Below are 57,671 nucleotides of genomic sequence, written 5' to 3'. Positions count from 1 at the left end.
GCGCTGCCCGGACGCTAGGGCGCCTGTCTTAGCCGAGAATCGCCCCCAAATCAACAGGGGGCGATTTTTTTGTGGTTTTTTTGGCGATAGAATGGGTTGAGAATAGCGATATCCCCTCACTGTCGCGTATCACCCACCCAACGGGAACATGCGCGATTTCTGCCGCAGTCTCCGAGCGATAGCGTTAAGCCCCATGGATAAAATCGATAGTTGGCGCCGGCTGCGGGAGGCGTTGCTCAATCCGCACATTGATCCTGACCAGTTGGACGCAGTACTGGGCGAGGCGCGCACCCGGCAGCCGCTGCCGGTGATTTGGCTGATCGGCAAGACCCAGGCCGGTAAAACCTCGATCATCCGTGCGTTGACCGGCAGTGAGATCGCCGAGATCGGCAACGGGTTCCAATCCTGCACCCGAACCGCGCGCTTTTACGATTTTCCGACCGAAGCGCCCGTGGTGCGGTTTCTCGACACGCGCGGCTTGGGCGAAGTGGCCTACGATCCTGCCGAGGATATCCATTATTGCGAAGGGCAGGCGCATTTGCTTTTGGGGGTGATGAAGGCGGCCGATATCCGTCAAGATCAAATCTTCGAAGTGTTACGCAGTGTTCGGCGCCGCCATCCTGAGTGGCCTGTGCTGATCGCACAAACCGGTTTGCACGAACTCTACCCGCCCGGTGGCGACCATATTCTGCCTTATCCCTACGCTGATTCACCGCTGCCACCCCAAGTGCCCAGCGATTTGGCCCGTGCATTGGCGGACCAGCGCCGACGCTTGGGCGAATTGCCGGGTTCTTCACCGGTCCGCTGGGTGCCAGTTGATCTGACCCAGCCCGAAGATGGCTGGGAGCCGGCCAATTACGGCCTGGATGCGCTGTGGACAGCCATCGGCGAGGTGTCCAGCCTGCGCTTGCAGGCCCTGTTGCACGGTGATGCTGGGGTGCGAGACGCCTACGCCCGCACCGCGCATCCGCATATTGTCGGTCACGCTTTGGCGGCGGCTGGAGTGGGTGCTTTGCCGCTGGTCGATCTGGTGGGAGTGCCGGCGGTCCAGGCTAAATTGCTGCACGCGCTTGCGGGGCTGTACGATCAAAGCTGGGATCGCCGCGCCGTCTCCGAATTTCTCGGCTTGTTGGGAGCGGGTATCGGGACGGCTTACGTAGCACGTCTGCTGGGCCGAGAAGTTATCAAGCTGATCCCCGGTTGGGGCCAGACTATCGGCGCTGTGTGGGGCGCGACCGCGAGCGGCGCCACGACCTTCGCCCTCGGTAAAGCGGCCACCCATTATTTCGCGGTTCGGCGCGAAGGTCGCGCCGTCGATCCCCAGGGCTTACGCAAGATCTATGCAGATGCCTTCGTGGTGGGTGCCAGCCTGCTGCAAGCAAAATCGGAAACATCTCCCCCTACATGAAGCATCTACTGCGCCGTTTTGACCCGCTGCGCTTAGCGGCGCTTCTACTGTGGCTAATCCCAGTCGCCGCCCTGCTGCCGCTTGGGGCTTTTTGGCTGTGGCAATCGAAGTTGATGCCATGGTGGTTGGCAACCCTGGTGGTGAGCAGCGCCATTGGGTACGGCTTGCAATCTTTGCTGAGTCGGCGGGATCGGCGTTTGCTGGATGCGGCTACAACCACGCCTGATCCTTACTGGCCGCCCCAAGCTGACGGGGCCTGGGCCGCAGTCGAGCAGGTAGCCGAGTCCGTCGATCCCAAAGACCATCCGCTGGATGACGGGGATCGGATCTGGCTGTTGGGCCAGCGGGTGTTAGAGGCGGTTGCCCGTTCCTATCACCCCAAAGCGGAGCGGCCACTGCTGGAGCTGACCGTCCCCCATATGCTGTTGATCATTGAACGAGCCAGCCACGACCTGCGCGATTCCGTCGTCCGCAATATTCCGTTTAGCCATCAATTGACGGTGGGCGATGTGTTTCGGGTGCAGCGCTGGAAGGAATCGGCTGAACGCTGGTTGAATGTGTACCGCGCCGGGCGGTTCGTGATCAGCCCTGCTAACGCCCTGTTGAGCGAGCTATGGGGCAAGATGCGCGACCAGAGTTATGGGGTCGCCTGGACCGAGCTGCATCGCTGGCTACTGCGGGAATATGTCCGCAAAGTCGGCTATTACGCCATCGCGCTTTACAGTGGCCGACTGCTGCTGAACGACGCCACACCGGCAGTCGTTTCCCAGGCGGATTTGGCGCAAGCCGCAACCACCCCAACGACTGAACCGCTACGGATTCTGGTGCTGGGCCGGGCCAGCGCGGGCAAGTCAAGCTTAATCAACGCCTTGTTCGATGAGGTGGTGGCAGCAACGGATATTCTGCCGGATACCACCGCCAGCCTGACGCCCTACCGCCTCAGCCACGACGGTTTGGATGCAGCGCTGATTTTTGACGCGCCCGGCTCCGATACGCCTTTGTTCGATGAGCAGGCCCTGCAACGGGCCGCGCTGACGGCAGATCTGATTTTATACGCCTGTCCGGCCCATCGCCCGGATCGGCAGCAAGATCGCCAGTTGCTGGATCGCGTGCGTGCCTGGTATACGGCCCGCTCCGACCGTCGGCCACCGCCTGTGCTGGTCGTTGTGACCCATATCGATCAACTGCGGCCATCCCGTGAATGGCAGCCGCCCTACGATCTGCGCAACCCCAATGGCCCTAAGGCCGCCAACATCCGAGCAGCGGTGGAAGCGGTGGCGGCTGATTTGGCTGTTGTTTTGGAAGCGGTTATTCCGGTTTGTCTGGCCGAGGGCCGCGTTTATAACGTCGATGATGCGTTGTGGGCTGCCATCCTCAAACGGCAGGATGAAGCCGACCGGGTGCGTTTCTTGCGCTGCTTGCAGGAGCGCAAACGACGGGAAAATTGGGCCTTGCTCAGTCAGCAATTGGCGCGTGCTGGTCGCTGGTTAGTGGATTTGCCGGGTCGGGTATGGAGTCGCTCGGCTCATACCCCAGACGGTAAGGGCGAGTAACGCTGCGCGGTGAGCGCGGTCCATTAACCCCTCTATGGTATAATAAGCCGCTTAACCGCCAGGCTGGCCGGGCTTAATGCAGACAAAGGTCGCGAATGACTGAAATCGCCAAAGAAATCCTTCCGGTCAACCTGGAAGACGAAATGCGGCAGTCTTATCTCGATTACGCCATGAGCGTGATCGTGGGCCGCGCCCTGCCGGATGTGCGTGATGGTTTGAAACCGGTGCATCGGCGGGTGCTGTTCGCTATGAGCGAACTCGGCAACGATTGGAACAAGCCGTACAAGAAATCCGCCCGCGTCGTCGGTGATGTGATCGGCAAATACCATCCTCATGGTGATACCGCCGTTTACGACACCATCGTCCGCATGGCCCAGCCGTTTTCGTTGCGCTACATGCTGGTGGACGGGCAGGGCAATTTCGGCAGCATCGACGGCGACGCCCCCGCCGCCATGCGTTACACCGAAGTGCGCATGTCCCGGATCGCCCACGAATTATTGGCTGATCTCGATAAGGAAACCGTCGATTTCGCCCCCAATTACGACGAATCGGAACGCGAACCAGCGGTTTTCCCCACCCGCCTGCCGAATCTGCTGGTTAACGGTTCGTCCGGTATTGCCGTCGGTATGGCCACCAACATCCCGCCGCATAATCTCGGCGAAGTGGTGGATGCCTGCGTCGCGCTGATTGATGAGCCGAATTTAAGCATCGGCCAGCTCATGCGCCATATTCCGGGGCCGGATTTTCCCACCGCCGCGTTGATTAACGGCGCACACGGTATCCGCGATGCCTACGAAACCGGTCGGGGGCGGGTGCAGATGCGCGCCCGCACCGAGATTGAAACTGACGAAGCGCGCGGCCGCCAGGCGATCATCGTTACCGAGTTGCCCTATCAGGTGAATAAAGCCCGGCTGATCGAAAAAATCGCCGAACTGGTCAAGGATAAAAAGATCGAGGGCATCACCGAGCTACGCGATGAGTCTGACAAGGATGGGATGCGGATTTATATCGAACTGCGCCGCAACGAAAACGCGGAAGTGGTGTTGAATAACCTATTCCTGCACACGCCGTTGCAATGTGTGTTCGGGGTCAACATGGTCGCGCTGGTTGATGGCCAGCCGCGTCTGCTCAACCTCAAGCAGGTGCTGGAAGCGTTTCTTTCGCACCGGCGCGAAGTCGTGGTGCGTCGCACCGTCTTCGAGTTACGCAAGGCCCGCGAACGCGCCCATATCGTCGAAGGGCTGGCGGTGGCGCTGGCCAATCTTGACTCACTGATTGCGCTGATCCGTGCTGCCACCGATCCCGCCGCTGCTAAAGCCGCCCTGCTGGAGCGGGTCTGGGTGCCGGGTTTGGTCACTGAGCTGCTCGACCAATCTGGAGCGCTCACCTCACGACCGGACGATCTATCGGCGGAATACGGGTTGGTGGAAGGCGGTTATCGGCTGTCCCCGGTCCAGGCCCAGGCGATCCTTGATCTGCGGCTGCATCGCCTGACTGGGCTAGAGCAGCGCAAGTTGCTGGATGAATATCAAGAGTTGTTGAGCCGGATTCAGGCATTGCTGGCGATTCTCACCCAACCGCAGCGGCTGACGGCGGTGATTCGCGCCGAATTGCAGGAGTTACGCGCCCAATACGCCGATGCTCGCCGTACCGTCATCCAACCGGATGAGAGCAATCTCAATCTGGAGGATCTGATTACCGACGAAACCATGGTCGTTACCCTGTCGCACGCCGGCTATGTCAAATCGCAACCGCTGTCGCTGTATCGGGCGCAAAAGCGTGGCGGGCGTGGACGGGCGGCCACCACCGTCAGGGAAGAAGATTTCGTCGACAAGCTGTTCATCGCCAGCACTCACGATACCGTGCTGTGTTTTTCCAATCGCGGGAAGGTGTACTGGAAGAAGGTCTACGAGCTGCCCCAAGCTGGCCGGACGGCGCGCGGCAAGCCCATCGTCAATCTGCTGCCGCTGGAAGAAGGCGAGCGCATCAATGCGGTGCTGTCAGTGCGTGAGTTTGGCGATGACCATTACGTGTTTTTCGCCACTACCAACGGTACGGTCAAGAAAACCCCGCTGTCCGAATATTCCCGCCCGCGTCCTAGTGGCATCATCGCGATTGATCTGCGCGACGGTGATCAACTGGTCAATGTGGAACTGACGGATGGCCAGCGCGATGTGATGCTGTTCTCCGATGCTGGCAAGGCGGTGCGCTTTACCGAAACCGATGTGCGCGATACCGGCCGCTCGGCCTATGGCGTGCGCGGCATCCGGCTGGGCGAAGGCCAAAAAGTCATCGCGCTGATCGTAGTCGATGAAGGAACCGTGCTGACGGTGACCGAGAACGGTTTCGGCAAACGCACGCCGGCTGCCGAGTACGCGCGGCACGGTCGCGGCGGCCAGGGCGTCATCGCCATCCAGACCTCCGAGCGCAACGGTCGGGTGATCGGTGCGGTGCAGGTCGAAAACGATCACGAAATTATGCTGATTTCGGATGGCGGTACGCTGGTGCGGACCCGCGTCGGTGAAATCTCCGTGGTCGGTCGTAATGCGCAAGGGGTTAAATTGATCAGCCTGCAAGGCGAGGAGAAGCTGGCTGGGGTCGAGAAGATTGAGAGCATGGGCGAGCTGGAGAGTAACGGCGATGAAACCGAGGAGGATGCTGGCTCAGTGCCGGATGATGGCGAAAATGGTGAGGGGGTTGAATGAGCGAAGCGGATAGCTTGTTGGCGCTGCGCGAGCGGATCGACGCGCTCGATGGCCGGATTCAGGCGCTGATTGCCGAACGGGCGTGTTGCGCCCAACAGGTGGGCGCGCTCAAACAGGCCGCAGGCGCCACCGGCAATTTTTACCGCCCAGAGCGCGAGGCGCAGGTGTTGCGGCGGGTGATCGAAGCCAATAAGGGACCGCTCAGCGATGAGGCCATGGCCCGCTTATTCCGCGAGATCATGTCAGCCTGCCTGGCCCTGGAAGAGCCGCTGAGAATCGCTTTTCTCGGCCCTGAAGGGACCTTTACCCAGGCGGCCGCACTCAAGCATTTCGGCAAATCCATCCATAGCATCCCGCTGCGGGCCATTGATGAAGTGTTCCGCGAAGTGGAAGCCGGTTCGGCCGATTACGGCGTGGTGCCAGTAGAAAATTCGACCGAGGGCGTGGTCAATCACACCCTGGACATGTTCTTGCAATCGCCCTTGCGGATCTGCGGTGAGGTGCAAATGCGCATCAATCATCACCTCATCACCCGCGCCAGTGATCTGGGAGCCGTGCGCCGTATCTACTCGCATCGCCAGTCCCTGGCCCAGTGCCGGGAGTGGCTGGACGCCAATATGCCGCGCGTCGAGCAGATTGAAGTCAGCAGCAACGGTGAAGCGGCGCGGCGGGTAGGGGAGGAAACGGACGCAGCGGCCATCGCCGGTCAGTGCGCGGCCGATATCTATCAGATGCCGACGCTGGTGCGCAATATTGAGGATGAACCCAACAACACCACGCGGTTTTTGATCGTCGGTATGCAGCCGATTCAGCCCTCTGGTGATGACAAGACCGCGCTGCTGGTGGCCTCGCTGAATCGGCCCGGTGCCTTGTTCAAGCTGCTGGAGCCGCTGGCCCGCCATAATGTCAGCATGAACCGGATTGAATCCCGTCCCTCGCGGCGTGGCATGTGGGACTATGTGTTTTTCATCGACCTCGATGGTCATTCCCAAGATGAACCGGTGGCCGGGGCGTTGGCTGAACTGAGTGAACAGGCCAGTTTATTCCGGGTGTTGGGTTCGTATCCGAAGGGTGTGTTGTAGTAATTTTTATTTAATGGCAATGATGGCTAAATTATAAAATAGATTTCTATGAAAATGCGTAATCTCTGGAGAAAGCATGCTTGATTCATATATTATCGAATTTGTTGCAACCGAGAAAAATTTTAATGAGGAGGGCTACCTTTTATCTAACCCTGATGTTGCAAAAGCTGTAAAGGAAGGAAGATTGAGATCGGGCCGTAAGCATTTTGATTTGTTTGGTAGAAAAGAAGGCAGAAAGATACGTTTGCCTTCATCTTTGATATTGGAATCAAAGAAAAAGAAGCTTGAAAGAATTAGGCCCCTCCTTCGTAAGGATATAAGTTATATTGAAAAGAATAATTGTTATGATTTTTTAAGCGAAGAGTTAAGATCAAAGTTCAATATTATTGAGACTGATGCTATTAGCGGCTGCGGTTATGACACTTATGGAATTGAAATAATCGAGAAAAATGCAGAAGGATTAGTATTGGATTGTGGCGCTGGAAGGAGACCCGTTTATTTTGATAATGTTGTTAATTTTGAGATTGTTGATTTCGATACAACTGATGTGCGTGGCGTTGGCGAGGATCTTCCTTTTGTTGACCAAGCGTTTGATGCTGTACTTTCAATAGCTGTTTTAGAACATGTAAAGGACCCTTTTTTATGCGCAAAGGAAATCTCTAGAGTGATAAAACCTGGAGGAGACCTAATGTGTTGTGTTCCATTTCTGCAGCCATTTCATGCGCATCCACACCATTATTATAATATGACTGGTCAAGGAATCCAGAATTTGTTTTCCGATTATCTCTGTATTGATAAAGTTACTGTCTATGATAGCCTGCTTCCAATTTCATCTTTAACTTGGATTTTGCGTAGTTGGGCAGATGGACTTCAAGGTAAAACAAAAAAAGATTTTATGAATTTAAGAGTTTCGGATCTTATTGGGGATATAGGAAATTACTTAGATAAGCCATTTGTAAGAGAGTTGTCTATGGAAAAAAATCTTGAACTTGCAAGCGCGACTGTGCTTTTTGCGCATAAGGAATAATAGCAGCAGAGATTATGCATTTGAATGACAACCAAATGCCCTCTATGCAATATCTAGAATACAATCTTATAGATTTGAGATTTATGGAATGAACCACAATTTTTTTTCTATTGCCGCTCCCGGCGCCCGTACCTTGCAACCGTATCAACCCGGCAAGCCAGAAAGCGAACTGCGCCGGGAATACGGGTTGAGCGACATCGTGAAGCTGGCGTCCAACGAAAACCCACTCGGCCCCAGTCCCAAAGGGCTGGCTGCTGTGCGGGAAGCGTTGGCCGGTCTTGCCCGTTATCCCGACGGTAACGGTTTCGAGTTGAAAGCGGCGTTATCAGAGCGGCTTGGCGTACCGATGGCGGCGTTGACGCTTGGCAACGGTTCCAATGACGTACTGGAATTGGTAGCGCGGGCGTTTCTGACGCCAGAACACGAAGCTATTTTTTCCGAACACGCATTCGCCGTGTATCCCATCGTCACTCAGGCCATCGGTGCCACTGCGCGTGTCGCCAAGGCCAATCCGCCCGATCACGAGATGCCTTACGGTCATGATCTCGCCGCCATGCGCTCGCTGGTCAACGACCGGACCCGTGTCGCCTTTATCGCCAATCCCAATAATCCGACCGGCACCTGGCTGAAAACCGCCGAGCTGGAAGGATTTCTGAAGTCGATGCCCGAACAGGTCATCGTGGTGGTGGATGAGGCGTATTTCGAATATGTCGAGCCGGTGCTGGATTGCCCCGATGCGTTGAAGTGGCTCGGTCATTTTCCCAACTTAGTGGTGACGCGCACCTTTTCCAAGGCGTATGGTCTGGCCGGTTTGCGGGTCGGTTACGCCGTGTCCGATCCCCAGGTGGCTGATTTGTTGAACCGGGTCAGAGAACCGTTCAACGTCAATAGCCTGGCGCTGGCGGCGGCCACAGCGGCGCTGGATGATGCCGAGCATTTGGAGAATGGTAAAGCGGTCAACCGCGCGGGTATGGCGAATTTGCTGGCTTTCTGTCGCCAGCATGGACTGAACTGGTTACCCTCGGCGGGGAATTTCCTGTGTATTGATGTCGGTCGCCCAGGTCGAGAGGTCTATCTCGAACTGCTGAAATGTGGCGTCATCACCCGTCCGGTTGACAATTATGGTTTGCCCCGCTTTCTACGGATCAGCATCGGCACCGAAGCGGAAAATGCCCGGCTGCTCGCTGCCCTGGCTGAGGTGCTGAATCGCTGATATGAGCACGCAACCCTTCATCCCACGACTATGCGTCATTGGTGTCGGCTTGATCGGCGGTTCGTTGGCCCGTTCGCTGCGCGAACAGGGCAAGGTCGGTGAGGTGATCGGTTCCGGCCGCAACGAGGAAAATTTACGCACAGCCGTGCATTTGGGCGTGGTGGATCGCTATGACATTGATCCGACTAACGCAGTGGTCGGCGCGGATGTGGTGGTGATCGCTGTTCCGCTCGGCGCCATAGGCGAAGTGCTGCGCGCTATTGTTCCTCATCTTGCAGCCCATGCGGTGGTGACCGATGTCGGTAGCGCCAAAGGGAGCGTCGTCGCTGATATCGAACGGGTTTACGGCCATATTCCCCCTCACTTCGTTCCTGGGCATCCGATTGCAGGCACTGAACGGAGTGGAGTCGAGGCATCGTTTGCCACTTTGTTCCAGAATCGGCGGGTTATCCTGACGCCGCTGGCGGAAACCGATGCCGCCGCACATCGCCTGATCAGAACAATGTGGGAGTTCACGGGCGCCGAAGTCGTCGATATGGGGGTGCGCCATCATGATGTAGTGCTGGCGGCGACCAGCCATTTACCCCACATGCTAGCCTATACGTTGGTAGACACCCTGGCACGACTGGATGATCGGGCGGAGATTTTTCGCTATGCGGCCGGCGGCTTCCGGGATTTCACCCGAATCGCCTCCAGCGATCCGCGCATGTGGCACGATATCTGTGTGGCCAACCGTGAGCAACTGTTAGAGATGATTGCGCTGTTTAGCGCCGATCTGGAGCAATTGGCTGGTGCGATCCGCAACGGTGACCAGAGCGTAATTCTGACGCTTTTTGAGCGAGCCAAGCGTGCCCGCGATAATCTCTATCTCGATTGAATCCTTTCGCTTAACTCTTTCCCATGACTGAATTAAATTTTGTGGTCGAGCCTGGTGGCGCTTTACGTGGCCGCTTGCGGGTTCCGGGCGATAAATCGATTTCCCATCGGGCGATCATGCTTGGTGCGTTGGCCGATGGAGCGACCACGATCAGCGGTTTTTTGGAAGGTGAGGATTGCCTTGCCACGTTGCGCGCTTTTCGTGCTATGGGCGTGCGTATTGAGGGACCGGAGAGCGGACAAGTCACCGTCCATGGTGTCGGTTTGCACGGTCTGCACCCGCCCACCGAGGTGCTGGATATGGGCAATTCCGGTACGTCGATGCGGTTGATGGCCGGTATCCTGGCCGGGCAGACTTTTGACACCACCTTGATGGGCGACGCCTCACTCATGCGGCGGCCGATGGGGCGCGTAACGGCGCCACTGGCGCAAATGGGCGCCCAAATCGACAGTGCTGTCCAAGGTACCGCCCCGCTACGGATTCACGGTGGTCAGCGCCTGATAGGCATTGATTATCCGCTGCCGGTGGCCAGTGCCCAGGTAAAATCCTGTTTACTGCTGGCCGGCCTCTATGCCCAGGGTGTCACCCGTATTACCGAACCGGCGCCGACGCGCGATCATACCGAGCGAATGTTGGAAGCCTTCAGTTATCCGCTGCAACGTGACAATGAACGAACCGTGGCGCTGGCTGGCGGTGGACGGTTACTTGGGGCTGAGATCGATGTGCCGGCCGATTTGTCTTCAGCGGCCTTCTTCCTGGTAGGCGCCAGCATTGCTCCGGGTTCGGATCTGGTGCTGGAGCATGTGGGTCTCAACCTGACTCGTAGCGGTGTGATCGATATTCTGCGATTGATGGGCGCCGATATCGAAGTGCTTGAGCCGCGCTTGGCCGGTACTGAGCCGGTCGCTGATCTACGGGTACGCTATGCTCCTTTGCGGGGTTTGCGCATCCCAGCCGCGTTTGCTCCACTGGCCATTGACGAACTGCCCGCTCTCTTCGTGGCCGCCGCCTGTGCCGAGGGGGAAACGGTATTTGCCGGTGCTGAGGAGTTGCGGGTCAAGGAAAGCGACCGGATTCAAGCGATGGCCGATGGCCTTACCGCCTTGGGCATCACCGCACAACCGTTACCGGACGGGATCATTATCCAGGGTGGCGATTTGGCGGGCGGTTTGATCGACAGTCACGGCGATCATCGTATCGCCATGAGTTTCTCGGTCGCCGCATTGCGCGCCGCTGGTCCGATCCGTGTGTGCGATTGCGCCAACGTCAACACCTCGTTTCCTGATTTCGTGAGCTTATCCCGCAGTGTGGGCTTGGCGATTACGGAGCTAAGCAAATAATGGTTGCTGGAGTCAGCGATGCATTGGCTCCAGTGATTACCGTCGATGGCCCAAGCGGTGTTGGCAAGGGCACGCTTTGCCAAGCACTTGCCACTCGCCTGGGTTGGCCTTTGCTCGACAGTGGGGCGTTGTATCGGCTGACCGCTTTAGCCGCGCTGCGCCAAGGTTTATCGCTGAAAGACGAGAGCGGATTGGTGGCGGTCGCCGCCCAGCTTGACGCGGCATTCGTTTCCGGTCCCGATGGCACGATTCGTATCCTGCTGAATGGCCTTGATACCGGGCCTGAGTTACGCGCTGAGACGTGTGCCGCCGCCGCTTCTCAGGTGGCGATTTGGCCGGCTGTGCGGGCGGCGCTTCTGCAAAGGCAACGTAATTTTCGGCGGTTTCCCGGACTGATCGCCGATGGTCGAGACATGGGTACCGTGGTGTTCCCAGACGCTCAACTAAAGTTATTTCTCACTGCCAGTGGTGAAGAGCGTGCCCAACGCCGCTATAACCAGTTGAGAGAAAAAGGAATGGATGTTAACCTTAAAAATCTGGTCGAAGAAATAAATGTGCGCGATACGCGGGATGCCACAAGGACAGTCGCTCCGCTTGAGCCGGCTGCGGATGCGCGGGTTGTGGACACGACCCTGCTGAGTATGGTGGACGTGTTCAACTGGGCTTTCGCGTTTGTCGTCGAACTGTTTCCCGGCGCGGTCAATCCCTCGCAATAATGCGTTACGCCGGTAGAACTTGCTTCAACGCTGAAGGATTGAAGAATATTTGGGAAATGGAATGTTGTTGCCGGCTGTTAACAACGCTGCAACAGGCGGATATCCCGAAAAGCGGTTCGGAGCCTTGATGCCGAATCTTGTATTCCAACTAACCTGTGGCGGTCTATGGTCGCCGTTTTTGAGCAATAACCCATGATCGAAAGTTTTGCCGAACTGTTTGAACAGAGCTTAGCCGACAAGCAAATGCAGCCTGGCGCCATCGTTCAGGGCTTGGTGGTCGCCATCCGCCAGGACGTCGTGGTCGTCAATGCTGGCTTGAAGTCGGAAGGGCTGATTCCGCTCGAACAGTTTTACAACGAGGAAGGTGTTCTCGAAGTGAAGGTGGGCGACCAAATTGAGGTTGCCTTGGACGCGCTGGAAGACGGATTCGGAGAAACCCGGCTGTCGCGTGAGAAAGCCAAGCGTGCCCGGATTTGGAGTGCGCTGGAACAAGCGTTCGAGAAAGAAGAGATTGTCAAAGGCTTGATTAGCGGTAAGGTCAAGGGCGGTTTCACGGTGGATATCGGCGAGATTCGGGCGTTCCTGCCGGGGTCGTTGGTGGACGTGCGACCGGTGCGCGATGCTGGCTATCTGGAAGGCAAAGAGCAAGACTTTAAAGTGATCAAGCTTGACCGGCGCCGCAATAACGTCGTGGTTTCCCGGCGTGCGGTGGTGGAGCAGGAATACAGCGCGGAACGCGAGGCCTTGCTGCAAAATCTGCAAGAAGGTCAGGTGGTCGATGGTATGGTCAAGAATCTGACCGACTATGGCGCGTTCCTGGATTTGGGTGGCATCGATGGTCTGTTGCATATCACCGATATGGCCTGGCGGCGTGTGAAACACCCCTCCGAGGTGGTCAACGTCGGCGACACCATCAAAGTCAAGGTGCTTAAGTTCGACCGCGACCGTAACCGCGTCTCGTTGGGTCTTAAACAACTGGGCGATGATCCCTGGATCGCTTTGGCCCGCCGCTATCCGGTCGGTACTCGCGTGTTCGGCAAGGTCACCAACATTGCTGAGTACGGCTGTTTTGTCGAGATCGAAGAGGGCGTCGAAGGGTTGGTTCATGTCTCTGAAATGGATTGGACCAACAAAAATGTCAATCCGAATAAAGTGGTGGCCTTGGGCGATGAAGTCGAGGTCATGGTGCTGGATATCGACGAGGATCGTCGGCGCATTTCGCTCGGTATGAAACAGTGCCAGCAGAATCCCTGGGAAGAATTCGACCAGAATCACGCCAAGGGTGACCGCGTTTCGGGCAAGATCAAGTCGATTACCGACTTTGGCATTTTCATCGGCCTGGATGGTGGCATTGACGGCTTGGTCCATCTGTCGGATATTTCCTGGAATGCTCCCGGCGAAGAAGCGGTTCGCCAATACAAGAAAGGTCAGGAAGTTGAGGCGGTGGTGCTGGCGGTTGATCCCGAACGAGAGCGGATTTCGCTGGGCATCAAACAACTCGACAAGGACCCATTCTCCAACTTCGTCGCCGATCATCCCAAGGGCAGTGTGGTCAAGGGGCGGATCGTCTCGGTCGATGCCAAGGGGGCTTTGGTGGATTTGGGCCATGGCATCGAGGGCACGCTGCGCGCTTCTGAGTTGACCCGCGAACGGATTGAGGACGCGCGCTCAATGCTAAAGGAGGGTGAAGAGGTGGAGGCCAAGTTTATCGGCGTTGACCGCAAGAATCGCGCGATTACCTTGTCGGTGAAGGCGAAGGATATGGCTGAAGAAGCCGAAGTGTTGCAAGATTACAGTCGCAAATCGAGCACTGGCGCCACGTTGGGTGATATCTTCAAGGAGCAGATGGGCGCTCAGGATGACTAGCGAGTCTGTCGGTGGGCTAGTAACGCCCGCCGTTCCGTGCCGCCGCTCTGCGATTCAGGGCGGCGGGATTCACTCGGAATTTCCTTGATTGGCGGCGCTGGGTTGGCAAAGGCTATGCCCTGATGCCGGAGGGAGGGTTTATGACAAAATCAGAGCTGATCGAGATTCTTGCCCGCAAGCGGAACGATATTCCCTATCGAGATATCGAACAGGCGGTCAAGACCCTATTGGAGCAAATGAGCGAGTCGCTGGCCAATGGTGAGCGGATCGAAATCCGTGGATTTGGTAGCTTTTCGCTGCATTTTCGACCCCCGCGGGTGGGACGTAATCCAAAGACTGGGGATGCGGTCTCCTTAACCGGCAAATATGTCCCTCACTTCAAGCCCGGTAAGGAATTGCGGGAACGGGTCAATGAGCGCTATGACGCTACCGATGGCGCGAGTTAGGTTGGAAATTTTTCCTCAAACCGCCCGGTTGTCGTGCGCCGTTCAAAAACCCACGGTATAGTGGGTTTTTTGTTGCAAGACCGTAAACGATTGAGCGCGTTGATTTCAGGCTATTCAGGTGGGGGGAATCCATGTTTTTAATCAAATTTATTCTGGTCGCTGCAATTTTGCTGGTCGTTTTGTTGATCGGTGTGGAGTTTTCCACCTTAAATGCCGATCCCGTTACCATCAAATATCTACTGGGCGCGACGACGATCCCGCTGTCCTTAGCGATGATCAGCGCTTTCGCGGTGGGGGCATTGTTGGCAGCGTTGATTGGAGCCTCCATGGTGTTACCGCTACGCTGGCAGCTTAACCGCTTGCGGCAGTCTGTGTTGACCAAAGATCAGGAAATCAATCTGTTGGCCAAAAAGGTGGGACGGGATATCCGTTGAAGCCGGATCGTGTCGTTGCCGGGTCATGATTGAGCTTCTGTGGCTGCTGCTGCCGGTTGCCGCCGCTTCCGGTTGGTGGGTGGCGAACCGTCAGGCGGCTAAATCAGGCGGATCGACGGTCGGCAGCGCCGAGTATTTCAAGGGACTGAATTATTTGATCAACGATAAGCCCGATCAGGCCATTGAAGTGCTCACCCGGATGGCTGACGTGGATCAGGATACGGCCGAGATCCATCTGGCGTTGGGTAATCTTTTCCGCCGTCGCGGCGAGGTGGATCGGGCCATCCATATCCACGGCAGCCTCATCGCCCGAACCCATCTGACGGTTGACCAGCGGCACGGGGCGGTGCTGGAACTGGGCGAAGACTATTTGCGCGCGGGCCTGTTCGACCGTGCGGAAGCGTTATTTCAAGAGTTGCTTGATCAACCTGATTACATGGAAGTTGCGATCTCGCGGTTGATTTACATTTTTCAGCAAGAAAAGGATTGGTGCCAGGCGATCCATTATTGTGATCGGCTGGAGCGGATGGGCGGGGAATCTAAGAGAAAGGAGACTGCCCATTTCTGTTGTGAATTGGCTGAGGCGGCCAGCACGCGGGGAGAGGGCGTCGAAGCCAAGAAGTGGCTGCTGGATGCGCTGCGGCGCGATCCTGGCTGCGCGCGCGCCAATCTGTTGCTTGGCGGTTTCGCTGTGCAGGCCGGCGATTATCGGGCTGCCATTGAAGCGCTCCAAGCGGTCGAACGCCAAGATCCAGGGTACTTTCCTGAGGTGATCGCCCCGCTCGGCGCCTGTTTTGTAGCCGTGGGACGACCGGATGAGTGGGTGCAGTACTTACGGGAAGTTCAGGCGCGAGACCATGGCGGGCGTGTCACTGACGCTTTGGCCGAGTGGTTGTTGCAGCGGAAAGGCGAAGAAGCCACAGTCCAGTTTCTTAATCGCGAGCTGCAAACGTATCCGACCTTGCTGGGTTTGCGTCGGTTGGTTGAAATCAAGCTCGCGCGCGGCGAGGGGGCCGAATACGCCGATTTACAAGCTTTGCACGCCATCAGCACGCAATTACTGAATAATGCCGCTCGCTATCGTTGCGCTGCCTGTGGGTTTATAGTCAAAACCCTGCACTGGTGCTGCCCCAGTTGCCAGCAGTGGAATACCATCAAACCGATGGCGGATTTGGTGATCGGCACACCTCGTTGAGCGGGCCAACTCAATCACGGCCTGTTTCACCGATGGTTGCGTATTTGGCAAACGACTGATCAAATTGTATTTTTTAAGTTTCACCTTTATAGTTTTCGCCGCTGTCGGCTTGGTCTGACAGCGATTGATAACCGAACGAGGAGATGAAGCAATGAAAGGCTTGCATGTGTTGCTCGGCTTGATTCTGGCCCTCTTTTCTACCGTGACCTTTGCCCAAATGGTCGATATCAATACGGCGACAGCCGATCAGCTCGAAAAGGGCTTGAAAGGGATCGGCCCGGCGAAAGCGGCCGCTATCGTCAAGTATCGCCAGGAGCATGGGGCGTTTCAATCCGTGGATGATTTAGGCAAAGTGCCTGGGGTTGGCGACAAAACCGTGCTGGGCGTTAAGGCTTCGGCGACGGTGGGGGGAGGAACTTCAGCGCTGCCGAGTACATCGGCGCTGACCAAGAAGGTGCCAACGGTGCCGGCTACGTCCACCGTACCGAGTACATCAACGTTGACCAATAAGGTGCCAACGGTGCCGGCTACGCCCACCGTACCGGCTACGCCATCGGTGCCAGCGGCTGTGACGACGCCTGTTAAACCAAAAATCCCTGCTGCGGCGCTGCCCAAGCAGTAAAATCTCAATTGGCCCATCCCCGGTGTAAGACTTGGCCGCCCAACGGGCGGCCAATGCATTATGACGGCGCGCCTTCTCCTATCCCGGATTACCCGCCAAGCTGAATCGTACCTATGTTTCGTCCTCTCGAATTGTTCATCGGTCTGCGTTACACCCGAGCCAAGCGTCGCAATCACTTCGTCTCCTTTATCTCTTTGAGTTCAGTGCTTGGCATCGCCTTGGGGATTACCGCTTTGATTACCGTTTTGTCGGTCATGAACGGCTTTCAAGAAGAGGTACGCGGGCGGATTTTGGCGATGACCCCACATGCCACCATCAACCGCTGGAGCGGTGCCGTTGAGGATTGGAAGGCGGTGCGAGATTGGGCGCTGGAAGATGCGCGAGTGGTGGGTGGTGCCCCTTATATCCGTGGCGAAGCCATGTTGAATAACGCCTCGCTGGTTAGCGGCGCGTTGGTACAGGGTATCTTGCCAGCCGAGGAAAATAAGGTCTCGGATATCGGTAGCAAAATGGTGCAGGGGACGTTAGACGAGTTACGGCCTGGCCAGTTTGGCATCATTCTCGGTCAGGCATTGGCCAATGCGTTGGGGGTGGTGGTGGGTGATAAGATCACCGTGATTACGCCCCAAGCCAGCGTTACACCCGCTGGGATTTTGCCACGCTTGAAGCGCTTTGATGTGGTTGGCTTGTTCAAGGCAGGGATGTACGAATATGACCGAGGTTTGGCGCTGATCCATGTCGAGGATGCCGCTAAGCTATTTCAATATCCAGAGGGTACGGTGAATGGGGTTCGCTTGAAATTGCATGACTTGTTCATGGCGCCGCGTTTCTCCCGCGAACTCGCCGGCAAATTACCGGAAACCTTCGTGGCCCGCGACTGGACTCAAGATCACGCCAGCTATTTTCGGGCGGTGCAGATTGAAAAGACCGCGATGTTTGTCATCTTGACGCTGATCGTTGCCGTTGCTGCTTTCAACATCGTTTCGATGCTGGTGATGGTGGTGACCGATAAGCAAGCTGACATAGCCATCTTGCGCACGCTGGGGGCAACTCCGCGCTCGGTGATGGGAATTTTTATCGTCCAAGGCATGACCATCGGGCTGGTCGGCACCGTGCTGGGCTTAATAGGCGGGGTGGCTTTAGCAACCCATGTCGATGTGGTGGTGCCGTTTATCGAGCGGTTATTCAGCGTCAAGATCCTCGCCCCGGATGTTTATTTGATCAGTGATATTCCCTCAAAAGTCCAATGGAGCGATGTCATCACCATCGGCTTGGTGGCGTTTGGGTTGGCGACGTTAGCGACACTGTATCCGGCATGGCGCGCTGCTCGCACCCAGCCGGCCGAGGCGCTGCGTTATGAATGAGGCAGCCATCGTGAGCCAAGCGCAGGCCGTATTGGAATGTCGTGAGCTGGCCAAGACGTTTCGGCAAGGTGAAGAGTCATTGCAGGTCCTGCGCAATATCAGCTTGCAGGTTCAGCGTGGGGAACGGGTCGCCATCATCGGCAGTTCCGGGTCAGGTAAAAGCACGTTACTGCATTTGCTGGGTGGATTGGATACGCCGACCACCGGCTCGGTATGGGTATCCGGCCAGGAATTGAGCCGGATGAGCGACGCGGATCGGGGGCGGTTGCGCAATCGTTGCCTGGGATTTGTCTACCAGTTTCACCATTTGTTACCGGAATTCACCGCACTGGAAAATGTAGCAATGCCGTTGTTGATTCGCGGCAACGCGCCCAAACGCGCTGCTGAACAAGCCGCTGCCTTGTTAGCACGGGTGGGGCTGAAAGAGCGTTTAACGCATCGTCCCGGCGAGTTATCCGGCGGCGAGCGCCAGCGGGCGGCGGTGGCGCGTGCCCTGATCACTGAGCCGGCCTGCGTATTGGCCGATGAACCGACAGGCAACTTGGACCGCCATAGCGCTGAGCAGGTCTTTGAACTGATGCTGGAATTAAACCGCGATCTGGGGACCAGCTTCGTCATCGTCACCCATGACCTTGCGTTGGCCGCACGCGCTGAGGCCCTGTGGCGGCTAAACGATGGGGTGTTGGTGCGGGAACGCTGATCGGTGGGTGGCCATCAATGCGCTGGGGGGCCATCGCCTTTTTGGTCGGTATCCTGATCCTGCAAAGCTTACCGGAGCTACCGGGGCGGGGTTGGAGTGCAGCATGGCCAGCGGTGGTGCTGGTGGGGATCACGGTGCCCTGGTTGCGATTATTAGCCTGGGGCAGCGCTGGCTTTTTGTGGGCCTTATTGTTGGCCGCGCCAACTGCGAGATTACCGGCGGCGCTGGAAGGTGCTGAGTTGTCGGTAGACGGTTGGATTGCCGCGCTACCGGAGCAGGAAAGGCGGAGTGTACGGTTCGAATTTATGGTGGCAAATGCCCGAAAGGGCGAGCGACCAGTCTTAGAACTGGTCGGCCAGCGCTTACGGTTGGCATGGTGGGATGAACCGGCCGATGGCGAAGAACGTGCGGTGGAATCAAATCCACCCTTGCAGGTCGGTGACCGCTGGGCTTTCACGGCCCGCTTGCGGCAACCACGCGGTCTGTCGAATCCAGGCGGATTCGACTACGAGCAGTGGTTGTATGCCAAGGGTATTGTGGCGACGGGGAGTGTTCGCCGACAACCATTGCCGCAACGTTTAGCAGTTGCCGAGCGTTACCCGGTTGACCGCTATCGCGCGCGAATCGCTGAGGATTTCGAGCGACAACTACCAGAGAATCCGTTCGTCGGGGTTCTGGTCGCGTTGGCGGTGGGTGAAGAAGGCGGTATTTCGTCCCGGCAATGGGAGGTGTTCAATCGCACCGGCATCGGTCATCTGATGTCGGTATCAGGTTCCCACATCGGCTTAGTCGCTGGGATGGTCTTTGCCCTGTTTTTGGGGATCTGGCGACGGGTTCCAGAACTGGCTCTGCGGTGGCCGGCGCGGCGGGCGGCAGCGGTAGCAGCGCTAATGGGGGCAGGCGGTTACACCCTAATCTCCGGTTTATCCGTGCCAGCGCAACGGGCATTTTTGATGGCAGCGGTGGCGATGGTGGCGTTGATCATCCAGCGCCCGGCCGCGCCTAGTCGAATTTTGGCGCTCGCGCTGTTAGCTGTTCTGCTTTACGATCCCGCCGCGCCTCTGCTGGCGGGATTTTGGCTGTCATTCGGCGCGGTCGCGGCGATTGTCTATAGCACCAGCGGCCGTTGGTGCGAGCGGGCTTGGCTCAGCCAGACGGTCGGTTTGCAGCTTAAGCTCACGGTGGCGCTGCTGCCGCCGACTTTGATCTATTTTCAACAATTTCCCTTACTGTCGCCGCTCGCTAATTTTCTCGCAATTCCCTGGGTGGGCTGCACCGTGCTGCCATTGAGCCTGCTGGCGGCGCTGGTGGGACCGGTCAGCACCGCGCTACAAACCTTTTTGCTGGAACTGGCCGCGCTGACGATGGCGGGGTTGTGGCAGATCCTGCTATGGCTGGAACATTGGCCTGGTGCGGTGTTGTCCTGGCCGGGGCCACCTTGGTGGACGCTGCTTTTCGCGGTGCCGGGGATGTTATTGTTGCTGGCCCCACGCGGTTTGGCGGGCCGCTGGTTGGGGTTGCCGCTGTGTTTGCCGCTGTTGTGGCCGCCGTTGCCGACGCCGGAGCCAGGTGGTTTTTGGTTCACCTTATTGGATGTTGGCCCTGGCTTGGCCGGAGTCATCCGCACTCAACATCATGTCTTGGTCTACGATACCGGCCCGCGTCTGGGCGCGGAGCTGGATGCTGGTCGGGCGGTGCTGGTGCCTTTTCTGCGTCGGCAAGGTATCCGGCAGGTGGATCGCTTGCTGATCAGCCACGCCGACAAGCAGCATACTGGCGGCGTTCGCTCAGTGTTGGAATTGATGCCAGTGGCGGAGATCGCAACGGCCTCTCTGGAAGAGACGCCCATTGCTGGCGCGAAGCGGTGTCAGGCCGGCCAAGCATGGCAATGGGATGGCGTGCAATTTCAACTGTTGCATCCGCCAGAGACCGGATTTACCGCTGATGATGCCTCCTGTGTGCTCCAAGTCGTGGGGCCGGCTGGGCGGTTGTTGTTACCGGGTGATATTGAAACTGCGGCCCAAACGGCGTTGGTTGCCGGCTATGGCGCCGAGTTGGCGGCCGATGTGTTGGTCGCTCCTCATCACGGCCATCGTGATCGGGTCACTTCAGCGTTTCTGGATGCGGTACGGCCGCGCTATGTGCTGTTTGCCACCGGTTATCGCAACCGGTTCGGCTATCCGCGTCCCGACACGGTGGCGCGCTATCAGGCGACCGGCGCTAGCTTGCTCGATACCGGTTACGAGGGGGCGCTGACGTTTCAATGGACGCCGGATCAGCCCCTTTTGCTGGAGCGTCATCGCCGTGAGCATCGTCATTACTGGATGGCGCCCTGATGCGGGTATCACACCAAATCCGGTATCATGACCACCCGGTGACCAGAACGGAGCGTTAAGACGAATGGTGGGATTCGACCTGATCAAGGCCGGTGGCTGGCTGATGGCGCCGATTCTGGCCTGTTCGCTGGTGGCGATGGTCATTATCATCGAACGGTTGCTGGCGTTACAGCGGGTTCGGGTCTTACCGGAGCGGCTGCTGCGCATCCTGCGTGGCTGGGTTGAACGCGGAGCCGTCAATCGCCAGGAAATCGCTGCACTGCCGCTGGATTCGCCGTTGGGCCGGATTGTGGCGGTTGGCCTGAATCATCACGGTAGCGGGCGGGAGATTCTGCGGGAACGCATTGAGGATACCGGCCGCCATGTCGTCCACGAACTGGAGCGCTTTCTCAGTCCCTTGGGCACCATCGCCGCCATCAGCCCGTTGCTGGGCCTGCTCGGCACCGTGGCCGGTATGATCAAAATCTTTCAGATCGTCTCAGTGCAAGGGAACAGTAATTTCAGTCTCCTGTCGGTCGGTATCGCCGAGGCGCTCTTGACCACTGCCGCCGGCCTAACCGTCGCTATTCCCAGCTTGCTGTTTTATCGTTATTTTCATGCAAGAGTTGATGCGCTGGTGGTGCAGATGGAGCAGGAGACCTTGCAACTGATCGATGTGTTAGATGCCGAAACCGGATTAGCCGGACAGCTCTCATGAATTTACGCCCACGCCGCCGCGAAGAACCCGAAATCAATTTAGTCCCGATGATCGACGTGGTTTTGGTTTTGTTGATCTTTTTTATGATTGCCACCAGTTTGCACCATCAGTCGGAATTGGAGATTCGCTTGCCGGAGGCATCGGGCAAACCGTTGCCGGGCGCTGTAGCACAGCTACAAATCGATGTCGATGCCGCCGGCCGCTATGCGGTCAATGGTCGCAAACTGGACAATGCGGATTCCACCACCCTGAAAGATGCATTGCGGGCGGCGGCCGATGGCCGTACTTTGCCGTTAGCCATTAGTGCCGATGGCAAAGCCCCGCATCAAGCCGTCGTGACGGTCCTTGATGTTGCAGGTCAACTCGGTATCAAGCAGTTAGCTATAGCCACCATCAACACCACCACTGGCGCACCGGGTTTTGCTCCTCCGGCGGATGCGCCCGCACAAAATCCTTGATCATGCAGCACTGGCTGGATCGTTACGGGTACTCGCTCAATGGCGTGGCCGTGCTGCTATGGCCGATCAGCGTGCTGTTTGGCGCAGTAGTTCGGCTACGGCGCTGGCTGTATCAACACGGCCTGCGGCGCAGTGAAAGCCTCCGGGTACCGGTTATCGTGGTCGGTAATATCAGTGTCGGCGGTACTGGGAAAACGCCGCTCGTCGCGCGGCTGGTGGAGTTGTTGCGCGAGGCCGGCTATACCCCTGGTATCGTCAGCCGTGGCTATGGTGGGCACTCGACTGAATGGCCGCGCCAAGTCGTCGCCGACAGCGATCCGATGCTGGTCGGCGACGAGCCGGTGTTGCTGGCGCGCCGGTGTCGGTGTGCGGTGGTGGTTGGGCCGGATCGGGTAGCGGCAGCCCGCTTGTTAGTGGAAACCTATGGTTGCAACCTGGTCGTCAGCGACGATGGCTTGCAGCACTATCATTTGCGGCGCGATATCGAAATCGCCGTCGTGGATGGTTTCCGGCGGCTAGGCAATGCGGCTTGCCTGCCGGCTGGGCCGTTGCGGGAGCCGCCCTCCCGGTTGCGCGAGGTCGATTTTGTCGTGGGCAACGGCGCGGCGCGCGGCCGCGAATACCTGATGTCGTTGCGCGGTGAAACGGCGGTGAATCTTGAGGACCCCTTGATCACCTCCACCCTCGCCAGTTTCCGCCAATGCACCGTCCACGCGGTGGCCGGTATCGGTGATCCTTGGCGGTTTTTCGATCATTTACGCCATGCTCGCCTGCGGCTGATCGAGCACCCATTTCCCGATCATCATCCGTTCAAGCCGGAAGATTTACAGTTTCGGGAGGATTTGCCGGTACTGATGACCGAGAAGGATGCCATTAAGTGCCGAGGCATCACCCCGGCCAGTTGTTGGTATGTGCCGGTGAGCGCCCAGCTAGACCCGGAATTTGAAGATCAATTACTCAAACGTGTGGCGATGGTTGCGATGGCCAAGGGTATCCGGCGACGGCCGGAGACGCTCCCACGCCGCCCACGTTTAGCACCGCTATCCGAACCTTTATCAGGAGATGAACCCGATGGACAAGAAACTGCTGGAGATTCTGGTGTGCCCCGTCAGCAAAGCACCGCTGGTGTACGACAAGGCGCGTCAGGAATTGATCTGTAAAGAAAGCCGGCTGGCCTATCCCATTCGTGACGGTATTCCAGTGATGCTGGAGGCTGAGGCACGACCGCTGACCGATGAGGAGGTCTAGGCAATGAGCGTCGAGGAACCTCGGTTCCGCGTCGCGATTCCAGCCCGCTATGCTTCAACCCGGCTACCGGGTAAGCCGTTGCGCTTGCTTGCGGGCCGAACGCTGCTGGAGCACGTCTATCGCCGTGCCTTGGCCAGTGGCGCATTGGACGTGATCATTGCGACGGATGACGAGCGAATTTGCGATGCAGCGACTGGATTCGGCGCCCCGGTCTGTATGACCTCCTCGGCGCATCTTTCCGGCACCGACCGACTGGCGGAAGTGGCGACTCGCTACGCTTGGCCGGACGATGCCATTGTGGTGAATGTCCAGGGCGATGAACCGCAGATCCCGCCGGCATTGATCCAGCAAGCGGCGCTGGCGTTGGAGGCGAATCCCACAGCGGGTATCGCCACGGTTTGTACCCGCATCGGCCAACCTGCTGAGTTGTTTGATCCGAACGTGGTTAAGGTTGTGCGGGATCGCGCCGGGTTTGCGCTGTATTTCAGTCGGGCGCCGATTCCTTGGGATCGGGAGACCTTTGCTCACCAGGAAACGGTAGGCGCCGATTTGCTAATTGAGAAGGGCTGGTTTCGCCATATCGGGTTGTATGCCTATCGGGTGGCAGTCTTGCGCGCTTTTCCCCGCTTAGAACCTGCCCCCAGTGAGCGCACCGAAGTGTTGGAACAATTGCGCGCGTTGTGGCATGGCATCCGTATTTATGTGGCCGAGGCGGTGGAAGCGCCGCCGCCAGGCGTGGACACGGCAGCCGATCTGCTTCGGGTGATGGCCACCATGGCCGGGTCAACCGACGAGATTGAACCTGAGTAACTCCGGCAGGTCAGGATTGAGATGCTGGCCGGTCGGATCGAGCAGTGCTACGGTAAAGGTTCTTGCCACGCGATAACCGGCGTCGCCGTACTGATCGGCCTGAATCACTTTTTGATTTTGGCAATCGCGCAGCACGAGCGCCTGTTCGTCGCTTAAAATTTCGATGACCTGGCAGTTGATTCCTTGGTAGGTTAAGGATTGATCCAGGAGCGCTTTTAATTTATCTGAATCAATGCGGGGCACGAGTGGCGATCCCGTTGGTTACAAGCATCAATAAGGTCGTTCGCGCGGCGTTCGATTTTCGACAACAGCGGCGCGATGCGGCGAAGGCGAAAGCGATGGTCAGAGTGTTATTTGTGTGTATGGGCAATATTTGTCGGTCACCGGTTGCGGAAGGCGTATTCCGGCGGATGTTGGAAAGTGCCGGACTGGATAGCAAGGTGTACGTGGATTCAGCGGGCACCCATTCCTACCATGTCGGTGCGCCCCCGGACCCCCGCAGTCAGGCGACCGCCTTGCGCCGGGGCGTTGATCTGCGAGACCTCCGCGCCCGTAAGGTAACGGTAGCGGATTTTGCCGAATTCGACTACGTGCTGGCGATGGACCGGGATAATTTTGCGCACCTGCTGGCGCTGTGTGGTCAGTCGCCGCTGCAAAGTCGTATCCAACTCTTCATGGATTACGCGCCGGAGTTGCCAGAGCAGGAAGTGCCCGATCCGTACTATGGTGGCCCGAATGGTTTTGAGCGAGTGATGGATTTGATCGAGGAGGCCGCCGAGGGATTGCTGATCAGCGTGCGGCAGCGCTATCGGATTTGAGGGTGTCTGCTTGAGTTATTGGTGACTGCCGCGAACGGGGCTGCGGTATTTTGGCCCCGTCGCGGTGATTGCTGACCGGCTTCAACTGGCCGGTTTGTTCTCAGGTGCCGATTCTGCCGTTACCGGTGACACGCTTGCTAGTTCCGTCTCGACTGGTGATGGCTCGATAACATCCGGTTCCAAAAATTTCGCCTCATGGGCAGCGGCGATGGCCTCGATAATCGCATCGGGTTCACTGGGCGGTGCGGTGTCGTCTGCAAGCAACGCTGGGCCAGTATCAGTTTTTTCCGCTGGTTCAATGCTTGCCGCCAGGTCGGATGAGGGGACAAGATCGGCGTAGGTTGCCTCTGCTATAGGTGCAGGGGTTGCCAATATTTCGACTTGTTCTACAGCATCGCTGGTGAACTCGACCGCTTCGGGAGCAAGCGCTGGCGGGGCAGTGGGCACCTGGGCGAGCGAGTCCGCCTCATACGCTCTGCCGAGGGCGATGTCCTCACTGGGGTACTCCAGCGGCGCCGGAATGGGCAGCGGCGGCTCGGCAGGTTGGCTGGCAATAGAATCTTCCAGAGCCGTCTTGGTGTTAGCCACCAGAGGTTCTATCGGTGGATATTCCAATAGAACCGGTGGCGGCGGCAAAGGGGCTTCCGCCTCTTGCGGCAGGGGTTCCACTTCGAGCGTTTCGGTTGCGGAAAGCCGGTTATTGGCCAGCAATTCACGAGGAACGCGCGGACGCCCACCGCGAATTCGCCGCTGCGGAAGCGAGCCTGAAGCAGTGCCCGATGACTGCGGGTGAGCCGTTGGGAGATCTCGCTGTGTCCCGGCGGGTTCTTCCACTGCGGTCGTCGTGTGCTCCTCAGAACCAGACGATAGCTCTGCACCGGAATCATCCATGGTTTCCGTTCCTTCCGAGGTCGTGTCGGTGGCCGGAGCATCGCCGCGCCGACGCCGACGCCCGCCGCGCCGACTGCGCCGCCCGCGTGGACTAGGCGTCTCTTCCTCTCCCTCGGTAGGGGCAGCAAATTCCTTGGGTTCCTCGCTACGGTCTTCACCGGCCTCGCCAATGACTTCCATGCTTGGGAGAGGGATTGGAACGGTGACAGGTCGGGTGTCGGCCGGCGCTGGTTTGGATGCCACTAAAGTAGGCGCGCTGTCACTCTCGTCACTTTGGCCGCTGATCGGCTCCAGGCGGGCTTCCACATCCTGCCGTTTGCTTGGCCGGTCCCGCCGATGGCGTTCAGGTTTGGGTGGGCGGCCACTGGGTTTAACCGGACGTTCTGGTTCTTCTTCGCTGACCGCGCTGGGTCGTCCGAACAGATTGCCCCACAACCAACGAAAAAAGCTGGCGTTAGGCTCAGGTTTCGGTGGTGTTGGCGCGGGCGGTGTTGGTGCAGGCGTGGCTCGCGTCACCCCTTTTACGACTGGTTCTTCGCTGGGGGTTCTGGTGACGGTGGTGGCTTGCGGCTCAAACTGCTCTTCGTAATCTTCGGCCAGCGAGTATGAAAGGCGTTGGGTGTCCGATAATTCATCGGTGCGCAGTCGGCTCAACTTGAAATGGGGTGTTTCCAGCGATTCATTGGGAATCAATAACACCCGGACCCGGTGGCGCTGCTCAATGGCCCGCACCGCTTCGCGCTTTTCGTTGAGCAGGAAGGTCGCAACCTTGACCGGCAACTGCACCACGACCCGGCCAGTCCGATCTTTCATCGCCTCTTCCTGGATCAGGCGTAACACGCTCAACGCCAGCGAATCGATGTTACGAATGGTCCCTTGACCATTGCAGCGCGGGCAAATCACATGGCTGGCTTCATCCAGTGACGGGCTTAACCGTTGCCGCGACATTTCCAGTAACCCGAACCGAGAGATGCGGCCAACCTGAACCCGCGCCCGGTCCATTTTCAACGCCTCCCGCAAGCGGGTTTCTACCTCGCGCTGGTTGCGGGCGATATTCATGTCGATGAAATCAATAACGATCAAACCGCCCAGGTCGCGCAAGCGGAACTGACGGGCAATCTCGTCGGCCGCTTCCAAATTGGTTGTGAGCGCGGTTTCTTCGATATCACTGCCCTTGGTAGCCCGCGCCGAGTTGATATCAATCGACACCAGCGCTTCAGTGTAATCGATAACGATGCCACCCCCGGAAGGCAAACTTACTTCGCGTTGGTAGGCAGTTTCGATTTGGGATTCGATTTGAAACCGGGTGAACAGCGGGATGCTGTCTTGATACGGCTTCAGCCGGCTCAGGTGGTGCGGCATCACCTGCTGCATGAAATCCTGCGCTTGCCGGTGAACCGCCGGATTATCCACCAGGATTTCGCCAATATCGGCACGCAGGTAATCGCGCAGGGCGCGCACGATGATGTTGCTTTCCTGATAGATCAGGAACGAGGCTTTTTTCTGGGACGAGGCGAATTCGATGGCTTTCCACAAATGCAATAGATAATCCAAATCCCATTGCAGCTCTTCCTGTGAACGGCCGACGCCAGCGGTACGCACGATCAGCCCCATGCCATCGGGAATTTCGAGGCTGCTCATAACCTCGCGGATTTCCTGGCGATCCTCACCCTCGATTCGCCGTGAAACACCACCGGCGCGAGGATTATTCGGCATCAACACCAGATAGCGGCCAGCCAAGCTGATGAAGGTGGTGAGCGCGGCGCCTTTATTGCCACGTTCTTCCTTTTCCACCTGGACCATGATTTCCTGGCCTTCGCGGATAGCCTCGCGGATGCTGGGGCGGCCACCATCGTTGGCCTGGGGATCGAAATAGCTGCGGGTGATTTCTTTGAAAGGCAGGAAACCGTGCCGGTCGGTTCCATAATCGACGAAGGCCGCTTCCAGCCCTGGTTCGATGCGAGTGATACGACCTTTATAGATATTGGATTTTTTTTGTTCCCGTGATGGGGTTTCGATATCAAGGTCGTAAAGTCTTTGGCCGTCAACAAGGGCCACACGCAACTCTTCCTGCTGAGTCGCGTTAATCAGCATGCGTTTCATGACAAAATTCCTTGCGCTCGACCATCACCGGCGGTGACGTGGTTGTCGCCGGGGCGTCGCTGGAGAGGGAGTTGCCCGGGGGATGAAATCCTGGTGGGGGCTGGTCCAAACACGCCGCGAGGTTGTGACCGGTCGGCTGGGAGCGCGGTCGGGCGCCGCTCGAAAAGGGTCTGGGCTGAGCGGCGAATAAACCCATCAAACCAATCCCACTCGCCGGACAACTGGCGCGCGGGTGCGAAAACCGATAGTGTACTCAAGTTTCGCCGGCCCTTGGGACCAATCGGCGACAACATTCTCAACTATAGCAGCCTGATCGATATGCTTCAAATGATGCCTCCCGCAGCCGAATCGACAATGGTGCGCCATCTGGAAATCGCCCCCGAATACGCCGGGCAACGCTTGGATAATTTTCTGTTGCGCGAACTGAAGGGTGCCCCCAAAAGCTTGATCTATCGGATCTTGCGCAAAGGCGAAGTGCGCTTGAACGGCGGACGGGTGCAGCCGGATCGGCGACTGAGCGCGGGTGATAAATTACGCATTCCCCCGGTGCGGCTGGGTGAGCGCATCCAGCCGCCTTTGCGGCCGCCGCCAGGCTGGGCCGAGCGCCTGCGGGATGCGGTGCTGCACGAAGATCGGGAACTGCTGGTGCTCGACAAACCGGCCGGTTTGGCGGTGCATAAGGGCAGCGGGATCGATTTTGGCGTTATCGAGTTGTTGCGCGCCCTGCGGCCTGATGAGCCGTTTTTGGAATTGGCGCATCGGCTGGATCGTGAAACCAGCGGTTGCCTGGTCCTAGCACGGACCCCGGAAGCGCTGCGGCGGATTCAGGAGGCATTACGGGCTGGGTTGGTCGAAAAACGTTATCTGGCCTTGGTCTGCGGCTATTGGAATCATGGCAAGCGCGAGGTGAACGCACCTTTGCGCCGCAATGTGCTGCGCGGCGGCGAGCGCATGGTCGAGGTCACGGCCGAGGGTAAAACGGCCTTGACCCGGTTCCAACCGGTTAGCTTATTCAAAGCGGCCTCGTTGCTGTCGGCAGACATTTTGACCGGGCGTACCCATCAAATTCGCGTCCATGCGGCCCATGTCGGGCATCCGCTAGCCGGTGATGAAAAATATGGTGATTCAGCGTTTAATCTAGCGATGGCAGAGCGCTGGGGTCTGCGTCGCTTATTTCTGCACGCCCACAGTGTGACTCTCGCGTTGGGTGGCCGGGAAGTGGCGGTGAGTGCGCCTCTGAGTCCAGAGTTGAAAATGGTGCTGGATCGACTCGCAACCGGAACAGCGGGTCCAGCAGGTCCAGCAGGTCAAGGGGATAACTGAGTTATGAGCATGACTGGATCTGAGCCAAATACGAATCTGCCCAGCGAAGAGCGTTGGGCGCGGGATGTCTTGACCAAAGTGGCGCTTGCCGCCGTCACCGAGCAACGGCGGGCGCGACGCTGGGGGATTTTTTTTAAGCTTTTGTTTTTCTGTTATCTACTAGGGCTTTTGGCGTTGGCATGGCCGGACAATTTGGGTTCTGCAACCAGCGGCATTAAGCCGCACACGGCCCTGGTTCGTGTTGATGGCCTGATTGCTAGCAGCACCGAGGCCAGTGCGAAAAATATCATCGAAGGGCTGCGCAAGGCTTTTAAGGATAAAAGCACCGTCGGCGTGATTTTAGAAATCAACAGCCCTGGCGGTAGCCCGGTCCAAGCCGGCGAGATCTATGACGAAATCCAGAAATTGCGCCAGCAATTCCCCAAGACGCCGGTCTACGCGGTGGCAAGCGATCTGTGCGCTTCAGGCGGTTATTACATTGCAGCGGCTGCGCAGAAGATTTATGTGAATAAGGCCAGCCTGGTCGGATCAATCGGCGTGCGAATGGATAGTTTCGGCTTTACCGATACCATCGCCAAGCTTGGCATTGAGCGGCGAGCTTACACGGCCGGCGCCAATAAGGATTTTCTTGACCCTTTCAAGCCCACCAATCCAGAGGATGTTCGCCATTTGCAGACCATGCTTGATGCGATTCATCAGCAATTCATTGCAGCAGTCAAGCAGGGCCGGGGAGAGCGGCTTAGGGAAAATCCGGATGTTTTCAGCGGCTTGATGTGGACCGGTGAGCAGAGCGTCGGGCTGGGTTTGGTTGACGGGCTGGGGAGCAGTCGCTATGTCGCCGAGGAAATCATTGGTGAGAAGTCGATTATCGACTATACCAAGCACACCCGGTGGCTGGATCGGGTACTGGATGGAACCGGCGCGGAGGCAACGCTTGCAAACCTGCTGGCTCAGGGGCGAGCGATTCTATGGCGCTGATCTTTTATTCGGCCGTGCTGCCACATATCAGATGGGAAAAATTTGTTTGAATTTATATAGTTAAAGGATAGGTGCGCCCGCCGCTTCCAGCATCCGAGTTAGCCGGATCAACGGCAGACCGATTAGGCTGGTGGGATCATCACCGTCCAGCCGCTCGAACAGCGCGATGCCCAGCCCTTCTGACTTGAAACTGCCGGCGCACTGGTAGGGCTGTTCACGATGCAGATACGCCTCGATCATCGCGGTGGTGAGCGGGCGGAATACCACTCGAAACGGTTCCACCGCAACTTGCTGTTGGTCGCTACCGCTGTCGAGCAGGCACAGTCCGGTATAAAAAGTCACCGTCTGGCCCGATGCCCGGCGTAATTGGGCAACGGCTCGCGGGTGATCGCCGGGTTTGCCGATGATTTCGCCATCTAATACGGCTACTTGGTCGGAGCCGATGATCAAAGCCGCTGGCCAGAGCGGCGCGACCGCGCGGGCTTTGCGTTCCGCCAGTCGCGCGACCAGGCCCGTCGCTTCTTCCCCCGGCAAGGGGTCTTCGTCGATAGCAGGGTCACAGACGGCGAACGGCAGACCCAATCGCGCCAGCAATTCACGGCGAAACGGGGAGGTCGAAGCTAGTACCAGCGGGACACGCTCGGATAAGGATGGGGGCATTGATTTGACTCATTCGCAAAAGGGGTAGCGATACCCGGTATCAAAGCGGGCTATATTTTGACAGAAAATCGACACGCTTATATCATTCCGCCTCTTATGCAAGCCCTGCCTGTCCCCGAAAGAATTAACCCCTGGCGTCTGGCTACCGAAAGCGGTCGCTTGGAAGGCCAGTTGGCGTTGGCCGCATTGCCGCGTCTGGCGACACTGAATCGTGCGACCGGTGAAGTGATGGTAGCGCTGGTGGGCGGGGTGGATGAGCACGGCGTATCCTTCCTGGAAGGCTCGCTCAGCACCGAGATTGAACTGGACTGCCAGCGCTGTTTGGGGCCGTTGCGTATCCCGCTCACCGTCAATGTTGCCTTGGGGATGATTCGCTCTGAGACGGAAGCGGAGCGATTGCCGGAGCGCTACGAACCGCTGCTTGTCGCGGGCACCGAGGTTACGGTTGCCGACTTGGTAGAAGATGAGCTTTTGCTGGCTTTGCCGCCTATTCCTCGCCATGCGGCCTTGCGTGAATGCGAGGCCAATGGTTATGGGGTGTCCGATGAACTGACACCCGGTACGCCACTCCGCCAACCCTTCGCGGCTTTGGCGTCCTTGTTACCCGATTTGAAAAGGAGCACTTAATTCATGGCTGTTCAAAAAAGCCGCAAAACCCCTTCCAAGCGCGGTATGCGCCGCGCCCACGATGCGCTGGTTTCCCCAGCTCTCTCCGTCGATGCGACTTCAGGTGAAGTCCATCGTCGCCATCACATTACCGCAACCGGTTTTTATCGCGGCCGTAAAGTCATTGAGCAGCGTCCAGAGAACGAGAGCGAAGAATAAATCGGTGCCGCTGATCCCTCTGTCGGGCTGCCCGACCCAGCCAACGATCCTGCCTTCATGACGAGACCGCTTACTATTGCCCTTGATGGGATGGGTGGCGATATCGGCCCCGATGTGGTGGTCCCTGCGGCTTTGCGCGTGCTGGAAACGGCCGGCGATTCCGTGCGGCTGATCTTGGTCGGACAGGAGGATGCACTGGTTGGCCGCTTGCGTCAGGCCAAGGCCGGCAGCGATCCCCGGCTGGTTGTCCGCCATGCCTCCCAATTAGTCAGCATGGATGAATCTCCGGCCCAAGCGTTGCGAGTGAAGAAGGATTCTTCCATGCGGGTTGCGATCAACCTCGTCAAGCAGGGCGAGGCGGATGCGTGCGTCAGCGCCGGGAATACCGGGGCCTTGATGGCAACCTCACGCTTTGTACTGAAAACGCTGCCTGGCATTGACCGGCCGGCTATTTGCACCATGTTACCGACAGTTCGGGGTTATACTCGGGTGCTCGATTTGGGGGCAAATGTCGATAGCAAAGCCGAACATTTGTTGCAGTTCGCGGTCATGGGTTCCGTACTGGCCAATGTCAACGGGATCGAGCGCCCTTGTGTCGGGTTGCTCAATATCGGCGAGGAAGACATTAAAGGTAACGAGCAGGTCAAGGAAGCTGCCCAATTGTTGGCTGCCAGTGATCTCAATTATGTCGGGTTCGTGGAAGGCGATGGTATTTTCCTGGACAATGTAGACGTGGTGGTTTGTGATGGTTTTGTCGGCAATGTCGCGCTCAAAAGCAGCGAAGGCGTGGCTAAATTGATCCGCCATTATATGACCCAGGAATTCCAGCGAAATCTGTTAACCCGCTTGGTGGGGCTGATCGCCCTGCCGGTCCTGCGCGCCTTCGGGCGCAAGATCGATCCGCGCCGTTATAATGGGGCTAGTCTACTGGGCCTACAGGGCATCGTGGTCAAGAGTCATGGCGGTGCCGATGCGCTAGCCTTCGCCAATGCGATCCAGGTCGCCATGCTGGAGGCCGAGCGCAAAGTGCCCCAGCAGATTGATGCCCATCTGGCCGCGCTTCACGCCGAGAGACAAGCCCTTTGAACTACGCCCGGATCGCTGGAACCGGCAGCTATCTGCCGGAAAAAGTGCTCACTAACGCCGATCTCGAAAAGATGATCGACACCACCGCCGAATGGGTCGTCGAGCGTACCGGTGTTGAGGAGCGTCACATCGCTGCCCCCGGTGAAACGACCTGCGATCTGTCTGAGCAGGCCGCCCGCCGTGCATTGGCGGCGGCAGGTGTCGAGCCGACCGATATCGATTTGATCGTTTTGGGTACCACGACGCCCGATCACGTCTTTCCCAGCGTTGCCACCCAATTACAGCATCGGCTGGGTTGCTATGGCGGTCCTGCGTTCGATGTCCAGGCAGTTTGCACTGGTTTCGTGTACGCGCTCGATATCGCCAATCGCTTTATCCAAACTGGCGCAGTGCGTCGGGCGTTGGTGGTGGGAGCCGACACCTTTACCCGGATCATCAACTGGCAGGATCGCGGCACATGCATCCTGTTCGGCGATGGAGCCGGTGCCGTGGTCTTGGAAGCGGCTTCGGAGCCGGGGATCATCGACAGTCGTTTGGGTGCGGACGGGCGTTATAAAGAACTGCTGTGGGTGCCAGCCGGCGTGTCCAGCGGTTATGAGCAGACGCGAGAAAACGCTGCATTCGTCGAAATGCGCGGCAGCGAAGTCTTCAAGGTAGCGGTGACCACGCTCAAGGAAATCGCTGAACAGATTTTGGCCGCTAACCACCTGACGGTGACGGATCTCAATTGGTTGATCCCGCATCAGGCGAACCGCCGCATTCTATCTGCTACCGCCAAGCGCCTGGGATTACCCGAAGAGCGTATGGTGGATTGCGTGCGAACCCACGGCAACACGTCGGCGGCGTCGGTGCCGCTGGCGCTCGATGTCGCGGTTCGTGACGGCCGCATTCAGCGGGGTGACACGCTGTTGCTGGAAGGTTTCGGTGGGGGCTTTACTTGGGGCGCGGTGCTCCTCAAATATTGAGTGTGACGGGAGGCTTATCGATGGCGGCGCTGGATGGCGAGATCGCGTTGGTGACGGGGGCCAGCCGTGGCATTGGCCAGGCCATTGCTCGGGAGCTAGGGCAGCGGGGTGCCGTGGTGATCGGTACCGCAACCACCGACGCCGGAGCGGAAGCCATTGGTCGGGATCTACACGAACGGGGTGTTAGCGGGCGTGGCTTGAGGCTGGACGTGACCGATCCCGCGTCGGTGGAGGCAGTGGTCAAAGCCGTGGTGCAAGAATTTGGCACCCCAACGATTTTGATCAACAATGCCGGTGTTACCCGCGACAATCTACTGCTGCGAATGAAAGACGTGGAGTGGTCCACCGTAATCGACACCGATCTGTCATCAGTCTATCGGCTCAGTAAGGCTGTTTTGCGAGGGATGATGAAGGCCCAGCGCGGGCGGATCGTCAGCGTGACCTCGGTCGTGGCAGCCACCGGCAACCCCGGCCAAGCCAATTATGCGGCGGCCAAAGCCGGTATCATCGGTTTCACCAAGTCGCTGGCCCGCGAAGTGGGATCGCGCAACATCACGGTCAACGCAGTGGCGCCGGGGGCTATCGACACCGATATGACTCAGGCTTTACCGCCGGCGCAACGCGATGCGGTTATCGGCAGTATTCCCTTGCAACGTTTGGGCAAGCCTCAGGAGATCGCTGAGGCAGTAGCCTTCCTGGTCTCGCCGGAAGCGGCTTACATCACAGGCGAGACGCTGCACGTCAACGGTGGGATGTACATGGCCTGAGGCTGCATGTGACTAAGTAATAGCGCCGATACCGCTCTTTTCCATACAATACCCCGCAGCAGTGCTGCGGCTGTCTGGGATTCACAACGAGGAAACAAACCATTATGACTGACATCAGCAACATCGAAGCGCGCGTCAAAAAAATCATTATTGAGCAGCTGGGGGTAAAGGAAGAACAGGTCACTAACGAAGCATCGTTCGTTGAGGATCTGGGCGCTGATTCGCTGGATACCGTGGAGCTGGTTATGGCGTTGGAAGAGGAATTCGAACTTGAGATTCCTGATGAGGATGCCGAAAAGATCACCACGGTTCAGCAAGCGATTGACTATATCGCGACGCATCTCGGTTGATGGTGTTGACCCTAAACCGACGGGAGGCAGCCACCGCGACCGCCATGGGGGGTCGCGGCTTTGTTTGGGCCGTGCAGCGGGGAAGAGGGTAGTTCCGTGGCCAAGCGACGGGTAGTAGTGACCGGCATGGGTATCGTGTCTCCGGTGGGGAGCACCGTAGACACGGCCTGGGCCAATATTCTGAGCGGCCACAGTGGAATTGGTCCGATCACTGCCTTTGATGTGACCGGCTATCCGGTACGCATCGGTGGTGCAGTGCAGGATTTTCATCTGGAACGGTACATCAATGCCAAGGAAGCCAAGAAGATGGATGCCTTCATTCATTACGGCATTGGTGCAGCGGCTCAGGCGATTGCAGATTCGGGGCTGGAAATCACCGAAGCAAACGCGGATCGGATCGGCACGTTCATCGGCGCCGGTATCGGTGGCTTGCCTGGCATCGAAGAAGGCCATTCAGCCTTCCTGAAAGGCGGGCCGCGACGGCTGACACCGTTTTATGTACCGCGTAGCATCATCAATATGGTGTCTGGCAACCTGTCGGTCCTCTATGGGATCAAGGGGCCAAACTTGGCGGTGGTGACGGCCTGTACCACGGGCACGCACAGCATCGGGTTGGGTGGTCGCTTGATTGCCTATGGTGATGCGGATGTGATGATCGTTGGTGGCGCGGAAATGGCCACCACACCCACTGGATTGTGCGGTTTTGCGGCGGCGCGTGCTCTCTCGGTTCGCAATGATGAGCCGAAGAAAGCCAGCCGGCCCTGGGACAAGGACCGAGATGGTTTCGTGCTGAGCGATGGGGCCGGTGTCTTAGTGCTGGAGGAATACGAGCACGCCAAGCAACGTGGCGCCCGGATTCACGCCGAACTGATTGGTTTTGGGATGAGCGGCGACGCCTATCACATGACCTTACCACCGCCGGATGGCGATGGTGCGCGGCGAGCCATGATGGGTGCTCTGCGTGATGCGGAGCTTAATCCTGAAGCGGTTGATTACATCAACGCGCACGGTACCTCAACGCCAGCCGGCGATAAGATTGAAAGCGATGCGGCGAAGACGGTCTTCGGTGAGCACGCCTACCGTTTGGCGATGAGTTCCACCAAGTCGATGACCGGCCATCTGTTGGGCGCCGCCGGTGGCGTCGAGGCCATCTTTTCGATACTGGCGCTGCGCGATCAAATCGTTCCGCCCACCATCAATCTGGATGATCCTGAATCGGGCTGCGATCTCAACTATGTGCCCCATACTGCTCAGGAGCGGCGAGTTAAAGTCGCTCTGTCAAATTCCTTCGGGTTTGGCGGCACGAATGGCACGATTATCTTTCGCGCTTTGTGAAGTGCTGAACGGGTTATTCGCTAAGCCGTGTGGTCCCGAAAGCGTCTGTTATTCAGCTTAGCGGCGCTGTTGCTGGTTTTGGGGACCGTGCTGTATGCCCTCTATGCCGATTACCGATTCTTCTTAGAGACGCCATTGCAAGCGCGGACGGACGGTTTGGTTTTAACCGTCAAGCCGGGCATGGGTATCCGTGAGATCGTTCAGGAAGTAGAGAGCCAACAGCCGGGCCTGTTGCGTTCTCCAATCTATCTTGCCGGCTATGCGCGTTTGAACGGTCTCTCCACCAAGCTCAAAGCCGGTGAATACGCAATGACGCCTGGGCTGACTCCGCGCGGCTTGCTTGATCAGATTGTCAACGGGCGGGTCATCCAATATCCCTTGCGGGTCGTGGAGGGCTGGACGTTTCAAGAGTTGCGGCGGGCGCTGGCTGCGCATCCAAAGATTGTCCAGACGCTGCATGATACCAACAACGCCGATCTCATGGCACGGTTGGGGCGACCAGGTGAATATCCCGAAGGCCGCTTTTTCCCCGATACCTATCGTTTTCCCGCCGGGACCACCGACGAGGCTTTCCTGCGGCGGGCGCTGGCCGCCATGGACCGGCAGTTGCGCGATGCCTGGGAACGTCGCACAGAACATTTACCGCTCAACGATCCCTACCAAGCCTTAATTTTGGCGTCCATTGTCGAAAAGGAAACCGGTTTACCCGAAGAAAGGCCGGCGGTGGCTGGCGTTTTCGCCCGGCGCTTGCAAAAAGGAATGCTGCTGCAAACGGACCCGACGGTGATTTATGGTTTGGGAGCTGCTTTCGATGGCAATTTGCGCCGGCGTGACCTGGCAACCGATACGCCTTATAACACCTACACCCGCAAAGGTTTGCCCCCGACACCCATTGCGTTACCGGGCGCAGCGGCGCTGGCAGCGGCGGTCAATCCGGCGAACGGCGACGCGCTTTATTTCGTGGCGACCGGTACCGGTGGTCATGCCTTTTCCGCCACGCTCGAAGAACACCAACGAGCAGTCCGGCGATATCAGTTGAAAAAAGCGTCGCCATGACCATGATGGGTCGATTGATCGTTGTCGATGGGGTTGAAGGGGGTGGTAAAACCACGCTGCTGGAGTTCATACGCACCCGTTTGGCAACAGCGGGTTATTCCGTCCTGACCACTCGGGAGCCGGGCGGTACTACCTTGGGCGAAGAGATCCGGTCTTTACTGCTGGCGCATCGCCAAGATGGGATGACGCTAAGCGCCGAAACCTTATTGGTATTTGCCGCCCGCGCGGAGCATCTGGCGAAAGTCATCCGTCCGGCATTGTCTGCTGGCCAGTGGGTGTTGTGTGACCGCTTCACCGATGCGACCTACGCTTACCAAGGCGGTGGCCGGGGTTTGTCGCTGGACAAAATCGCGGTTTTGGAACACTGGGTCCAGGAGGGGTTACAACCCGATCTGACCTTGTTGTTTGACTTGCCGGTTACGGTGGGTTTGGAACGGGCGGGGCGGCGTGGGGCGATGGATCGTTTCGAGCGCGAGGGAGAAAATTTTTTAGAGAGAGTCCGGGCGGCCTATTTGGAACGTGCTCGCCAACAGCCCGACCGTTATCGCATCGTCGATGCCAATGGCTCCCTGGAGGCGGTCAAGAGCCAAGTGGACGCTTTACTGAATCGTTGGCTGGAACAGCTTCATGCTGGATGAGCGATTGCCTTGGCACGAACCGGTTTGGCGTCAGATCCAGACACGGCTTGTGGCCGACCGACTACCTCATGCTCTGCTGCTGGTTGGCCCCCAGGGATTAGGCAAATTTATTTTTGCGCGGCGTTTAGCGGCGGCGTTGTTATGCACGGCGCGCGATACCGCCGGTGATGCCTGTGGATGCTGCCGGGCCTGTCATCTGTTTCAGGCAGGTAGCCATCCCGATTACTGCGTTATACGGCCGGTTGAAGAGGGTAAGGCCATCCGGGTCGATCAAATTCGTGAGCTTGGCGATTTTCTGGGGTTGACCGCTCACGCTGGCGGCTACCAGATCGCCTTGCTGGCACCGGCTGATCGCCTTAACCTCAACGCCGCCAACAGTTTGCTCAAGACGCTGGAGGAACCGGCCGGTAACGGGGTGCTGCTGCTGGTCACGGCAAACCCGGCTCGCTTACCACCGACCGTGCGCAGTCGCTGCCAGTGGGTGCGTTTTAACCCACCACCCCTTGAAATGGCGCTGCCTTGGTTAGCGTCCCGCGTTCCGGGTGGGATTGATCCACGAGCGGTGCTGGAGATTGCTGATGGTGCACCATTGGCGGCTTTGGCAGTTGCCGATCCGCGCAGTTGGAACCGCCGTCGGCAACTGCTGGAAAGCTACGGGCGGGTGTTAGCCGGAACAGAAGATCCGGTACGAGCGGCGGGAACCTGGGTGCAGGGTGATCTCGCTGAGAATCTGCGCTGGCTGGTCAGTTGGCATCTTGATGTTATTCGGCTTAAGATGGTCTTTGAGCCACCCACTTTGGCTAATCCTGATCTCCGCTCAATACTGCGGGGGTGGGCTGGCCAGCAGTCGGGTCTTGCGCTGTTCACGCGCCTGGACGCGGCGATTCGCTTGTCGGTGCTTTGTGCAACCACGCAAGCCAACCCGCATCTGCTGGTAGAAGCATTTTTCGGCGACAGCGCCCCCCCAGGGTGAAGCGGTCGTTTTTGGAACATCTGCTACAGAAGGTTGAAATGGTATGTCCGGCCCACGCCAAGGCGTCATCTCTCTCGCGATCAAAGACAAGGCGATGCTACAGTCGAGCTACATGCCTTTCGTCAAGAGCGGGGGTATTTTCATTGCCACAGAAAAATCCTTTGAGCTAGGGGACGAGGTTTTTTTGCTGCTCACACTGGTTAATGATCCTGAGCGGTTTGCCATCACCGGCAAGGTGATTTGGATCAATTATCGAACCACACCGGGCGGTCGTCAGATGGGGGTCGGGGTTCAATTTAGTGGTGCGGAAGGTCTTAATTTACAGAAGAAAATTGATGCTTTATTGGCCGGTTATCCCCGTCTCGATCAAGCCACCAACACCATGTGATGATCCGGCCAGTCTGACATGCTGGTAGACTCGCACTGTCATCTTGACCGGCTTGATGCCGCGCGCTTCCCTGGTGGATTGGCGGGCGTGCTGGATCTCGCTGCCACCAACGGCGTGGAACACTTGTTGAGCGTGGCGACGGATTTGGCGAGCTGGCCCGCTTTAGCACGGCTGACCGAGCCTTATCCGCAGGTTGCCCTATCCGTAGGTGTCCATCCCAGTGAGCAGAGTGGCCGCGCGCCAACCGTCGCGGAACTGGTGGCGCTAGCCCGTGAACCGCGTGTGGTCGCTATCGGGGAAACGGGGCTGGATTATTATTACGGTCATGATGCAGCCGAGCGCCAACAAACCTGGTTTCGTATCCACATCGCTGCTGCTCGCCAGTCCGGCAAGCCGCTGATCGTCCACACCCGTGATGCCCGGGTGGACACGCTGCGTATTTTGGCCGAGGAGGGCGCGGCTGAGGTGGGTGGGGTGCTGCATTGCTTTACCGAAGACTGGGCTATGGCGGAACAGGCCCTGGAGTTAGGTTTCTACATCTCCTTTTCCGGCATCGTAACCTTTAAGAATACCAAACAAATTCAGGATGTTGCTCGTAGGTTGCCAGCTGACAGGCTGCTAGTCGAGACCGATTCACCCTATCTAGCGCCTGTACCCTACCGAGGGAAACCCAACCAGCCAGCTTGGGTGCGCCATGTGGCCGAGTTTGTTGCCCAATTGCGCGGCGAATCGCTGGAGCACATCGCCGCCATCACCCGCGCCAATTATGGCCGGTTATTTGGTGTTGTGGAGGCAGCGGCGTGAATCACGCGCTACTGCGTGATCGGATTCGCCGCTGCCTGCATTCCACGCATCAGATTGAGACCATCACCGGTGATTACGCAGTGGCGGGAATGGCGCGTGAAGAACGGACGCTGACGCCAGCGGCAGTATTGGTGCCTCTGGTGGAGCGGCCCGCAGGCTATACGGTGTTATTAACCCAGCGTACCGCCCATTTAGAGCACCATCCTGGGCAAATTAGCTTTCCTGGCGGACGAGCCGAAGAGGAAGATGCGGGGCCGATTGATACCGCCTTGCGCGAGGCCGAGGAAGAAATCGGTTTACAGCGGCGGCATGTGGTGGAAATCGCCGGATTTCTGGATCTCTATCAAACCGTGACAGGATTTTTGGTCACGCCGGTGGTCGGTTTCGTCACGCCGCCGTTTGAGTTGACGTTGGACGCTTTTGAGGTCGCCGAGGCGTTTGAGGTGCCCCTGACCTTCATTCTGGAGCCTAAACACCATGAACGCCACAGTATGCTGTACAAAGGTGAGCAGCGGAGCTATTACGTCATTCCTTATGAAAATCGCTTCATTTGGGGCGCAACAGCGGCGATGCTGGTTGGTTTTGCAAGGCGACTGACGGGAAATCCGCCATTGCGATGAGTAGCCACTAAATGAGGGCTACCAATATTGCGTATCTGATGTATTGTCAGAAGCTACTGAAATCCCCAGGTTCTAAAGAAATGAAAGAGACTTGAAAATTCGTTCTGGAATGGATTTGATGATCCACATAACGGGTCGCCAAAATCCGGGCGTATAAACCACATCCTTCCCTTTTTCCATCGCTCGAACAATATCGCTTGCGACCCGCTCTGGCTTAGCCCATAGCGGGTTTTTTGCAAAATCCCGGGTCATCGGCGTATCGACGAAACCGGGTTTGATCGTGAGCACCCGTACGCCCGCTTGGTGCAGGCGCTGCCGCAAACCGCTCAAAAAGCTACTTACCGCAGCCTTGGCCGTACCGTAAACGTAATTACTCTGTCGGCCTCGGTCGCCGGCGACCGAGGAGATCACCACTATTGTGCCAGCTCGCTGGCTCTCAAAACGGTTAGCGACCAAGGTCAGCAGGGCGATGACGCTGAGCGCATTGGTGTGCAATTCTTGAAAGGTTAACGCTACTGATTGTTGACACGCTGCCTGCTCTGACAAGGTACCGTGCGCAACGAGTACAGTGTCCAGACCGCCCAGTGCAGCCGCTGCGTGATCGAGCAAAGCCGCGTGGTGTTCGATGGTGTTAATGTCTAGCGTCTCGGTTTGCACCCGCGCTGCACCACGTATCCGTAGGTCGGCGGCGATTGCTTCAAGCATTTCAGCGCGACGGCCCACCAGATACAGGAAGTCACCCCGCGCCGCGAGCAACCGTGCTACGGCTTCGGCGATGGCCGACGTAGCACCGACGATCAACACTTTGCGCATCTCTCATTCCTCCATCACCCGCCGCCAGAAACTCGAAGAAAACCGGGGATCGATATAAGCTCTGAAATGTGGCCATTGCGGGAAAAATTCTCGAAACCGTAACGCGCTCATCCGGGCATCTTTCGCTGGATACACTGCGCCGCCCGCCGTTGCCACGACCGCGTCTAGCGACTCCAACAGTCGGAACGTTGCTGGACCCTGGTTGGGAAAATCCAGCGCCAGCGTCACGCCGGGTCGGGGAAACGACAGCCAGCCGACCGCTGGAATTGCACCGAAGATTTTCAAGACCGCCAGAAACGACCCCATGCCGGAGTGCGCGATGCGCTCCAGTAATTCGCGGGTCGCAGCGTGGCCTTGGGCGCCGGGAATCGCACATTGGTATTGCAAAAAACCGTGTCGCCCGTAAATCCGGTTCCAGGCCAGCAGGCTGTCGAGTGGGTAGAAAAAAGGTGCGTAGTGCGCGATTGCGCGCGTGATCCTGGTCCGCTGCCGATGATAATAAAGCGTGTTGAAGGTCTTCAGGCTCCAGGAATTGATCAGCGAGCACGGCGGCGCAAAGGGTACGCTCAATCGCCCGGTGGGTGCGCGGGGCTGTGTCGCGCAGAGGGCTGGAGCGTGATTGCCGCGCATGAATAAACCGCGCCCCAAGGCGGCGCCGCGCGAAGCGCAATCGAGCCAGGCAACGGTATATTCGTAATCATCGTCGGAGTCAGCCGAGACGGCAAAAAACTCATCCAAGCCGCCAAAACGGATCGTTTCACTGGCGATCCAGGGATTGGCGATGCGCCGGAGCTGAATTTCTGCCCAAACGATGAGTCCGGTCAGGCCCAGGCCGCCGACGGTCGCGGCGAACCAGTCGGTATTTTCGGTCGGTGAGCAGCGCAGGCGGCTGCCATCCGAACGCAGTAATTCGAAGCAGCGGACATGGGCGCCGAATGTCCCGGCGCGATGATGGTTTTTGCCATGCACATCGTTGGCGATGGCGCCACCGAGCGTCACAAATTGCGTGCCTGGCGTCACCATCAAGAACCAGCCTTGCGGCACGACCAGCGCCAGAATTTCGGCAAGCAAAACACCAGCTTCGCAGCGCATCACCCCAGTTACAGCATCGAAAGCGATGAAGCGGTCCAACCCGCGCGTATGCAGCAAGACGCCGCCGTCATTGAGGCAGCTATCACCGTAGCTGCGGCCGTTGCCATAGGGGAGCAGGGGATACTCAGTTGCAGGGAGCGTAGCGTGACGGTCGTGGTAGCGGAAGAGCGTCTGTCGGGTGCGGGGATAGCGGCCCCACGAGAGGGTGGCGGCACGTTCCGTCACAATGCCAATCCAACAATAATCGCCCCGATCAGGGTCAAGATCTGGCTGACCCGATCTTGTACCGCAAAGATCACCGGGTCGTCGTGCATCTCACCCCGATGGGTTTTCAGCCATATGCGGCTGATCCAATAAAGCAGCAATGGACAAAGCAGCCAGATCGCTTCGGGGTGCCGGTACAAGGTCTGGCTGGCGCTACTGTTGATGTAGAGTGCTAGCACCAGCACGCTCAGATAACCGCTAGCACCGCCCAGCGTTTGCAGCAGTTGTAAATCATCAATTCGGTAGCCGCGTCCCTGCGCCGCGCTCTGCCCCAGATCTTGCAGGGCCAACAGCTCGGCGTAACGTTTGACCAGCGCCAGACTCAGGAAGATGAACATAGAAAATGCGAGCAACCAAAAGGTGGGGATGATAGCGGTCGCTGCTGCGCCGGCGATGATTCGTAGGGTGTACAGCGCAGCCAACACTACTGCATCCAGCATCACGCTCTGCTTGAGATAGAGCGAATAAGCCAAGGTCAGCACATAGTAGCTGAGCAGAACTCCAAAAAACGGTGCGGGTAGAGCGATGGCCGCCAGCGTGAATGCCAGCGTCAGCAGGGTGGGAACTGCCAGCGCGCCGGCTAGAATCGGTATCGTACCAGCGGCGAATGGCCGCAACCGTTTACGCGGATGCCGACGGTCGGCGGGTAAATCCAGTAAGTCGTTCAATAAATATACACTGGAAGCGCACAGACCAAAGGCGAGGTAAGCCAACGCTGCTTGCAGCAGCAGGGGGGTTTCCAGCAGTCGATGGGCCGCCAGCAAAGGGACAAAGATCAGAATATTTTTCAGCCATTGATGCAGGCGCAACGCCCTGAACCAGAGTTTCAGTCCCTCGCCTTGGCGATCATCGAACTCAGCGGCAATCTCGGCGGTTCGCGCGGCCTGCTCATGCACCCCGCGTGCTGGATTGACCAAAATCGCCTGGCGCGCCCGTTTCCAGACCGCCAGATCAGCCCGGTCATTGCCTGCGTAGTCAAAGCCGCGCTCGCCAAAACGCTGACTGAGCTGTTCAGCCTTATTCTGGCCGGATAGATTGGTGCTGTTGGTTGTAGCAAGGGTTTGTGAGAAAAGCTGCAAATGCTCGGCGACTTGGCGGGCGAGCGGTTCGGCGGCGGCGGTCGCCAAAACTAGAACGCGCCCGCGCGCGTGTTGTTCGCGCAGCCAGGGTAGAAAGAGCGGATGATAGGGGAGTGTCGCGGTGTCCAGCGCTACCCGGCGTGCCAGTTCCTGCTTGAGACGGGTCTTACCCCGCAGCAGCCAGAAAGGAACCAGTAAAGCGAGCAAGGGATATCTACCGAGGAGCAGGAAAAATGATTCGATCAACAGATCGGTTTTGATCAGCGTGCCGTCGAGATCGACGCAGAGTGGGGGAGTCTGGGCGGGTGTGGTCATCGCGTTTGAGGGGGTTGCTATCCTTTAGGATCGCTAGCGATCTGGAGCGAGCGGTGCCAATCTGGCATTGGAGCCTGACCCGACTTCAAGTCCTAGCAGAGCTAGCAGGCCGATCAATACGGCGAACCATAAAGTGGTAAAGCGGCACAGCAGGGTGGCGGCAATAGCCGTACTGGAACCGACACCAGCCAAGATCAGCAACAGCCCCATGATGGCTTCCGTACCGCCCAGTCCTCCCGGCAAAAAGGATAGCGCACCGGCCAAAACACTGACGGCATAAATACCGATTGCGGTGCCGACCGGCAGCGTCACGTTCATACCCTTTAAGATCAGATACAGGGCGAAACCCTCCGTCGCCCAAGCCAAGATCCCAATAGCTAAACCTCCATAGAGCTTTCGGGTAGTTAGCAACAGAGTGGAGGCGTGCAACAGTTTGGCCAAACGTTGTAAAACAGGCGGTAGTTGGCGAAGGTGGAGGGGGCGTGCAGCCCACGCCTCTAGGCGATCTGGCAGTTCAGGCCGGACCATCAACCAGGTGAACGTGATCAACCCAAGGCAGGATAGCAGCACAAACGTGCGGTAATTTGGGAATAGCCAAGCACCGCCCAGCGCCAGGGCGGCAATGGCGAGCACATCCAGCAGACGCTCGACAAAGAACGCCGCCAGACTTTCCGCATAACCCATGCCGTGCGGTTTTAGATACAGTGAACGTACCGCTTCCCCGGCCTTGCCCGGCGTCACGGTAAAGGCGAAGCCGGCCAGATAATAGGCGAAGTGCCGCAACCGGGGGATCTGATGACCGAAGAGCACAACGTAGTATTGCCAGCGCAAGAAACGCAGGGCGTAGTTAAGCAACGACAGCCCTAAAATCAGGGCCAGTTGCGGCCAAGTGATGGCAGCGAGGGCGTTGCCGATCTGCCGGGCGTCGCCCGCGAAGGCGGCCAGCAGATACAACGCCATCGCCAGCACGGCGGTTATTGCCAGCGGACGCAGGTGTTTTTGGCGCGACATGATGTGATTAGCTCGCCCCGATAACGCGCGACAAGTTCACGCCAGCTTCCGGTATTTGATCCGATGTGGCTGGTCGGCCGCTACACCCAAACGTCGTTTGCGGTCAGTTTCGTAATCGGCGTAATTGCCTTCAAACCAGATCACTTGGGAATCACCCTCGAACGCCAGGATATGGGTGGCGATGCGATCCAGGAACCAGCGATCATGGGAGATAATCACTGCACAGCCGGCAAAGGCTAGCAAGGCTTCCTCCAGCGCCCGCAGCGTTTCTACGTCCAAATCGTTGGTCGGTTCGTCCAGCAACAACACATTGCCGCCGCTTTTCAACAGCTTGGCAAGATGGACTCGGTTGCGCTCGCCACCGGATAGATCTTTGACGAACTTCTGCTGATCGGGTCCTTTGAAATTGAAGCGACCGACATACGCGCGGGAGTTGATCTGGTAACTACCGATAGCGATGACATCCAACCCATCGGAGATTTCCTGCCAGACCGTTTTATCAGGGGCCAGGGCATCGCGCGATTGATCGACATAAGCCAGTTTGACGGTATCGCCCACTCGCAGTGTGCCGCCATCTGGTTGCTCCTGGCCGACCAGCATCCGAAACAAGGTCGTCTTACCCGCGCCGTTGGGGCCGATTACGCCGACGATGCCGCCCTTGGGTAGCTTGAAATCAAGACCATCGATCAGCAAACGGTCGCCAAAACCTTTGCGTAGACCAGTGGCCTCGACGACCAAATCACCCAAGCGTGGCCCCGGCGGAATATAGAGTTCCTGGGTCTCATTGCGCTTCTGGAATTCCTGTGACTCCAATTCCTCGAAGCGAGCGACGCGGGCTTTGCTCTTGGCATGGCGGCCTTTGGGGTTGGCACGTACCCATTCCAATTCCGCTTTCATTGCTTTGATGTGGGCGGTTTCCTGTTTTTCCTCAATCTCTAGTCGCTGTTCCTTCTGCTCCAGCCAGGAGGAATAGTTGCCTTCCCAGGGAATGCCCCGGCCGCGATCCAGTTCCAGAATCCAGCCGGCGACGTTATCAAGGAAATAGCGATCATGGGTCACAGCGACGACGGTGCCGGGATAATCCTGGAGAAAGCGTTCCAGCCAGGCCACGGATTCAGCGTCGAGATGGTTGGTCGGCTCATCCAACAGGAGCATGTCGGGTTTGGCGAGCAGCAGCCGACACAGTGCGACCCGCCGTCGCTCGCCGCCGGACAGTTTACCGACATCGGCATCCCAGGCCGGCAATCGCAGCGCATCGGCGGCGACATCCAGCGTGCGCTCCAGATTGTGGCCATCGGTGGCTTGCAGGTAGCTTTCCAGTTCCGCCTGTTCAGCGGCTAACTTCTCGAAATCGGCGTCGGCATCAGCGTAGGCGGCATAGACCTCTTCCAGCCGAGCCTGTGCAGCTTTGATCGGCTGTACCGCATCCTCGACGTTACTGCGGACATCCTTGGACGGATCGAGTTGCGGTTCCTGGGAGAGCAAGCCGATCTTGATACCGGGTTGCGGCCGCGCTTCGCCAAGAATATCGGTATCAACCCCGCCCATGATGCGCAGCAAGGTGGATTTGCCGGAACCGTTCAGGCCGAGTACGCCAATCTTGGCACCGGGGAAAAACGACAGGGAAATGTCTTTCAGGATTTCCCGCTTGGGCGGTACCACTTTGCCCACGCGGCTCATGGTGTAGATGTATTGGGCCATGCGTTTTATTCGACTCTATAGCCAAAAGGCGGCGATGTAAGCATCGCCGGTTGTAGGATCAAGCGTGGATCAGGAGGGAGTGCGGCGAAAAAACCGTCTTACCGACCAACTAACGCTTCAGCAGGAGTTTTTCTAGTTCACGGCCGGTGTCCGACGGAGGGTTGCCGCTATTGGAGGCGCGCTCACGGGAACAGCGATCCGGTTTCCAGTTATCGACTGCTCATGCCGAGCTGTTCAGCGGCTGTGGCGGAAAACAGGACGCACAAACCACACAGACCCGCCAGAATGCGAGCCAGCCTACAGTTCATCAGTGCCCTCCTGGAGTCATTGCTTTTAGTGATAGGGTACTACTGTAACAGACTTGCATGACGGATAGAGGTGGACACTGGCTCTCGATGATTGATCATGGCGCCTCGCTCTCTTCCGTCTTAATTGGCGCATTGGGATTCGGACTGGTCGGTGATCAACTCTTCAGCAAAGCCCGGATGGTTGAGGACGTCATCACCTTGCCTTCGCCGCGATAAGCCTCATGATTGGTTTCGATGTCACTGAGCTTATATAGATAATTCACCATCATTCCCACCGCCTGGCTCATGCCCTTAAGCGAGGTATCCGCCAACCAGTTCAGCCGTTCGATTCGTGCGCCGTTGGACAGGTGGAAATGTGCTACGCGGTCCAGAGCGGTCCCGCCTGGGCGTTTTTCTTTGGCGAGATAGCGGGAACACAAGCGCAGCAGGGGTGGTTTTAACGCCTTGGCAAGCTCGGTATTGCCGTGCCAATCCGACGTGGCCAGCAAGGTCTGCAAAGAGACGGGTTCCTTGCCAGCATTGGCAGCCGTTACCAGGGCTTTGCGTTCGGCAGCGGTCAGCAGCTCCGCGTCAGCGTCGGATTCTTGCAGCTTGCTATCCAGCCAATCGCGGAAACCGGGAATCGGCGAGAGCGTGGCAAAAGTTTTGAGATTGCTAAATTCGGTTGTCAATTCATCCACCACCCGCTTGATCAGAAAGTTGCCGAAACTGATGCCGCTCAGTCCTTCGTGCGCATTGGAAATGGAATAGAAAATAGCGGTGTCGGCGGCGGTGGGTTCGAAGACTGGGGCGGATTCATCGAGCAAGGTATGCACATTGTTGGCGATGCCATCGACCAGGGCGACCTGGACGATAATCAGCGGTTCGTCGGGCATCCGTGGGTGGAAGAAGGCAAAACAGCGGCGGTCAACACTGAGGCGGTTTTTCAGGTCGCCCCAATCCCGGATCGGATGCACGGCCTCATAGACGAACATCTTTTCCAGCAGTGATGCCGGCGAGTTCCAGGTGATGCGCCGCAATTCCAGAAAGCCGACATCGAACCACGATACCAGCAGCGCGAGGAGATCCCGCTCCAACGCTCCCAACGCCGGATCATCCTGCCGCCATGCCAGGAGTTCGGCCCGCAAGTCAACTAGAAAATGAAAGCCTTCAGGCAGCGCATTGAGCTGTGCCAATAGGCGGCCACGGGGTGGCTGCAATGCTTGGCGCAACGCCCGCTCCGCCTTGGCACGCTCCTCGCTGTTGTCGCCCGCTTGCCGCAGTTGTTCCGCCGCTTTATTCACGGCATGGTGGTCGCTGTCAAACTCGGTGGCGAGAATTTTCAAAAACCGCTTGCGACCCTTGGCGTTGAGTGACAGATAAAGCCGGCCGAGATTAGCGGCACGGGCGCGCGCCGAGACTTCACCGCCGCGCGCTTCCAGACAATCGCGCATTTGGTTTTTTAGCGCTTCGGCATCTTTGTCGGGCAGGTTCGGGTTCGGGGTGGTCGAGAGCAGGCCACCCCGCCAGTCGGCTACATCGCGCCAGGCTTCGCGGAGATTTTGCATCGTCCGGTCCAGCAGGCTGTCTCGGGTGGTGATTTCAGGTTCGCGAGTCGTCTGTTCAGTCATGGCGGAAGTACCTGGGTTCAAGGTCGGCCATGGGAGGGCCGGTTCAAGGCGCCGTGTGGTATTTCGATCAAATTCAAGTATAAATCAGTCTCAGCGCTCGCTTGGAAGAAGTCGGATTTTTGGGCGCAATGGCTACGGCTTGGATACGACCGGGATTCAGCAATCCCGGTCTTGGGGCTAGAACTGTTCTTCAGTCAGGGCCATGATGGAAGCGCCGCCGTGTTTAATCGAAGCGCATAAGCCGGTGGCCTTGGGCAGGATGTGCTCGGCGTAGAAGCACGCTGTGATCGTCTTGGCCTCGTAAAAAACGTGTTCTGGATCGTCTTTACGCTTCTGGCTAGCGATGTGCGCGGCACGGGCCAATTGCCAGCCGCCGCAAACGAAACCGGCCAGCATCAGATAATCGACCGATACTGCCATCACATCTTCGGCGGAATGGGTTTCCAGCATCCAATCGGTCGCTTCGGCCAGTTTGGCTACTGCCTCCTGTAGGCCGGCGCGGATGATGGCGATAGGCTCGCCCGGCGCTGGCTTCAGCTCTGCCACCGTCTCCCCGATTTCAGTGATCAGCGCCCGCATCGACGCCCCTTTATCCATGTTGAGCTTGCGTCCGGCCAGGTCGGCAGCCTGGATGCCGGTGGTGCCTTCATAGATGGTGGTGATGCGGGAGTCGCGCAGGTGTTGGCAGGTGCCGGTTTCTTCGATAAAGCCCATGCCGCCATGGATTTGCACGCCCAGCGAGGCGACATCAATCCCGGTTTCGCTCAGCCAGCCCTTGACGATGGGGATCAGCAAATCCACCCGATTCTGGTGGCGTTCGCGGGTTTCCGGATCGGGGTGGTAACGGGCTAGATCAAGATGTTTGGCGACCACATAACCCAAGCCGCGCATCGCCTCGTTTAAGGCTTTCATGGTCATCAGCATCCGCCGCACGTCGGGGTGGTGGATGATGGTGACCCGATCACCGCTCTTGACGCCGACCGGCCGACCCTGTACCCGGTCTTTGGCGTATTCGAGCGCCGCTTGATAAGCGCGTTCGCCGATGGCCAGCCCTTGCAGGCCGACCTTAAAACGCGCCTCGTTCATCATGATGAACATGTAAGCCAGGCCCTTGTTTTCCTGGCCGACCAGATAGCCAATAGCCCCGTCTTTGTCGCCGAACGCCATCACACAGGTCGGGCTGGCGTGGATGCCCATCTTGTGCTCCAGCGAGACCGCGTGTACGTCATTGCGCTCGCCGAGCGAGCCATCCGGGTTAACCAGAAACTTGGGTACGATGAACAGCGAAATCCCTCTGACGCCTTCCGGAGCGTCCGGGGTTCGGGCCAGCACCAGATGAATGGTGTTGTCCGTCATGTTGTGCTCGCCCCAGGTGATAAAGATTTTCTGGCCGAAGATCCGGTAATGATCGCCTTCAGGCACGGCGCGGGCGCGCACCGCCGACAGATCGGAACCGGCCTGCGATTCCGTCAGATTCATGGTGCCGGTCCATTCGCCGCTGACCATCTTCGGCAGATATAACGCCTTTTGTGCCTCGGAACCGACGCTGTTGATCGCCTCGATGGCGCCGCCATTGAGCATCGGGCACAGCGCGAAGGACATGTTGGCCGAATTCCACATTTCCTGGGTCGCGGTGTTGAGTAGCTCCGGCAGACCTTGGCCGCCGTGATCGATGGCACAGCCGATGCCGTTCCAGCCACCATCGACGAATTTTTGATAAGCCCTGGCAAAGCCATCGGCGGGGATAACACCCTCAGGGCCAAGGCGGACCCCCTGAACGTCACCGGGGTGGTTGAGGGGAGCCAGGACCCCGGATGCCAACTTGGCGGCTTCTTCCAAAACAGCTTCCGCCAGTTCCGGGCCAACGTCCTGGTCGGCGAAAGCCGGTAAGGCAGCGACTTCAGCCAGGCCGGCCACTTCGTTGATGACGAACTGCATGTCGCGAGTCGGGGCAGAATAGGCGGTCACAAGCGCCTCCTTGAAATACGTGGAATGCGGGATCGAGAAAGCAAGCGCCGCCTGACGAACGCTCGATCCTTGCGCGTCGGATCAAGGCCCGCCAGGCGGCGCGGGGTTAAAACCGAAACGCTCAACCGGCGGCTTTCAGTTTGTCCAGTTCATTGGCCATCTCTGGCATGGCGACAAACAGGTCAGCGACCAAGCCGTAATCGGCGACTTGAAAGATCGGCGCTTCCTCATCTTTGTTGATGGCGACGATCACTTTGCTGTCTTTCATCCCCGCCAGATGCTGGATGGCGCCGGAGATACCGACGGCGACATAGAGTTCCGGCGCGACCACTTTACCGGTCTGGCCGACTTGGTAGTCATTGGGGACGAACCCGGCGTCCACGGCGGCGCGCGAGGCGCCCACCGCGGCGCCCAGTTTGTCGGCGACCGCTTCGAGCAACTTAAAGTTCTCACCGTTGCCCATGCCGCGCCCGCCGGAGACGATGATCTTGGCGGCGGTCAATTCCGGCCGGTCGGATTTAGTGAGCTGCTGGCCGACGAAGGTGGATAAGCCGGAATCGCTGGTGGCGGCGACCGTCTCAATGCTGGCTGACCCACCCTCGCTGGCAGCGGCCGGAAAAGTGGTGCCACGCACGGTGATGACCTTGACCGCATCTTTGGATTGCACGGTGGCCAGTACGTTGCCGGCGTAGATCGGCCGCACGAAGGTGTCGGCACTCTCCACTTTGATAATGTCGGAGATCTGGGCCACATCCAGCAAAGCGGCCACGCGCGGCAGGATGTTTTTGCCAGCGGCGGTGGCAGGTGCCAGGATGTGGCTGTAACCGCTGGCCAGGCCGACCACCAGGGAAGCGACATTTTCAGCCAACTGGTTGGCGTAGTGGGGCGCATCGGCGTGTAAAACCTTCTTAACGCCCGCGACCTTGGCCGCTGCCTGGGCGACCGTGCCACAGTTATGGCCGGCCACCAGGACGGCGATATCACTGCCGAGTTGGGACGCGGCGGTAACGGTATTTAACGTCGCTGATTTCAGGGCGGCGTTATCGTGTTCGGCGATGACGAGAATGCTCATAAGGCGATATCCGTGACGTTTAGATGACGTGGGCTTCTTTGTGCAGCTTGTCGATCAGCGCGGCGACTGTATCGACCTTAATCCCGGCTTGGCGCTTGGGCGGCTCTTGGACTTTGAGCGTGGCCAGGCGGGGAGCGACATCGACGCCAAGATCGGCGGGTTTGAGCACATCCAGCGGCTTTTTCTTGGCCTTCATGATATTGGGCAGCTTGACGAAGCGAGGCTCATTCAGGCGCAGGTCGGTGGTCACGACGGCCGGCAACTTCAACGCCACCGTTTCCAGGCCGCCGTCAACTTCACGGGTGACCTTGGTTGCACCAGCATCGACCTCGACTTTGGAAGCGAAGGTGCCTTGCGACCAGCCGAGCAGAGCCGCCAGCATCTGGCCGGTTTGATTGGCGTCATCGTCGATAGCCTGCTTGCCCAAGATCACTAGGTCGGGTTTTTCCTTATCGACCACGGCTTTAAGAAGCTTAGCGACCGCCAGCGGTTGCAACTCGGCGTCGGTTTCCACCAGAATGGCCCGATCTGCACCCATCGCCAGCGCTGTGCGCAGCGTGTCTTGGCAGGCGGCGACACCCAGGGAAACCGCCACGATTTCCTTGGCCTTGCCCGCTTCCTGCATCCGAACCGCTTCCTCGACGGCGATTTCGTCGAATGGATTCATAGACATCTTGACGTTGGCGGTTTCCACACCGGAACCATCCGCTTTCGCCCGCACCTTGACGTTGTAATCAACCACCCGCTTCACGGCGACTAATAATTTCATCGTTATACCTTTTTTTGTGATCGCTTACGTTTTGCAATCTATTGGCCCTCGGGCACGGGCTGATCTATGACCGATAAAGCAAGATCAACACGTCTCGTACCCCCTTTGGGTTGGTTCGGCCGGACAAATGCGGAGGCGGCGTAGAAAGACATCTGACAAGATATCGAGCCAACGATCCGGCCAGCTAAACCTCAGCAAGTTATGGTATTTACTCCCCATCGGCGATGCAATGCATTTATTGACCGCGACACGTCGTTGGCGGTAGGGTTTTATTTATCGCCCTCTGTAAACCACATCCACTCCTATTCATGTAAGGAATTAGCGACATGGCTGACCCAGCGAATTTTAAAGCCTTGGTATTGCAGCAGCGAGATGGCAAAACCTACGCAGAGATCACCCATCTTAACCTCACTGATTTACCGGCCGGTGAGGTGCTGGTGGCTATCGATTTTTCTTCATTGAATTATAAGGATGGGTTGGCGGTCACTGGCAAGGGCAAGATCGTGCGGCGGTTTCCCCTGGTGCCAGGGATCGATTTTGCCGGGACGGTCCTTGAGTCGAGCAGTTCCACCTATCGACCGGGTGATCCGGTGGTGTTGACCGGTTGGGGAGTCGGGGAAAGTTTTTGGGGAGGTTATGCCCAACGAGCGCGGGTTGCCGCTGATTGGTTAGTGCCCTTACCGGTCGGCCTGGATAGTCGCCAGGCGATGGCCATCGGCACCGCCGGTTTCACCGCTATGCTGTGCGTGCTGGCGCTGGAGCACGCGGGTCTCAAACCGGATGCCGGCAAACCCGTGCTGGTGACCGGGGCTAGTGGTGGGGTGGGTAGCGTGGCTGTGGCGCTGTTGGCCGGTTTAGGTTATCGCGTCGCCGCCGTGACCGGTCGTCCAGAAAACGAAACCTTTCTACGCGAGCTGGGAGCGGCCGAAATCATCGACCGCGAGCAGATGAACCGACCGTTCCGGCCACTGGAGACCCAACTGTGGGCGGGCGTGGTGGATACAGTCGGCGGTTCGATCCTGGCGCGGGCGCTGGCGGAAACCGATTACGGCGGTGCCGTCGCCGCCTGTGGCTTAGCCGGCGGGGTCGATTTGCCCACGACGGTCATGCCGTTCATTCTGCGGGGTGTGCAGTTATTGGGGGTGGATTCGGTGATGTGCCCGTTGTCGCTGCGCCGGCCGGCATGGGCGCGGCTGGTACGTGATTTGCCGTCGGCCACACTGGAGCGTTTGACGCAAACCATCTCGCTCACGGAAGTGCCTCCTTTGGCGGAAGCGATTCTGGCGGGCCAGGTGCGAGGGCGCATCGTGGTTGATCCCAACCGCTGAACCTGGAACCCAAATTTCCCACTAATCCGCTGGGTCATGTACGCTATGGGCGGTTTTCGCCCAAGCGAGATGGGTTTCCTACTTATCGGAGAAGCGAATGTACTCCACGCACGAAGGTCACAACGACAGTATCCATGGCTATTATTTGGAGGATTTGAAGGTGGGCATGAGCGCATCTCATGCTAAAACCGTCACCGAAACCGATGTGGTCATGTTTGCCGGCTTGACCGGTGATAATAACCCAGTGCATTGCAATGAAGAATTTGCCGCGCAGACCCGCTTTAAGGGCCGTATCGCGCATGGCATGTTCTGCGCTGGCCTGATTTCCTGCGTGGCCGGTACTCGCCTGCCCGGTCCCGGCGCCGTCTATGTTGACCAACAGCTCCGGTTCACAGCTCCGGTGCGGATCGGCGATACCGTAACCACCGTTTGCACCATCCAGGATATCAACCTGGAACGGCGGCGCGTGGTGATGCAGACTGTCTGCACCGTGCGGGATCAGGTGGTGGTCGAAGGCAATGCCACGTTCATGGTCAGCCGCCGCAAGGCATCGGCCTAGAAGAAAAAACCACAGACGGTTACCAAAAAAGTCACTCTTCCATAACGACCCGGAACCCAGTCATCGCATCGCGTTGATCGGGTTTACGGGCAAAACGCTTTGCCGAGCGTAAGTCACCAGGGCCATTGTTCCAGGAACCACCGCGCACCACCCGCAACCCGTCAGTGGCGGGTTTATCGGAGCAGCCTTGCTCCTGGCCGCTGTAAGCGCGGTCGTATTCCGAGCATGTCCATTCCCAGACGTTACCGGCCATGTCTGAGATCCCAAAGCGGTTGGCTAGATAGCTGCCGACCGGTGCAGTGACCGCTTGGCCGTCATCCAAGCTTTTGACCGAGGCGCCGGACGGGTCATTGCGATCAGAAAAATTGGCGTAGCGCGGGTCGATCTCGTTGCCCCAGTAATAACGAGTCGTAGCACCACTGCGGGCGGTGTATTCCCATTCCGCTTCGGTGGGTAGCCGAAAGCGTTTCCCGGTGCCCGCTTCCCACGATAGCCATTCGGTAAATGCTTTGGCATTCTCCCACGTCACATTCACCACGGGCTGGACATCCCGATCCAAGGGACGACCTTGAAAAGAACCGCTGCTGTGATCGGGCTTGAACCGGTGGTATTGGCGGTTGGTGGTTTCCGTCGTGCTAATCCAGAAGTTTTTAACGCAGATCTGATGGGCGGATTCATCACTGGCCCGATCTTGCTCACTGGGTGGACTACCCATGTTAAAGCAGCCGCCCTGAACAAAAGCCAGTTTGATGCCGGTTTTTTCATCCACCCAGGTTTTGGTGCTAACCCCTTGTTGCTCGGCGATTCGCAACTCGGATCTTAGCGTGGTCAGCACTGGATGATCCGGATACGCTTCGGCCAGGCGTTCCAGATTTAATTCGGCGGCAATCAAATTATGGCTGGCCAGGCTGCTCCGAAATTTCTGGGTCCGGTCGGCAATATCCGCCTCTCGGCGCTGGGCATCTTCTTGGGCGCGCTGGGCGATTTCCTCTTCTGCCTGTTGCTTTTTGACCGCTTCCCGACGCTGTTCTTCCTGAACGGTCTTGAAGTATTCGTAACCGAGTAGTCCACCGCCCGAAAGCCCTGCAATTACGCAGACCATGATCAGAATCCATTTCCAGTTGACCTGCCGGGTGGGGCCATACGCAATGGCGTCGCCCTCAGGCTCAATTGGCGCGATTGTTTTTGGCTGAGATTGGGGCTGTTCCAGGCCCTCGCGACGATTGATCGGCTGGGAGAAAGGTGCCGAGCTTTCTGGACGGACTAGACCCGTCGAAGGGCTTCCACCACCTTTGTATAGCGTTGCCTGTCTGAGGTGCTCGACGGCTGAGTGGGGTGGGCGATTGAGCAGAGTCGCGCCACTAAGTTTAGGTTGCGGTCCACTGGGTACGCTCGCCGGGCGGGGTTCCTCCCAGGCGGGAGGACGTACTTGTGAAACGGCTTGATCGGGTTGTTCCCAACGGGTCTCGGACCATGGCAGGGACGCTGAGCCGTTGGCTGGCGGTGAAGAGTCTGGTGCGGCGACGGCGACCGATGCGGAGGCAGGGTTTTGGGTATCAAAATCGGCCAGCGTCCAGCCGGAGGATTTTTCATCAGCTACCGAGAGCGTCTCGGTGCTTTGGTTGGAAGAGGTTGCACTTGAACCGGGCAAGCCAGGCTTTTCAAAGCGCCACAGTTGCGATCCAGCCTGATCGGGTTGGCGGTCGTCCCAGGGGGGGTCGTCTTCCAGAACAATGAGCGAGGGCCTGGAGCGAGGTAGCGCATCATTGAGGGACGGTGCGGCGTTCGGTGCCGGCAGATCCAGCAATTCAGGACGCAGTTGAGGAACCTGGAGGAAATCGGCCCGATTGTTCGGCTGATCGCCACCGCGTAGAGCTTCCCGCATAGCGGCTACGGTTTGGAAGCGCTCTTCGGGACGAACCGCCAGGGCTTTGTCAACCACCCGTAGCAGGCTGCGGGAATACAAACCGGCCCCACATTCGACGGCGGGCTGTACCGGATCTTTAAGAACCCGGCCGGGCGCCTCAATGGGCGGTGCGCCCGTGATACAGCGGTACAGTACGGCACCGAGCGCATAGATGTCAGTCCACGGCCCGTAATCATCGCCGACTGTGACATATTGCTCAATCGGCGAGTAGCCGGGGGTGACAACGCTGGTGACACTGCGAGTGCGCCGCCCCAGCGCTTGTCGAGCGGCGCCGAAGTCAATCAGCATCACCCGGTCATCGGCTGAGCGGATATAAAGATTGCTTGGTTTAAGGTCGCGGTGCAGATAACCCTGACCATGGACGGCTTCAAGGGCCGGCATCACATCGTCCAGTAAGTGACGCAGCTCGTTCTCAGGGAGAATGCCTCCCCGTTGCAGTAGGGCGCTGAGTGATTCGCCGGCCTCATACTCCATGACGATGTAGGCCGAGCCGTTGGCCGTGAAATAGTCCCGGACTCGGACCACGCAAGGGTGATTGATTTGTACCAGAATTTTCGCTTCATCCAGGAAGCGCTGCAAACCCCAATCGTAACAGGCAGGTTCACCGCTACGGGCAGGAATTTGCCCTTGAGCGTTGGCGCGCACGGTGATGGCGTCATGGTCGCGGTAAGCCCATTCGGCAGGAAAATACTCTTTGAGAGCAACCTGATTTTCCAACGCTTCATGAATCGCCCGATACGTGATCCCAAAGCCACCAGCGCCCAAAATGCTGTCTATTAGATAACGGTGCAAGCTGAAGCCCGCAGGCAGCGCATTGCTTTCTTCAGTCATGGGGCTTCCCTTTAAGTCGTTGAGCGCGAGTGCGAGCGGTGGCGCAGCATTGCCGAATGCTACTGGCGGGCGCGGTTAAACAGCCCCGCGAATTTGGCCGACACATCCTGTAACCATTGCGTAGGTGTGCTCGTTCCAATATTGCCGCGCAACAGGATAAGGGTGGCATTATCGGCGCTAGCCCCGCCACGCTGGACCGCTTGCGTAGCCAGTGCATCGGCTGCGGTGACCGGGCCGCTGGCGAGGGTGGCTTCCCACAGCTCTGATTCGCTCACATATTCCCAGACTCCGTCCGAACACAGGGCCAATACATCACCGGACTGGATTGAAAAGTGTCCCTTGTCGGG

Annotated in this window: 54 protein-coding genes (1 of these 54 only partly in view); 40 read left to right on the top strand and 14 right to left on the bottom strand. The window is 58.1% G+C overall.

Annotation, left to right across the window (positions count from 1 at the left end):
• Positions 1–193 precede the first annotated feature (193 nt).
• From BN873_RS16205 to kdsB, 22 genes are all read left to right on the top strand, one after another.
• Positions 194–1,408, top strand: a complete 1,215-nt coding sequence (locus tag BN873_RS16205) for a YcjF family protein (RefSeq protein ID WP_048676128.1) — start codon at positions 194–196, stop codon at positions 1,406–1,408.
• Positions 1,405–2,961, top strand: coding sequence for a GTPase family protein (locus BN873_RS16200; RefSeq protein WP_048676125.1), 1,557 nt, complete (start codon positions 1,405–1,407; stop codon positions 2,959–2,961). The genes BN873_RS16205 and BN873_RS16200 overlap by 4 nt, the downstream gene beginning before the upstream one ends.
• Before the next feature lie 95 nt (positions 2,962–3,056).
• Positions 3,057–5,666: a DNA gyrase subunit A gene (gene gyrA / locus BN873_RS16195; RefSeq protein WP_048676122.1), complete on the top strand. Its 2,610-nt coding sequence runs from the start codon at positions 3,057–3,059 to the stop codon at positions 5,664–5,666.
• A complete protein-coding gene (gene pheA, locus BN873_RS16190; protein ID WP_048676117.1) occupies positions 5,663–6,748 on the top strand; it encodes a prephenate dehydratase in 1,086 nt (361 codons plus the stop codon). Before gyrA ends, pheA begins: the two co-directional genes overlap by 4 nt.
• 76 nt (positions 6,749–6,824) lie before the next feature.
• Entirely contained in the window at positions 6,825–7,775 is a 951-nt protein-coding gene (locus BN873_RS16185) for a class I SAM-dependent methyltransferase (protein ID WP_053085426.1), read from the top strand.
• An 88-nt stretch (positions 7,776–7,863) separates the two neighbouring features.
• Positions 7,864–8,988 (top strand): histidinol-phosphate transaminase, encoded by a 1,125-nt coding sequence (gene hisC, locus BN873_RS16180; RefSeq protein WP_048676115.1) that lies wholly within the window; start codon positions 7,864–7,866, stop codon positions 8,986–8,988.
• 1 nt (position 8,989) lies between these two features.
• Positions 8,990–9,865 (top strand): prephenate dehydrogenase, encoded by an 876-nt coding sequence (locus tag BN873_RS16175; RefSeq protein WP_048676112.1) that lies wholly within the window; start codon positions 8,990–8,992, stop codon positions 9,863–9,865.
• 23 nt (positions 9,866–9,888) lie between these two features.
• Positions 9,889–11,205 carry a 3-phosphoshikimate 1-carboxyvinyltransferase gene (gene aroA, locus BN873_RS16170; protein ID WP_048676109.1) on the top strand — a complete coding sequence of 439 codons (1,317 nt, stop codon included), beginning with the start codon at positions 9,889–9,891 and terminating at the stop codon, positions 11,203–11,205.
• Positions 11,205–11,921, top strand: a complete 717-nt coding sequence (gene cmk, locus BN873_RS16165) for a (d)CMP kinase (RefSeq protein ID WP_048676107.1) — start codon at positions 11,205–11,207, stop codon at positions 11,919–11,921. The genes aroA and cmk overlap by 1 nt, the downstream gene beginning before the upstream one ends.
• Before the next feature lie 192 nt (positions 11,922–12,113).
• Complete coding sequence (gene rpsA, locus BN873_RS16160) at positions 12,114–13,787, top strand: 30S ribosomal protein S1 (RefSeq protein WP_048676105.1); 1,674 nt, start codon at positions 12,114–12,116, stop codon at positions 13,785–13,787.
• Positions 13,788–13,927: 140 nt separating this feature from the next.
• Positions 13,928–14,233: an integration host factor subunit beta gene (locus BN873_RS16155; protein ID WP_048676103.1), complete on the top strand. Its 306-nt coding sequence runs from the start codon at positions 13,928–13,930 to the stop codon at positions 14,231–14,233.
• Between the two features lie 131 nt (positions 14,234–14,364).
• Complete coding sequence (locus BN873_RS16150; protein WP_048676101.1) at positions 14,365–14,667, top strand: LapA family protein; 303 nt, start codon at positions 14,365–14,367, stop codon at positions 14,665–14,667.
• A 25-nt stretch (positions 14,668–14,692) separates the two neighbouring features.
• Positions 14,693–15,862, top strand: coding sequence for a lipopolysaccharide assembly protein LapB (lapB, locus tag BN873_RS16145; RefSeq protein ID WP_048676100.1), 1,170 nt, complete (start codon positions 14,693–14,695; stop codon positions 15,860–15,862).
• A 151-nt stretch (positions 15,863–16,013) separates the two neighbouring features.
• Positions 16,014–16,484: a ComEA family DNA-binding protein gene (locus BN873_RS19140; RefSeq protein ID WP_071244374.1), complete on the top strand. Its 471-nt coding sequence runs from the start codon at positions 16,014–16,016 to the stop codon at positions 16,482–16,484.
• Between the two features lie 113 nt (positions 16,485–16,597).
• Positions 16,598–17,848 carry a lipoprotein-releasing ABC transporter permease subunit gene (locus tag BN873_RS16135; RefSeq protein ID WP_048676098.1) on the top strand — a complete coding sequence of 417 codons (1,251 nt, stop codon included), beginning with the start codon at positions 16,598–16,600 and terminating at the stop codon, positions 17,846–17,848.
• Positions 17,841–18,548, top strand: a complete 708-nt coding sequence (lolD, locus tag BN873_RS16130; RefSeq protein WP_048676095.1) for a lipoprotein-releasing ABC transporter ATP-binding protein LolD — start codon at positions 17,841–17,843, stop codon at positions 18,546–18,548. Before BN873_RS16135 ends, lolD begins: the two co-directional genes overlap by 8 nt.
• Positions 18,509–20,884 (top strand): DNA internalization-related competence protein ComEC/Rec2, encoded by a 2,376-nt coding sequence (locus BN873_RS16125; RefSeq protein WP_139031753.1) that lies wholly within the window; start codon positions 18,509–18,511, stop codon positions 20,882–20,884. The genes lolD and BN873_RS16125 overlap by 40 nt, the downstream gene beginning before the upstream one ends.
• A 64-nt stretch (positions 20,885–20,948) precedes the next feature.
• A complete protein-coding gene (locus BN873_RS16120) occupies positions 20,949–21,581 on the top strand; it encodes a MotA/TolQ/ExbB proton channel family protein (RefSeq protein WP_048676090.1) in 633 nt (210 codons plus the stop codon).
• On the top strand, positions 21,578–22,039 hold the full coding sequence (locus BN873_RS16115) for an ExbD/TolR family protein (protein WP_071244371.1): 462 nt from the start codon (positions 21,578–21,580) through the stop codon (positions 22,037–22,039). The genes BN873_RS16120 and BN873_RS16115 overlap by 4 nt, the downstream gene beginning before the upstream one ends.
• Positions 22,040–22,041: 2 nt before the next feature.
• Positions 22,042–23,199, top strand: coding sequence for a tetraacyldisaccharide 4'-kinase (gene lpxK, locus BN873_RS19720; RefSeq protein WP_082161352.1), 1,158 nt, complete (start codon positions 22,042–22,044; stop codon positions 23,197–23,199).
• Entirely contained in the window at positions 23,138–23,287 is a 150-nt protein-coding gene (locus BN873_RS21045; protein ID WP_242434453.1) for a Trm112 family protein, read from the top strand. The genes lpxK and BN873_RS21045 overlap by 62 nt, the downstream gene beginning before the upstream one ends.
• Positions 23,288–23,290: 3 nt before the next feature.
• The gene (kdsB, locus tag BN873_RS16100) at positions 23,291–24,097 is read left to right on the top strand and encodes a 3-deoxy-manno-octulosonate cytidylyltransferase (protein WP_048676084.1); all 807 of its coding nucleotides are present in this window, start codon (positions 23,291–23,293) and stop codon (positions 24,095–24,097) included.
• Here kdsB and BN873_RS16095 read toward each other — a convergent pair.
• On the bottom strand, positions 24,071–24,340 hold the full coding sequence (locus BN873_RS16095; protein ID WP_048676082.1) for a hypothetical protein: 270 nt from the start codon (positions 24,338–24,340) through the stop codon (positions 24,071–24,073). The two genes, kdsB and BN873_RS16095, sit on opposite strands and share 27 nt — an antisense overlap.
• 14 nt (positions 24,341–24,354) lie before the next feature.
• Between BN873_RS16095 and BN873_RS16090 the strand changes: the two genes are divergently transcribed.
• Entirely contained in the window at positions 24,355–24,915 is a 561-nt protein-coding gene (locus tag BN873_RS16090) for a low molecular weight protein-tyrosine-phosphatase (RefSeq protein WP_320411712.1), read from the top strand.
• An 81-nt stretch (positions 24,916–24,996) separates the two neighbouring features.
• Here BN873_RS16090 and BN873_RS16085 read toward each other — a convergent pair whose 3' ends face one another.
• On the bottom strand, positions 24,997–27,909 hold the full coding sequence (locus BN873_RS16085; RefSeq protein ID WP_048676079.1) for an Rne/Rng family ribonuclease: 2,913 nt from the start codon (positions 27,907–27,909) through the stop codon (positions 24,997–24,999).
• 327 nt (positions 27,910–28,236) lie between these two features.
• Between BN873_RS16085 and BN873_RS16080 the strand changes: the two genes are divergently transcribed.
• Both BN873_RS16080 and sppA read left to right on the top strand, forming a co-directional pair.
• Entirely contained in the window at positions 28,237–29,232 is a 996-nt protein-coding gene (locus BN873_RS16080) for an RluA family pseudouridine synthase (protein ID WP_048676232.1), read from the top strand.
• Between the two features lie 3 nt (positions 29,233–29,235).
• Positions 29,236–30,210, top strand: coding sequence for a signal peptide peptidase SppA (gene sppA / locus BN873_RS16075; protein WP_242434452.1), 975 nt, complete (start codon positions 29,236–29,238; stop codon positions 30,208–30,210).
• Between the two features lie 60 nt (positions 30,211–30,270).
• On the opposite strand, the gene BN873_RS16070 is transcribed toward sppA, so the two are convergent.
• A complete protein-coding gene (locus tag BN873_RS16070; protein ID WP_048676076.1) occupies positions 30,271–30,870 on the bottom strand; it encodes a Maf family protein in 600 nt (199 codons plus the stop codon).
• 96 nt (positions 30,871–30,966) lie between these two features.
• Here BN873_RS16070 and BN873_RS16065 point away from each other — a divergent pair, with 96 nt between their 5' ends.
• The 13 genes from BN873_RS16065 (at position 30,967) to BN873_RS16005 (ending at position 40,677) form a co-directional block, all read left to right on the top strand.
• Positions 30,967–31,497, top strand: a complete 531-nt coding sequence (locus tag BN873_RS16065; RefSeq protein WP_048676073.1) for a YceD family protein — start codon at positions 30,967–30,969, stop codon at positions 31,495–31,497.
• 3 nt (positions 31,498–31,500) lie between these two features.
• A complete protein-coding gene (gene rpmF / locus BN873_RS16060) occupies positions 31,501–31,695 on the top strand; it encodes a 50S ribosomal protein L32 (protein ID WP_048676070.1) in 195 nt (64 codons plus the stop codon).
• Between the two features lie 57 nt (positions 31,696–31,752).
• The gene (gene plsX / locus BN873_RS16055; RefSeq protein WP_082161351.1) at positions 31,753–32,781 is read left to right on the top strand and encodes a phosphate acyltransferase PlsX; all 1,029 of its coding nucleotides are present in this window, start codon (positions 31,753–31,755) and stop codon (positions 32,779–32,781) included.
• Entirely contained in the window at positions 32,778–33,746 is a 969-nt protein-coding gene (locus BN873_RS16050) for a beta-ketoacyl-ACP synthase III (RefSeq protein ID WP_048676064.1), read from the top strand. Before plsX ends, BN873_RS16050 begins: the two co-directional genes overlap by 4 nt.
• A gap of 20 nt (positions 33,747–33,766) precedes the next feature.
• Positions 33,767–34,513 carry a 3-oxoacyl-ACP reductase FabG gene (gene fabG / locus BN873_RS16045; protein WP_048676061.1) on the top strand — a complete coding sequence of 249 codons (747 nt, stop codon included), beginning with the start codon at positions 33,767–33,769 and terminating at the stop codon, positions 34,511–34,513.
• Between the two features lie 104 nt (positions 34,514–34,617).
• Positions 34,618–34,863 carry an acyl carrier protein gene (gene acpP, locus BN873_RS16040; protein WP_374727168.1) on the top strand — a complete coding sequence of 82 codons (246 nt, stop codon included), beginning with the start codon at positions 34,618–34,620 and terminating at the stop codon, positions 34,861–34,863.
• A gap of 96 nt (positions 34,864–34,959) precedes the next feature.
• Positions 34,960–36,198, top strand: coding sequence for a beta-ketoacyl-ACP synthase II (gene fabF, locus BN873_RS16035; protein WP_082161350.1), 1,239 nt, complete (start codon positions 34,960–34,962; stop codon positions 36,196–36,198).
• Between the two features lie 27 nt (positions 36,199–36,225).
• Positions 36,226–37,254, top strand: a complete 1,029-nt coding sequence (gene mltG, locus BN873_RS16030) for an endolytic transglycosylase MltG (protein ID WP_082161349.1) — start codon at positions 36,226–36,228, stop codon at positions 37,252–37,254.
• A 2-nt stretch (positions 37,255–37,256) separates the two neighbouring features.
• Positions 37,257–37,892, top strand: a complete 636-nt coding sequence (gene tmk / locus BN873_RS16025; protein WP_048676216.1) for a dTMP kinase — start codon at positions 37,257–37,259, stop codon at positions 37,890–37,892.
• Complete coding sequence (locus tag BN873_RS16020) at positions 37,882–38,865, top strand: DNA polymerase III subunit delta' (protein ID WP_048676059.1); 984 nt, start codon at positions 37,882–37,884, stop codon at positions 38,863–38,865. Before tmk ends, BN873_RS16020 begins: the two co-directional genes overlap by 11 nt.
• Before the next feature lie 43 nt (positions 38,866–38,908).
• Positions 38,909–39,253 (top strand): PilZ domain-containing protein, encoded by a 345-nt coding sequence (locus BN873_RS16015; RefSeq protein ID WP_048676056.1) that lies wholly within the window; start codon positions 38,909–38,911, stop codon positions 39,251–39,253.
• Between the two features lie 18 nt (positions 39,254–39,271).
• Complete coding sequence (locus BN873_RS16010; protein WP_048676053.1) at positions 39,272–40,057, top strand: TatD family hydrolase; 786 nt, start codon at positions 39,272–39,274, stop codon at positions 40,055–40,057.
• A complete protein-coding gene (locus tag BN873_RS16005) occupies positions 40,054–40,677 on the top strand; it encodes a CoA pyrophosphatase (RefSeq protein WP_053085425.1) in 624 nt (207 codons plus the stop codon). Before BN873_RS16010 ends, BN873_RS16005 begins: the two co-directional genes overlap by 4 nt.
• Before the next feature lie 72 nt (positions 40,678–40,749).
• Here BN873_RS16005 and BN873_RS16000 read toward each other — a convergent pair whose 3' ends face one another.
• The 9 genes from BN873_RS16000 to BN873_RS15960 form a co-directional block, all read right to left on the bottom strand.
• Positions 40,750–41,490 (bottom strand): SDR family oxidoreductase, encoded by a 741-nt coding sequence (locus BN873_RS16000; protein WP_048676050.1) that lies wholly within the window; start codon positions 41,488–41,490, stop codon positions 40,750–40,752.
• Positions 41,491–41,493: 3 nt separating this feature from the next.
• Positions 41,494–42,807, bottom strand: coding sequence for an FAD-binding oxidoreductase (locus BN873_RS15995; RefSeq protein WP_048676047.1), 1,314 nt, complete (start codon positions 42,805–42,807; stop codon positions 41,494–41,496).
• A complete protein-coding gene (locus BN873_RS15990) occupies positions 42,804–44,240 on the bottom strand; it encodes a UbiA family prenyltransferase (protein ID WP_048676044.1) in 1,437 nt (478 codons plus the stop codon). Before BN873_RS15990 ends, BN873_RS15995 begins: the two co-directional genes overlap by 4 nt.
• Before the next feature lie 33 nt (positions 44,241–44,273).
• On the bottom strand, positions 44,274–45,251 hold the full coding sequence (locus tag BN873_RS15985; RefSeq protein ID WP_048676040.1) for a lysylphosphatidylglycerol synthase transmembrane domain-containing protein: 978 nt from the start codon (positions 45,249–45,251) through the stop codon (positions 44,274–44,276).
• Positions 45,252–45,287: 36 nt separating this feature from the next.
• Complete coding sequence (ettA, locus tag BN873_RS15980; protein ID WP_048676037.1) at positions 45,288–46,952, bottom strand: energy-dependent translational throttle protein EttA; 1,665 nt, start codon at positions 46,950–46,952, stop codon at positions 45,288–45,290.
• 463 nt (positions 46,953–47,415) lie between these two features.
• A complete protein-coding gene (locus BN873_RS15975; protein ID WP_048676034.1) occupies positions 47,416–48,870 on the bottom strand; it encodes a malonyl-CoA decarboxylase in 1,455 nt (484 codons plus the stop codon).
• A 177-nt stretch (positions 48,871–49,047) separates the two neighbouring features.
• Entirely contained in the window at positions 49,048–50,838 is a 1,791-nt protein-coding gene (locus BN873_RS15970; protein WP_048676030.1) for an acyl-CoA dehydrogenase, read from the bottom strand.
• A 121-nt stretch (positions 50,839–50,959) separates the two neighbouring features.
• A complete protein-coding gene (locus tag BN873_RS15965; RefSeq protein WP_048676027.1) occupies positions 50,960–51,910 on the bottom strand; it encodes an electron transfer flavoprotein subunit alpha/FixB family protein in 951 nt (316 codons plus the stop codon).
• A gap of 19 nt (positions 51,911–51,929) precedes the next feature.
• Positions 51,930–52,679, bottom strand: coding sequence for an electron transfer flavoprotein subunit beta/FixA family protein (locus BN873_RS15960; protein WP_048676024.1), 750 nt, complete (start codon positions 52,677–52,679; stop codon positions 51,930–51,932).
• A gap of 326 nt (positions 52,680–53,005) precedes the next feature.
• Between BN873_RS15960 and acuI the strand changes: the two genes are divergently transcribed.
• On the top strand, positions 53,006–54,007 hold the full coding sequence (gene acuI, locus BN873_RS15955) for an acrylyl-CoA reductase (NADPH) (RefSeq protein ID WP_048676021.1): 1,002 nt from the start codon (positions 53,006–53,008) through the stop codon (positions 54,005–54,007).
• Between the two features lie 97 nt (positions 54,008–54,104).
• The gene (locus tag BN873_RS15950) at positions 54,105–54,566 is read left to right on the top strand and encodes a MaoC family dehydratase (RefSeq protein ID WP_048676018.1); all 462 of its coding nucleotides are present in this window, start codon (positions 54,105–54,107) and stop codon (positions 54,564–54,566) included.
• Between the two features lie 31 nt (positions 54,567–54,597).
• Here the strand turns inward: BN873_RS15950 and BN873_RS15945 are convergent, their stop codons facing one another.
• On the bottom strand, positions 54,598–57,324 hold the full coding sequence (locus BN873_RS15945; protein ID WP_048676015.1) for a bifunctional serine/threonine-protein kinase/formylglycine-generating enzyme family protein: 2,727 nt from the start codon (positions 57,322–57,324) through the stop codon (positions 54,598–54,600).
• Positions 57,325–57,383: 59 nt separating this feature from the next.
• Positions 57,384–57,671, bottom strand: the 3' end of a protein-coding gene (locus BN873_RS15940) for a PP2C family protein-serine/threonine phosphatase (protein ID WP_048676012.1). The gene runs 537 nt beyond the window's last position; 288 of the gene's 825 nt are visible here — the last part of the coding sequence; its start codon lies beyond the right edge, outside the window — the gene reads right to left on this strand; it ends in the stop codon at positions 57,384–57,386.

It is taken from the genome of Candidatus Competibacter denitrificans Run_A_D11 (assembly GCF_001051235.1).
Classification (GTDB): Bacteria; Pseudomonadota; Gammaproteobacteria; order Competibacterales; family Competibacteraceae; genus Competibacter_A; species Competibacter_A denitrificans.
Note: the sequence above shows the minus strand (reverse complement) of the source record. Positions and strands in the feature narration are given on the sequence as shown.

Bases quoted from the DNA above. Each gene is read 5' to 3' on its own strand.
- BN873_RS16205 (WP_048676128.1), top strand. From the start codon at position 194: ATGGATAAAATCGATAGTTGGCGCCGGCTGCGGGAGGCGTTGCTCAAT.
- BN873_RS16200 (WP_048676125.1), top strand. From the start codon at position 1,405: ATGAAGCATCTACTGCGCCGTTTTGACCCGCTGCGCTTAGCGGCGCTT.
- gyrA (WP_048676122.1), top strand. From the start codon at position 3,057: ATGACTGAAATCGCCAAAGAAATCCTTCCGGTCAACCTGGAAGACGAA.
- pheA (WP_048676117.1), top strand. From the start codon at position 5,663: ATGAGCGAAGCGGATAGCTTGTTGGCGCTGCGCGAGCGGATCGACGCG.
- BN873_RS16185 (WP_053085426.1), top strand. From the start codon at position 6,825: ATGCTTGATTCATATATTATCGAATTTGTTGCAACCGAGAAAAATTTT.
- hisC (WP_048676115.1), top strand. From the start codon at position 7,864: ATGAACCACAATTTTTTTTCTATTGCCGCTCCCGGCGCCCGTACCTTG.
- BN873_RS16175 (WP_048676112.1), top strand. From the start codon at position 8,990: ATGAGCACGCAACCCTTCATCCCACGACTATGCGTCATTGGTGTCGGC.
- aroA (WP_048676109.1), top strand. From the start codon at position 9,889: ATGACTGAATTAAATTTTGTGGTCGAGCCTGGTGGCGCTTTACGTGGC.
- cmk (WP_048676107.1), top strand. From the start codon at position 11,205: ATGGTTGCTGGAGTCAGCGATGCATTGGCTCCAGTGATTACCGTCGAT.
- rpsA (WP_048676105.1), top strand. From the start codon at position 12,114: ATGATCGAAAGTTTTGCCGAACTGTTTGAACAGAGCTTAGCCGACAAG.
- BN873_RS16155 (WP_048676103.1), top strand. From the start codon at position 13,928: ATGACAAAATCAGAGCTGATCGAGATTCTTGCCCGCAAGCGGAACGAT.
- BN873_RS16150 (WP_048676101.1), top strand. From the start codon at position 14,365: ATGTTTTTAATCAAATTTATTCTGGTCGCTGCAATTTTGCTGGTCGTT.
- lapB (WP_048676100.1), top strand. From the start codon at position 14,693: ATGATTGAGCTTCTGTGGCTGCTGCTGCCGGTTGCCGCCGCTTCCGGT.
- BN873_RS19140 (WP_071244374.1), top strand. From the start codon at position 16,014: ATGAAAGGCTTGCATGTGTTGCTCGGCTTGATTCTGGCCCTCTTTTCT.
- BN873_RS16135 (WP_048676098.1), top strand. From the start codon at position 16,598: ATGTTTCGTCCTCTCGAATTGTTCATCGGTCTGCGTTACACCCGAGCC.
- lolD (WP_048676095.1), top strand. From the start codon at position 17,841: ATGAATGAGGCAGCCATCGTGAGCCAAGCGCAGGCCGTATTGGAATGT.
- BN873_RS16120 (WP_048676090.1), top strand. From the start codon at position 20,949: ATGGTGGGATTCGACCTGATCAAGGCCGGTGGCTGGCTGATGGCGCCG.
- BN873_RS16115 (WP_071244371.1), top strand. From the start codon at position 21,578: ATGAATTTACGCCCACGCCGCCGCGAAGAACCCGAAATCAATTTAGTC.
- lpxK (WP_082161352.1), top strand. From the start codon at position 22,042: ATGCAGCACTGGCTGGATCGTTACGGGTACTCGCTCAATGGCGTGGCC.
- kdsB (WP_048676084.1), top strand. From the start codon at position 23,291: ATGAGCGTCGAGGAACCTCGGTTCCGCGTCGCGATTCCAGCCCGCTAT.
- BN873_RS16085 (WP_048676079.1), bottom strand. From the start codon at position 27,909: ATGAAACGCATGCTGATTAACGCGACTCAGCAGGAAGAGTTGCGTGTG.
- BN873_RS16080 (WP_048676232.1), top strand. From the start codon at position 28,237: ATGATGCCTCCCGCAGCCGAATCGACAATGGTGCGCCATCTGGAAATC.
- sppA (WP_242434452.1), top strand. From the start codon at position 29,236: ATGAGCATGACTGGATCTGAGCCAAATACGAATCTGCCCAGCGAAGAG.
- BN873_RS16070 (WP_048676076.1), bottom strand. From the start codon at position 30,870: ATGCCCCCATCCTTATCCGAGCGTGTCCCGCTGGTACTAGCTTCGACC.
- BN873_RS16065 (WP_048676073.1), top strand. From the start codon at position 30,967: ATGCAAGCCCTGCCTGTCCCCGAAAGAATTAACCCCTGGCGTCTGGCT.
- rpmF (WP_048676070.1), top strand. From the start codon at position 31,501: ATGGCTGTTCAAAAAAGCCGCAAAACCCCTTCCAAGCGCGGTATGCGC.
- plsX (WP_082161351.1), top strand. From the start codon at position 31,753: ATGACGAGACCGCTTACTATTGCCCTTGATGGGATGGGTGGCGATATC.
- fabG (WP_048676061.1), top strand. From the start codon at position 33,767: ATGGCGGCGCTGGATGGCGAGATCGCGTTGGTGACGGGGGCCAGCCGT.
- acpP (WP_374727168.1), top strand. From the start codon at position 34,618: ATGACTGACATCAGCAACATCGAAGCGCGCGTCAAAAAAATCATTATT.
- tmk (WP_048676216.1), top strand. From the start codon at position 37,257: ATGATGGGTCGATTGATCGTTGTCGATGGGGTTGAAGGGGGTGGTAAA.
- BN873_RS16020 (WP_048676059.1), top strand. From the start codon at position 37,882: ATGCTGGATGAGCGATTGCCTTGGCACGAACCGGTTTGGCGTCAGATC.
- BN873_RS16015 (WP_048676056.1), top strand. From the start codon at position 38,909: ATGTCCGGCCCACGCCAAGGCGTCATCTCTCTCGCGATCAAAGACAAG.
- BN873_RS16010 (WP_048676053.1), top strand. From the start codon at position 39,272: ATGCTGGTAGACTCGCACTGTCATCTTGACCGGCTTGATGCCGCGCGC.
- BN873_RS16000 (WP_048676050.1), bottom strand. From the start codon at position 41,490: ATGCGCAAAGTGTTGATCGTCGGTGCTACGTCGGCCATCGCCGAAGCC.
- BN873_RS15990 (WP_048676044.1), bottom strand. From the start codon at position 44,240: ATGACCACACCCGCCCAGACTCCCCCACTCTGCGTCGATCTCGACGGC.
- BN873_RS15985 (WP_048676040.1), bottom strand. From the start codon at position 45,251: ATGTCGCGCCAAAAACACCTGCGTCCGCTGGCAATAACCGCCGTGCTG.
- ettA (WP_048676037.1), bottom strand. From the start codon at position 46,952: ATGGCCCAATACATCTACACCATGAGCCGCGTGGGCAAAGTGGTACCG.
- BN873_RS15975 (WP_048676034.1), bottom strand. From the start codon at position 48,870: ATGACTGAACAGACGACTCGCGAACCTGAAATCACCACCCGAGACAGC.
- BN873_RS15965 (WP_048676027.1), bottom strand. From the start codon at position 51,910: ATGAGCATTCTCGTCATCGCCGAACACGATAACGCCGCCCTGAAATCA.
- BN873_RS15960 (WP_048676024.1), bottom strand. From the start codon at position 52,679: ATGAAATTATTAGTCGCCGTGAAGCGGGTGGTTGATTACAACGTCAAG.
- acuI (WP_048676021.1), top strand. From the start codon at position 53,006: ATGGCTGACCCAGCGAATTTTAAAGCCTTGGTATTGCAGCAGCGAGAT.
- BN873_RS15950 (WP_048676018.1), top strand. From the start codon at position 54,105: ATGTACTCCACGCACGAAGGTCACAACGACAGTATCCATGGCTATTAT.
- BN873_RS15945 (WP_048676015.1), bottom strand. From the start codon at position 57,324: ATGACTGAAGAAAGCAATGCGCTGCCTGCGGGCTTCAGCTTGCACCGT.